Here is a 57,671-nt window from a genome sequence, read left to right as displayed (position 1 = left end):
AGACTGACTCATTTCCCTACAGGAATAGTTATTTCCTGTCAGGATGAGAAGAGCCAGCAGCAGAATAAGGCCAAGGCTCTTAGAGTACTCAGAGCCAAGTTATATGAACTTGAGCAGGAAAAGAAACACAATAATGAGGCAGAGCTTAGGAGAAGCCAGGTTGGAAGCGGTGACAGATCTGAGAAGATCAGAACCTATAATTTCCATCAGGGAAGAGTAACTGATCACAGAATAGGGCTTACTCTCTACAAGATAGATCAGATAATGGATGGAGATATTGATGAGATCATTGATTCACTTATTGCCGCAGATCAGGCAGAGAAGCTTAGCAAGGTAGAGAATTCCTGATAATTTGCATTATAACCATATTGTAAAATAAATTAAGGTAAGTCTTAAATAAAAATAAAGAAACCGGTAGTCACATTGAAGCACACTTTTAAAGAGGGTATAATCACTATATGGGTTATAGTGTATACTTTTTTTCGTGAAAGGTATTAGTGCTTATGGATGCTGGATTCAAGGCCGAGCTAATTGAATGGGGTGTCGATTGGGACGAGATACTGGACAGATTTATGGGCAATGAGGATCTTATTGCCAGATTTATGTTCAAGTTTCTCAAGGATCAGAATATGAATGATCTGACCAAATTCCTTGAGGAAGGCAATGTTTCAGAAGCCTTTAAGGCTGTGCATACGCTCAAGGGTGTGGGCGCCAATCTTGGACTAAAGGGGTTCCTTACACCGGTTTGTGAGCTCACTGAGGTCTTAAGAGCTGGTTCGATGGAAGGCTACGAGCCCTTATATGCGCAGATCAAACCCAAATATGATGAGCTTATAGCGATACTTGAAAAATATCAATCATAATCAGTAGTATCAATACCTGAATGTGACATAAAGCTTGGGATGTATTCATCCCAGGCTTTTTCTATTGTTTTATCAAATGAGAATATCTTAAATGCTGTTCCTGTGGTAATAATGATCGTATCACCGGTGAAACGGATATTTATGCCAAGAAGGACATCGGATGGGGCAAGGCCTGCACCTGCGGACTCAACAATCCTGTTTTTGGTTTCATTATCCGGGTGGAGAATAAATTTAAAGCCCAAAGGAGTTCTTTTGCCTTTTATCAGATCAAAACAAAGCGTTCTGAGCTCGCTCCATTTCGAGTATTCGTCTGGAACTGCAGATTCGTCCTCTAGGTCGTCATTTTTGTAAAAATCTCTGTTAATATGACCATCTATATTAAAAGTGTTGAAGGTCTCTATAGTAGCCTCTTCAACATAATAGCTATCAAAGAGCTCGGTTGTAAGAAGCTTTGCCATGAAATCTTTTTTACTTGATATTTTAACTGCGATCATAGTTGTTCCTGTCTGTTTGAAGATTATGAGCTATTGTTTTATGCAATGAGCACATATGAATAGCGTCACTTGAATAGTATATCATGAAAAACTAATATTATTGCAACATTTCAATATGTTAATTTATATAATAAATGGAGCTTGTGATTTAACAAAATTAGATAAATTAATTGGTATATTTTAAACTAAATTTAGTTTATACTATTACTAGTTTCTTCCTAAAGGGGTATCATAATGGCTAAAACAGTTAGACTTAAGGATATAGCTGACAGGATTGGTGTCAGTACAGTTACTGTTTCTAAGGCTCTTTCCGGACAGAAAGGAATGAGTGAGGAACTTAGAGAGAAAATACATGCACTTGCTGATGAAATGGGATATGTTCCCTCGGTATCAAGAAAACAGGATTTTTCCAGCAAGAGCTATACTATAGGCGTTCTGATTTCAGAGAATTTTATGAGTGAATATAGTTCTTTTTATACCAGAATGCATCAGCAGGTATCTCAGATAGCAATGGATAAAGGGTGCTTTACCATGTTAGAAGTTATATCTGTGGAGAATGAGAAGAACAAGGCTACACCAAGACTTATAGAAGACAATAAGATTGATGGAATTGTTGTTGTGGGAAGGCTTGATCAGGAGTATCTTCAGTCTATTAAGGACAACAGCGGCATTCCTATGGTTTATCTTGATTTCTGTAACCATGTTGGAGATGAAGATGCGGTAGTTTCTGACAGCTTTAACGGAGCCTATTGTCTTACTAATTATCTCTTTGACATGGGTCATGAGCATATAGCATTTGTTGGAACTCTTTTGGCTTCAGGAGCTATAACAGACAGATATCTTGGATATAACAAATCTCTTATGGAGCATGGGCAGCCCTTTAGAACGGACTGGATTATAGAAGACAGAGACCTGAATATTGGTGTGATGGATCCTGTTAATTACTTTAAACTTCCCGAGAAAATGCCTACGGCTTTCTTTTGCAACTGTGATCTTGCAGCGAGCATGATGATCAAGAAGCTGGGTGAGAACGGATACAGGGTCCCTGAAGATATTTCTGTTGTGGGATATGATAACTATCTGTTTCCGGGCCTATGCGATATTAAACTTACAACTTATGGCGTAGATAGTTATGAGATGGGCAGAAATGCTGTCCTTAACCTTATCCGTAAGATAAGCGGAGAGAGGTACAGACAGGGAATAATGATCCTGGAAGGCCATATGATAGAGGGCGAAAGCGTCAAAAAAATAAACTAATAGCAATATTTAATTTCTGTTATTTTCTTTAATTATGTTTCGGGCTTCTGCGATGGCATTTCTATAAGTAAAAGAAATACCAAAGCTCTCGCCGGAGTCCATTGTAACCTTACCAAAACCGGTCTTTTTAATATGATTGACGTTGATCAGTGCATTGTCACTAACAGGACAAATCTGTGGGAAGATGGCGCATTGATCGTAGAAATTATAGATTTCATCGATTAGGCATATGTTATGGCCATCGGCAATTTGAATTATGAGTTCTGAGCCGTGCTTTTTGACAGATACTATATCATCATTCTTGGCATAGAAGGTTCCATCCTTGCCTCGCAGCTCGAGAGTGGGTATTGGATCACCCTTGATTTCCCTTATTTTATCCATCATGGCGGTGAGCTCTGCAACTCTGATTGGCTTGTCTATGAACATGAGATTTGGTATATCAAGCCCTGATTCCTCATACTGCTTCCTGTAATCTATTCTTGAAACACAGAGAACAATTGGCCTTACGACGCCGGCATCTACGAGGAGTTTTGCTATGGCAAGTCCGGTAGGCTCCTGAAGTGTCATATCTACAAAAAGTCCATCATACATCTGGGGATAACGCAAAAAAGCCTCTACATTCCCGTAAGAATCTATGTAGAGTCTCTCCCCGGTCTCTTTAAAAAAGCGATCTGACTGCCTACCGAGAAGTCTCTCGGTCTGCTTTCTGTCAGCAATATTGTCATCACAAACAGCTATATGCATATCTTTTTCCCCTAAAAAAACTATATGACTATTTTATATGAAGCTAAATGAGATTGGAAGCCAAAAAAGCACAGCTACAAGCAAAATCTGGATGAGCAGAATGAGCGGTAAGCCAAGCATAAAATACCAGTGCCTGGTCTTGTGGCGGAAAATAAGCATTCCCAGTATTGAGCCGAGACTTCCTCCGATGATAGCAATAGAAAATAGGGTTGCCTCAGGGATACGGAAGGCATTTTTACGTGCCCTCCGTTTATCGATTCCCATTAAGGCGAACCCTATAATATTAGTTAAGATCAAATATCCGATTATAAGAACTAAAGAACTCATGAATTACTTGTTTGATTCTACTTCCTGCATCTTCATAGCACGTACTTTACTGGAGAGACCAAAAAGATTGATAAAGCCTTCAGCATCGTGGTGATCATAGAGATCTCCAGTCTTAAAGGAAGCAATGCTCTCATTGTAGAGAGAGTAAGGTGACTTAGTGCCGGCCTTAATGATATTGCCCTTGTAAAGCTTAAAAGTAACTTCTCCTGTTACATACTTCTGAGTTGACTCAATGAAAGCCTGCTCAGCTTCTCTTAGAGGAGTGAACCATTTCCCTTCATATACTATATCAGCAAACTTGTTGCCCATATCTTTTTTCATTGTATAGGTATCACGGTCTAAAATCAACTCTTCAAGCTGCTGATGAGCCTCATAAAGGATAGTTCCGCCTGGAGTTTCGTATACACCGCGGGACTTCATGCCTACAACACGGTTCTCTACGATATCCACGATACCAATTCCGTTTTCACCGCCGAGCTTATTGAGGGTACGGATGATATCTGAAACTTTCATTTCCTTGCCATTAACAGACTTAGGTACGCCGCCTTCAAATGTCATTGTAACTGTTGTAGGAACGTCAGGTGCATCCTGTGGAGTTTTGCCGAGTACTAAGAGATGCTTGTAGTTAGGTTCAAGTGAAGGATCTTCAAGCTCAAGACCTTCATGTGAAATATGCCAAAGGTTACGATCACGGCTGTAGCTTGAATCAGCAGAGAATGGAAGATTGATACCATGAGCCTTGCAGTATTCGATCTCTGACTCACGGGAATCCATTGTCCACTTGTCATTTCTCCAGGCTGCGATGATCTTGATATCAGGTGCAAGAGCCTTGATTCCAAGCTCGAACCTAATCTGGTCATTGCCCTTACCGGTTGCACCGTGACAGATGGCAACAGCGCCTTCTTTTCTGGCAACTTCCACGAGCTTCTTGGCAATAAGTGGACGAGCCATTGATGTACCAAGAAGATACTTGTTCTCATAAACGGCATGAGCCTGAACACATGGAACAATATATTCATCACAGAATTCATCTACAACATCAAGAATGTAGAGCTTGCTTGCACCGCAGCTGATAGCTCTCTCCTCGAGTCCGTCAAGTTCCTCTTCCTGACCGCAGTCTATGCAACAACATATTACTTCGTAGTCAAAATTCTCCTTGAGCCATGGAATGATAGCTGTAGTATCAAGTCCACCGGAATATGCAAGAATAACTTTTTCTTTTGCCATTATCGTAACCTCATCTTTCTTTATATTATTTTTTCGATTATCATTAATATTGTACGGCAATTTGATAAAAATTAATCACAAATAGCTGTTACTAGTTCAATATAAAACATCATTGCATAAAATGCAAGGCATTTTTGCATAAATATTTAATAATTAATAAAAATATGCATAAATATTAAAAATACTATTGCACAATCTTTTTTGCCGTCGTATACTGAAAAAAGTTTAAACAGGCTATTTTGACATGTTGTTATTCTGATTTTTCTATTCAATTTATATAAAGAGAGGATGCATAAAATGATCAAAGTTGGAATTATTGGTGCAACAGGATATGCTGGTGCAGAAATAGCTGGAATACTGCTTGGACACCCTGAGGCAGAGGTTGTCTGGTATGGATCCAAGAGCTATGTGGGGGAAGAATTTTCCGGTATATATGGAAACTTTTTTAGAATAATAGATGATAAATGTCTCGACGATAACATGGAAGAACTTGCTGATGAAGTAGATGTAGTTTTCACGGCTACTCCGCAGGGACTGTGTGCGTCTCTTATAAATGAAGATATCCTATCCAAGGTCAAGGTTATTGATCTTTCTGCTGATTTCAGGTTAAAAGATGTAACTGAATATGAGAAATGGTACAAGATAGAGCATAAGGCTCCTTCCTTTATAGAAGAGGCTGTATATGGTCTTTGTGAAATTAACAGAGACAAGATCAGAAATGCCAGGCTTGTAGCTAATCCGGGTTGCTATACAACATGTTCAATCCTGACTGCATATCCTCTTATCAAGGAAGGTCTTATCGATCCTGATACACTTATCGTAGATGCGCTTTCCGGTGTGACAGGTGCTGGAAGAGGTGCCAAGGTAGCCAATCTGTACTGCGAAGTAAATGAAAGTGTTAAGCCATACGGAGTAGCAAATCATAGACATACTCCTGAAATAGAGGAACAGCTCGGATATGCAGCAGGAAAAAAGATGGTGATAAATTTCACACCGCATCTTGTTCCGATGAACAGAGGAATACTTGCAACAGAATATGCAACGCTTGTTAAAAAAGATGGAAAGCTTCCAACTGAAGAAGACATAAGGGCAGCTTACGAGAAATACTATGGAAAAGAGCTGTTCATCAGACTACTGAAAAGCGGTGTTTATCCGGAAACTAGATTTGTTCGCTCCAGCAATTTTGTTGATATTGGATTTAAAGTGGATGAGAGAACTGGCAGGATCATCATGATGGGAGCTATAGATAATCTTGTCAAAGGCGCAGCCGGTCAGGCTGTTCAGAATATGAATATTATGTTTGGATTGGACGAGAGTATGGGACTTAGGATTGTCCCAAGGTGTCCGTGAGGAGTAAATAAATGGTTCGTGTAATGACAATTGAAGATTATGACGAAGTGTGGGAACTATGGAATTCAATTCATGGGTTTGGACTAAGGTCGGTAGATGATTCAAGGGAAGGAATAGAGAGATTTCTTAGAAGGAACCCGACTACAAGCGTAGTTGATATCGAGGATGGAAAAATAGTAGGCGCTATTCTATGCGGCCATGATGGCAGGAGAGCCTGTCTGTATCATGTCTGTGTAAGTGAAAAGTACAGAATGCATGGAATAGGCAAGAAGATGGTCAGCTTCTGCTGTGAGAAACTCAAAGAGGAACAAATAAATAAGGTTTGTCTGAATGCGTTTGTTACCAACATTGTGGGTAATAAGTTCTGGCAGAAAATGAAATGGAACCTTCGTGATGATATGTATTATTACGACCTTGCCCTTAATACAGAGAATAAAACAGTTTTTGTTCCATGATTAAAACAAGCAGATAACATATGATATTGAATATGTCAGGAGGATGAGACCAGAATGAAAACAATAGATGGCGGAGTTACAGCAGCAAAGGGATTTAAAGCCTCAAGTTGCCAGGCAGAAATCAAATATAAAGACAGAACGGATATGGCTTTTGTTTATTCAGAGCTTCCATGCGTATGTGCAGGAACCTTTACATCCAATGTTGTCAAGGCAGCATGTGTAATGTGGGATAAGAAGATCGTGGAGTCAGGCGGACCAATGCAGGCAGTTGTTATCAATTCTGGTATTGCCAATGCCTGCACGGGAAAAGAGGGCTTTGATGCCTGTGAAGCTACTGCGAGAGCGGCAGAAGGTGCACTTGGCATTCCTTATACTTCCGTGGCTGTTGCTTCAACAGGTGTTATCGGAATGCAGCTTCCTGTAGATAAGCTTGTGGCAGGAGTTGAGAAGATGAGCACAACTCTTGATGGAAGTCTTCTTGCGGGAACTGAAGCTTCCAAGGCAATCATGACAACTGATACTGTTAATAAAGAAATAGCTGTTTCTTTTGAGATAGCAGGTAAGACAGTGACTCTTGGAGGAATGAGCAAAGGTTCAGGGATGATACATCCCAATATGTGCACAATGCTGGCATTTCTGACAACAGATATTGCTATAGATAAAACTCTTTTACAGGAGGCAGTCAGTGATGTAGTCAAGGATACCTTCAATATGATAACAGTTGATGGGGATACATCTACTAATGACACACTACTGTGTATGGCAAACGGACTTGCAGAGAATGAGAAGATAACCGAGAAAAATGAGGATTATATTACCTTCAAAAATGCTCTTATGTTTGTATGTGAGTACCTGGCCAAGAAAATGGCGGCTGACGGAGAGGGTGCAAGTAAGCTCTTTGAAGCCAAGGTGATCGGTGCCAAGGATAAACAGGATGCAAGAGTATTGTCCAGGGCAATAGTAGGCTCGAATCTTTCTAAGGCAGCAATTTACGGATGCGATGCTAATTTCGGAAGATTTTTGTGTGCAATGGGGTATTCCGGTGCAGACTTTGATCAAAATGATGTTGAACTGTATTTTGAAAGCGCAGCCGGAAGACTTAAGGTTTTTGATAAGGGTACTCCGATTGTATTTGATGAGGATAAGGCTCTTGAAATCATGAAGGAAGATACGGTAACTGTTTTTGTAAATATGAATGAAGGTGAAGCCATGGCCACAGCCTGGGGATGCGATCTGACTTATGACTATGTCAAGATAAACGCTGATTACAGGAGCTGATCACTTAGAATGATCACAAAAGCGGCTTGTGCCCGGATATTTAAAATCAAGAGGAGGAGCAGGTAATGGATAAAGATATGCAGGAAGTGCTGAAAAAAGCAGAGGTTCTGGTAGAGGCGCTTCCATATATACAGAAATTAAATAAGAAGGTAATTGTTGTTAAATATGGCGGAAGTGCTATGAGTAATCCTGATCTTCAGAGAAGTGTAATAACAGATGTTACGCTTCTTAAACTTGTTGGATTTAAGCCAATCATAGTTCATGGAGGCGGAAAAGCTATCAGCAACTGGGTTTCCAAGGTTGGTAAGGAGGCAGAATTCGTAAATGGCCTCAGAGTAACTGACGAAGAGACAATGGAAATTGCAGAGATGGTCCTTGGAAGGGTTAACAAGCAGCTTGTCTCAATGGTTCAGGAGCTTGGCGTTAATTCAATTGGTATCAGTGGCAAGGATTCAGGTCTTTTGCATGTTACCAAAAAATATTCAGATGGCAAAGACATCGGATTTGTTGGAGAAGTAGATAAGGTTGATCCTAAGATACTCTTCGATATGATGGACAGGGACTATATTCCTATTGTTGCTCCGATTGGCTTTGATGATAATTTTGATACTTATAATATCAATGCAGATGATGCGGCCTGTGCTATAGCCAAGGCGGTAGGTGCTGATAAACTGGCTTTCCTGACTGATATTGAGGGCGTCTACAGAGATATCAAGGATCCTACTACATTTATCTCTAATCTTACCTGCTCGGAAGCAGATGCTTTGATCGCAGGCGGTAACATCGGAGGTGGAATGCTCCCTAAACTTACCAACTGCACAAATGCAATCAGAGAAGGAGTTAAAAGAGTGCATATTCTTGATGGAAGGATTCCGCACTGTCTGCTTCTGGAGATATTCACTAATAAGGGTGTCGGCACTATGTTTATGCCAGATCATGATAACGTTGAGCTTGGAGCATAAAATATAGTAATCATCAGATATATCTGCTACTTACTATAGAGTAGAATAAAATAACGGGAGAAATGTTATGAGCGAAGTAATGAAGAAATATATACAGGAAGCAGAAGAAGCGCTTCTTCATACATATAACAGGTATCAGATTGTTCTTGATAGAGGAGATGGAGTATATCTATATGATCTGGATGGAAAAAAATATCTGGACTTTGTCTCCGGTATAGCGGTATTTGCTCTTGGATACAATAACAAAGAGTATAATGATGCGCTTAAGGCACAGATTGACAAGCTTCTTCATACTTCGAATTACTATTACAATGTTCCTGCCATAGAAGCAGCCAGGAAAATTAAAGAAGTATCAGGCATGGACAGAGTCTTTTTTACCAACAGCGGAGCTGAGGCGGTTGAAGGAGCTCTAAAGGCTGCAAGGAAATATCATTACCTTAAGACAGGTAAAGCTGATGGCGAAATTATTGCCATGAATCATTCTTTCCACGGAAGGACCTTTGGCGCATTATCTGTAACAGGCAATCCTCATTACAGAGAAGCTTTTGAACCAATGATCGGCAATGTTAAATTTGCTGATATCAATGACTTTGATAGCGTCAAAGCCCAGGTTACAGAAAAAACATGTGCTATCATTCTTGAAACTGTTCAGGGAGAAGGAGGTATATTCCCGGCTACTGAAGATTTTCTTTCTGATATCAGAAAGCTCTGCGATGAAAAAGATATTCTGATGATCCTTGATGAGATACAATGCGGAATGGGAAGAACAGGCTATATGTATGCATGGCAGAAATATGGTATCAAGCCTGATATTATGACTACTGCCAAAGCTCTTGGCTGTGGAGTTCCGGTTGGAGCCTTTCTCATGACTGAGAAGGTGGGCGCAAATTCGCTTGTAGCTGGTGATCACGGAACAACCTACGGCGGAAATCCCTTTGCCTGTGCGGCAGTAGGCAAAGTACTTGATTTATTTAAACAGGACAATATAATAGAGAATGTGAAAGAAGTAGCTCCTTATTTAGAAAAGCGACTTGATGAGCTTAAGGATGAGTATGACTTCATAATAGATAGAAGAGGTGCGGGATTGATGCAGGGGCTTGTCTTTGACAGACCTGTTTCAGAGATAATAAACAAGGCTCTTGATAAGGGATTGATCTTGATCAATGCAGGAGCTCAGATAATCAGATTTGTTCCACCTCTCATAATTACTAAAGAGAATGTGGATGACATGATCGAAATTCTTCGTTCATGCCTGGAGTCTGTATGAAATTAAGAATCAGAATTTTTTCTATTATACTTATTGCATGTACCCTTGCGGGCACCATCGTGTACGCCCGCTCGGGACAGAGCATTTTTGAAAATCGTTCTTTGTTCCCAAGGACCAGAACAACAGTAAGACTGTGGTATACGGATGATTCCCTTACCAGTTATCTTCAGAGCAAGGCTGTTGCTTATTCTGAGAATAATCAGAATGTGCGTATCGAGCCTGTTCTTGTGTCTGGACTTGAGTATCTGGAGGCTATCAATAAAGCTTCTCTTACAGAAGACAACTACCCTGACTTATTCATAATTACAAACGATTCACTTGAGAAGGCTTATCTTGCAGGTCTTGCCATGGAGATAACTGACGGCGAGGATTATCTTTCAACCGAGATGTTTCCTGATGCTGCAATCAATTCAGTTTCCTACAACGGCAGATACATAGCTTATCCTATGTATTTTGAGACCAGTAGCCTTGTATATAACAAGACATATCTTGAAGAGATGGCAGTAGCCAACATGCAGTCTGAAATAGATGCTGCTGAGGGAGAGGCTGCACAGGCAGAGATTGATAATTCGTCTGAAGTTTCTTCATCAGAAGCTTCCACTGAAGAGACCAGTGAGGAGGAAACTTCTCCTGAAATCACTCAGGTCATGATTGAAAAAGAGATAGCTAACAGCCTTCCTCTTACAATTTCAGATATTTTGAAGTTTGCCGAGAGCTACAACGCTCCTGAGCAGGTAGAAGCCGTATTTAAGTGGGATGTAACAGATATTTTCTATAATTATTTCTTTGTAGGTAATTATATGAACGTAGGTGGTAAATCCGGAGATGATGTCAGCAAGATAGATATCTATAATACAGATACTATCAGCTGCATGAAGATTTACCAGCAGCTCAACCAGTTCTTTGCTATAGATGCTGATGAAATTGATTATGATAAGATCGTCAGCGATTTCATAGACGGCAAGATTGTATTTACAGTTGCTACAACAGATATTCTTGGCAAGATCAAGGAAGCACAGGATGCTGGTGAATGCCCTTATGAATTTGCAGTAGCAGATATGCCGGGACTTACAGCGGACTTTGGTACAAGGACTATGTCTGTTACTGATTGTATCGTAGTAAACGGCTACACCGAGCATATTACTGAGGCCAATGCTGTTGCCAGATATCTTTGCAATGATAATTCAGGCGATATCTATACAAGTGCAGGTAAAGTTGCCGCTCATTATGGTGTTAAATACGATAATAACAATATTTATACCTTTGTTGATGTTTATAATGATTCTGTTCCAATGCCCAAGACTATCGAGACCAGCAACCTTTGGATGGAGCTGGAAATAGCATTTACCAAGATTTGGAACGGAGAGGATTGTAACGATACTCTTAAGGCTGTATCAGAGAGCATTATGACACAGGTTACAGGCGAAGCCTATTCGGAAGAGCATATTCCAGATCCTGATGACGAGGCAATTACTGCCGGACTTACTGAGGACAGTGATTGATCAGAATGAAGCAATAAATGGTATTGCGTTATTTGATTAACTTTTATAAAATTAGAAATGCATGGCGGGGTCCTCTTTTTTGGGAGGAAACATGCGTAAAACAATAATAATTCTTTTAACTATGATTCTTCTTGCGGGATGCAGAAGAGCAGACTCGCAGGAAATAATTCTTTCAGATGAAGAAATGAACCGGGAACTAACGATAGATGCGTCTTCCGGTATCAGCTCGGGAGGGTTTGCATCTGCTGATTATTCTGAGCCGGATGAAGAGCCTGCAAAAGCTGCAGTTAGATCCTGTGCAGTTTTTGTTTGTGGTGCTGTGGTTAATCCGGGTGTTTATTATCTGGATAGTGATAGACGTATAATTGATGCTGTAGAAGCTGCAGGAGGCTTTGCAGAAAATGCAGATAAAGACTACGTAAATCTTGCATATCCTATTCAAGATGGCCTTAAACTGCAGATTCCAACGCGGGATGAAATAGAGAAGGCTGATACTGCTGATTCTTCAAGCGTTCCGGATTATGATTATAACAAGGAATCAATGCAGACGTCTGGTGGAGCAGATAAGGGAGCTTCCTTTATCAATATAAACACTGCAACTGCTGAGGAATTAATGACACTTCCCGGAATAGGGAAGGGGATAGCTGGAAAGATTATTGATTATCGAACAGAAAATGGCAAATTTACTGCTATCGAAGATATTATGAAGGTCTCCGGGATCAAGGATAAGCTGTTTTCCAAGATAAAAGATTATATAACTGTTTAGAAATGGTGGTATAAATGAGTAAGAAAGCACTTGTTGTTGATGATGAAAAAGTTATTGTAAAGGGCATTAAGTTTAGCCTTGAGCAGGATGATATAATAGTTGACTGTGCTTATGACGGACAGGAAGCACTTGATAAGGCCAGAGCTAATGAATATGACATTATCCTTTTGGATGTAATGCTTCCAATTATGACAGGATTTGAGGTGTGTCAACAGATCAGAGAGTTTTCTAATGTTCCTATCATCATGCTGACAGCCAAGGGCGATGATATGGATAAGATTCTGGGGCTTGAATATGGCGCAGATGATTATATTACCAAGCCTTTCAATATCCTTGAAGTAAAAGCCAGGATCAAGGCTATTATGAGAAGAGCTTCCAAGAATGCTGACAGCAAGGATGTTATCAGCTATGGCGATCTCAAGCTCAACGAAGAATACAGAAGAGTATTCGTTGGCAGCAAAGAAATCAATGTTACCAGCCGCGAATATGAACTTTTAGAGCTTCTTGCATCTAACCCCGGCAAAGTTTACTCAAGAGAAGAGCTCCTTACTACTATTTGGGGTACAGAGTATCCCGGAGATGTCAGAACAGTAGATGTTCATATCAGAAGACTTAGAGAGAAGCTTGAGTCCAATCCAAGCGAACCCAGATACGTTAGAACTAAATGGGGAAGCGGCTACTATTTTCAGGCATGATGTAACATAAATATGAATAAGTATATTGATGGGATTCGCGAATTTTTTAAACAATTAAAAATCAGAGACATTCTAAAAAGTCTAAGAGTACGATTCTTTTTGGTAATAGCTATAACAGGATTATTATCGTCACTATCTGTGCATTTGATGATCCTTGATAGCTATGAGGATCGTGCTGTCAGTGTCAAATCAACTGAGGTGCAGACTCAGCTCAAGATCTTGGCCAATCACCTTATTATGTACAACTATTTGCAGAACCAGTCATCGGATGTGATAAACGCCGAGCTTGATATGCTGGCTAATCTTTATGATGGACGAGTTATGGTTATCAATGATGACCTTAAGGTTGTAAAGGATACCTATAGCATTAGTCAGGGCAAGACTATTATTTCTGAAGAGGTTGTAAACTGTCTTAAGACCGGCTCAAAGGGTACTATGTCCAGATATGACCAGGCAAATGGATACATTGAATTACTCACACCTATCGTTGAAACGCAGCTTATAGAAGAACAGGATGTGTATGAGAGCAGGGACAAGAATGAGGTTGTAAGAGGAGTACTACTGACAAGTGTATCTACGGATACTATTGCCAATACTATGGAAATTCTTGATAGACGTGCAACTACCATAGAAATTCTGATCGCTATGGTGATCATTGTCTTTGCAGCACTTGTAGCATATGCACTTCTTAGGCCTTTTGATAGAATTACAGCTGCTATCAATGACATTAAGGAAGGCTATACAGATAAGCCTATTGTTGGCCCGAACTATATGGAAACTGAACAGATCATCAAGGCTTTCAATGCGCTTCTTCGCAGGATGAAGGTTTTAGATGATTCCAGACAGGAATTTGTATCAAACGTATCACATGAGCTCAAGACTCCTATTACTTCAATTAAGATTCTTGCAGATTCTCTTTTGGCTCAGGAAGATGTACCAAATGAAGTATATAGAGAATTCATGAGCGATATTGGAAGTGAGATAGACAGGGAAGATAAGATCATCAACGACCTTCTGGCGCTTGTTAAGATGGATAAGACTTCCGCAGGTCTTGCGATTACAGAGGTTGATGTTGTTTCTCTTACAGAGAGCGTACTTAAGAGGATGAGGCCAATTGCGCGTAAGCATAATATTGAGCTTACTCTTGAGAGTAAGAGAGCAATAACGGCTGAAATTGATGAAGTTAAGATTTCGCTTCTTATCATGAACCTGGTAGAAAATGCAATTAAGTATAACAAGGATAATGGATGGGTGAGAGTTACTCTTGATGCAGATCATCAGTTTTTCTACACAACTGTAGAAGACTCCGGAATGGGTATTCCTGAATCATCTCTCGATCATATTTACGAGAGATTTTACCGAGTTGACAAATCCCGTTCAAGAGAAATTGGTGGAACAGGGCTTGGCCTGTCTATTGCAAGAAATGTTGTTATTATGCACAGGGGATCAATTGATGTTAAGAGTACTTTAGGAGAAGGTACTACCTTTACAGTCAAGATACCTTTGTCCAGTGTAGGAACTAAATGATGAAAAAAGGAAAAAATGCAAATTTCATAAAGAGCGTGAGCATAATGCTCGGTATTGTCATGCTTGTTCCTATGCTTGGAGGATGCAGCAGGAAAAAACCTGAATCTGAACAGCTGATACAAGTTTATTACGTCAACAGCAGTGAAACAGGTGTGATATCTCAGGATTATGAACTTACTGCTGATATTAATGATACTAATGCAGCAATCAAGGAACTGGTTGAAGTTCTCGGCCAAATGCCGGACAGAATGCAATATGAAGCTCCAATGTCGGGGGATATTCATCTTATAGGATATTCGCTTAATGACAGGCTTCTTACCATGAATTTCAGCCCTAATTATAATAATCTTGGCAGGACTCTGGAAGTTTTGGACAGGGCGGCAATTGTCAGGACATTTACACAGCTGGATGATATAGACTATGTATCTTTCCAGATAGAAGGAACGCCTATTACAGATCATTATGGTAATGTCATTGGCAATATGTCTGCAGATACTTTTATCTATAATGCCGGTAATGAAATCAATACCTATGAGAAGGTTGAGCTTAAGCTGTATTTTGCAAGTGAGGATGGCAAGAAGCTTATTCCTGTTTACAGATCTGTAGTTTATAACAGCAATATTGCCATGGAAAAACTGGCAGTTGAGCAGGTTATAAGCGGCCCTAATACAGATATAGCATATCCAACAGTATCTAAGAATACCAAAGTACGCAGTATCAGTTCTAAAGATGGCGTATGCTATATAGATTTTGACTCGGAGTTTTTGACACAGATGGGGTCTGTATCTGCTGAAACTGCTATTTATTCCATTGTAAATACTGTTACTGAACTTCCTAATATCAATAAAGTAGCATTTTCAGTAAACGGAGAGTCAGCTTTTACCTTTATGGACTACCTTATTAGCGGCTCCTATGAGAGAAATCTGGATATTGTTGAAACACAGTGATTAAATTACAGAAATAAAAAGTGAATTGATTATGAAACGACCGTTATGTTTAATAGCTTTGATAATAACGGCGCTTATCTATTTATATCTTGAATTATTTGTATCTGATGATCTTTATGACCATTCTGATGCCGGAGATGGTAACTTTCTCCAAATAGAAGGCTATGTAGACAGAAAAGAGTACAGGGTCGACTATTTGGGCGAAGTATCTCCGGTAATCTATATAATTCCATGCAATAGAAATAATCTTGGAAAAAATAAATATATTCAATGTTACATGTCAAACGAGGATTATATTGAACCTGCTATTGGACAGCTTGTGAAAGTGGCAGGGCGAAAAAAAACATTTGAGTCCGGAAGAAATCCCGGAGAGTTTGACTCGCGCCTTTATTATTCAACTTTGAAAATTGCATATAGGATAACTAAAGCCCGGATAGAGGGAGTGGGCGGAAATAAAGATATATTTCAGGAAGGACTTTACAGGATCAAATATAGGCTGGAATCTGTTTTGGACAGATGTCTATCCAATGAAGATGCAGCTGTTATGAAAGGGGTTATTCTTGGAGATAAGGCCTTTATGGATGAAGATACCAAGCGACTTTATAAAGACGCCGGAATAATTCATATTATGGCTGTTAGTGGCCTGCATATTTCAATTTTGGGGATGGGACTATACAAACTACTTCGAAAGATACGATTTCCAATAATTCCTGCAAGTGTTCTTCCAATTGCTTTTATGTATATTTATGGCCAGATGTGCGGAATGAGTGCATCTAGCGTCAGGGCAATAGTGATGTTTGGAATAAGGCTCCTTGCACCTGTGCTTGGAAGAACCTATGACCTTTTGTCAGCTCTTTCACTTGCCGAAATCATGCTCCTGATCGAACAGCCTCTTTATTTATATAACAGTGGTTTTTTATTTTCTTTTGGGGCAATTCTTGGCGTGACAATAGTTGCGCCGGGAATTAAACTAAAGTTTTTTTCTGACGTGCTTGTAAGGATGGGACTTTTGCCGGAAAGCGAAAAGACCGGAACCGGAAGTTATAAAATGAAGTTTGCGGATGAGAAGGTTACCGAAAGAGAGCTTGTTTGTGAACATGTATTAAATGCTTTTCGTTCGGGAATTGGAATAGCTCTTGCAACTCTTCCTGTATATTGCATGTACTACTATACATATCCAATACATTCGTTATTTTTAAATCTTATTGTCATTCCGGTTGTTGGGATATTAATGATAATTGGAATAATTACTATGTCTTTTGGTGCAGTATTAGTGTTTTTGGGAGCGGGGGATATCCATCTTTTGGGACTTCCGGTCAGAATGATACTACTGTTTTACAGATTTCTCTGCTCATCAACTGTTATTACCCGGAGGATGACCTGGTACATGGGACATTCCGGTGGATTAAGAGTCCTTGTGTATATAGTGGTAATAGGGCTGTTTGTCTATGCGTCTTTCCAAAACAAGCGATATTGTAAATTGCTGATAGGGGCTGCAATTATTATTTTGACTTTCCATATCGGCCCACAACTTAATATCAGCATGATCGATGTCGGACAGGGTGATGGCATAGTTATTAGCTCCGGAGGACGCAATGTACTAATAGATGGAGGCAGCACCAGCAAAAAGAATGTTGGTAAGTATCAGATAATACCGTTTTTGAAATATAAGGGAATAGGAAGTCTGGACGCTATTGTTCTAACTCATGAAGATGAAGATCATTTAAGCGGTATCATGGATATTCTTGATGATATGGAAAAAGGCGGGATCTATGTTAAAAAGCTGATCCTTCCGGAAGTTAATGAAACATGTCGCGGAGATAATTATCACAGGCTTGAGAATAGAGCAGAGGAGCTGAAGATTCCTGTTTTTTACATAAACACCGGAGAAAGATTCAGAATTGGTAAAACCGAATTTTTGTGTATCAATCCTGAGCTTAATATGAAGGTAGAAGGTGCTAATGCCTATTCTACAGTTCTTTTTATGAAGCATGGTAATTTTACAGCTCTTTTGACCGGAGATTGTGAACAGGAGGGACAGGATAACATAAAGCGTGTTATTCATAACAACCCGGACATTTTTAATAATATAGATCTTCTAAAGGTTGCGCATCATGGATCTAAATATACTACCGATACGGAATTTCTGGAGATGATAAAGCCCAGAATCGCCCTTATATCCTGCGGAGAGGATAATAGATATGGCCATCCTCATAGTGAGGTCTTGGAAAGACTTGCTGATATTGGCACAATTATTTATCGTACTGATATTTCAGGAGAAATAGAGGTAAATGTCATTGATGGAGGGGAAAGACTGAAGATTTCTGAGTTTATTAAATATGAGGATGCCAGGAACAGGCACTGATGAATTTTTGAGCCCTCTGTGTTAACATATATGTTGGAGCGTAAAAATGGCAAATAAGACAACAGATTTTCCGGTAAAACAAAGACAACTTAATGAAGATATTAAAAATGGCAACTTTCAGAGATGCTATCTTGTATATGGAGAAGAGGCATACCTTAGAAACCAGAACAGGGACAAGCTGGTAAAAGCACTTGCGGGTGATCCTGCTTCAATGAATTTTAGCAGATATGAGGGTGATTCTCTTAATCCGGGCGAGATAATAGACATGGCTGAAACTATGCCTTTTTTATCTGATAAAAGAGTTATTCTCGTTGAGAACAGTGGCTTTTTTAAGAGCGGATGCGCTGAACTTGCCGAATATCTCAAGAATCCATCTGAAACTACCTTCTTTATTTTTGCAGAGAAAGAAGTGGATAAGCGTAAGGATATTTATAAGACCGTTTCCAAGATAGGATTTGAGATATGCTGTGATGAGCAGGATGAGAGAATGCTTTCCAGCTGGATTGCTTCTAAGGTTAAGAGCGAGGACAAGATTATTTCTCCAAGAGCTCTTTCTTTTCTGATAGACAGGGTTGGAACAGACATGTCCAATATCAGTACAGAGCTTGAGAAGCTTATATGCTACTGTCTGGACAGAAGCGAGATCACAGAAGAAGATATCGAAGCGGTTTGTGCTAACTGGCTCACTAACAGAATATTTGCTATGACAGATGCAATTGTTGAGAAGAACCAGAAAAGAGCAATTGATCTCTACTATGATCTTCTGGCACTCAAGGAGCCACCTGCCAAGATCCTTGCTCTTATAACCAGACAGTTTAACCTCATGCTACAGGTCAAGGAGATGAATGAGAATCATAGAGACAATGGTTCTATAGCCAGTGCTGTCAAACTGGCTCCATTCCTTGTTAATAAATACATAGGTTGGGCCAGAGGCTATTCAAGAGCTGAATTACAGGAGGCACTTGAATTGTGTGCAGCTAATGATGAAGCCGTCAAGACAAGTAAACTTGACTATGTTATAAGCGTTGAGATGGTTATAATAAAATGCACTGCCTGATGTCTTTTTAGCAGTGTGATTTGTTACAATATTTGAAATAAAATCGGTATGGGATTATACTAGGTACTATATGTTGTATGATCAGGGGAGGTTACGTTTTGGATAGACCAAGACCGCAGGAATTATATAGGCATTTTAAGGGGAATTTATACCAGGTTCTGACTATTGCTATTCATTCAGAAACAAGAGAAGAAATGGTTGTGTATCAGGCTCTTTATGGGGATTATAAGGTATATGTGAGACCACTTGAAATGTTCATGTCAGAAGTAGACAGAAACAAGTATCCTGATGTGGCTCAGAAATATAGGTTTGAAAAAGTGTCACCTTCTTCGCCTTCAGGTTTATCTGATACAATTACAACTAATGCTGAGCCTGTGACAGATAAGATAAGCATAGACAAGCCTGTAACAGATAAATCATCATCAGACAAGTCTTCAGGAATTACACAGAGTTTGGACAGAACAAGAGATGATTTCCGCAAGGAGCCTTACAAGGCATCCAAGGTTATGGAGAAAAGCGTTGATGAGGAAGCACAGGAGCTCAATCTTGATCCACTTGTAATTGAGTTTATGGACGCTGATCTTGCAGCAGACAAGAACGACATTTTATCCAAATTAAGACCTACAATAACTAATGATATGATTGATATTATGGCTATGTCGCTTGGAGTTGTTGTTAATGAAGGCGACGTGTATGACAGATTTAATGATCTGAGAACTTGCCTTAGTACTATGGAGAAATTCGAGAGTACTAGGTTAAGATAAATATTATGAGACTTAAGGAGTTTTACCTGAAATGAAATTACTTTCAATAGCTGTGCCATGCTACAATTCTGAGAGCTATATGGAGAAATGTATTGATTCTCTGCTCGTAGGAGGAGAGGATGTAGAAATACTTATCGTAGATGATGGCTCCAAAGATAGAACAGCTGAGATTGCAGATGCTTACGCTGCCAAGTATCCTACTATTTGTAAGGCAGTACATAAGCCTAACGGTGGACATGGAAGTGCAGTTAACGCCGGTATTGAGAATGCTACAGGACTATTCTTCAAGGTTGTTGATTCAGATGACTGGGTTAAGGAGATAGCTTACAGAAAGATCCTTTCTACACTTGCTGAACTTGCAGGCGGAGAGAAGCAGCTTGATCTGCTTATCAGTAACTTTGTATATAACAAGGTTGGAGAGAAGAGACATAAGGTTATGCGCTACAATAGGATGTTCCCTATTGAACAGCTCTTTACCTGGAAGGATATTAAGAGAACACCTAAGGGACATTACCTTTTGATGCACTCAGTAATTTTCAGAACCAAGCTTCTCAAACAGTGTGGACTTAAATTACCTGAGCATACATTTTATGTTGATAATATTTATGTATTCAATCCACTTCCGTTTGTTAAGACCATGTATTATCTGGATGTTAACTTCTATTACTACTATATTGGAAGAGAAGATCAGTCAGTTAACCAGAAGATCATGTTATCAAGAATTGATCAGCAGATCAGGGTCAACAAGCTGATGGTTGATTATTATGTTGAGAATTATGGTATGATCCGTTCTCAGAGAGAGCGTCATAAATATATGTTCAATTATCTAGAGATCATTACAGCTATATCTTCAGTGCTTTTGATCACTGAGGATACACCTGAGAATCTTGCCAAGAGAAAAGAACTACTTGATTATATTAAAGAAAAGAATTATCTTTTATATTTGAAGATCAGATATAGTATCGAAGGTACATATATTTACCTTCCCGGTAAGGGCGGCAGAAAGATCACACTTGCCGGATACAAGCTTTTACAGAAAATCTTCCACTTCAACTAATCTGATTTGATGTGGTAGAGTTACATTGGTTCTTTATCAGATTATGAGGAAAAATTATGAAAAAGTTTTATGAAGATTGGACAGGCCGCAAGCTCTGCAAGGAGACCAGAAACGACCTTTTAAAGCTTGCTGTTCCAATTCTTATTTATGCACCTATTTATCTTTCATGGTTTATTTACATTGAGAAACACAAGTTTTCTCACTATGCTGTGATACATACTGTGGTAGATGATTATATTCCTTTTGTAGAGGCATTCATCATCCCATATTTTATGTGGTTTGCCTATGTATCACTGACATTGTTGTTCTTTATGTTTTCATTTGATGTGGAAGACTATTACAAGAATTTCTTTTTCCTTGCAACAGGGATGACGATTTTCCTTGTGATATCGACTCTGTTTCCTAATATGCATAACTTAAGACCTGCTGTTATGCCAAGGGACAACATTTTTACTCATCTTGTTCAGTTTATATATAGCTCGGATACATCAACTAACTTATGGCCAAGTATCCATGTATATAACTCAATAGGAACAATGATCGCAGTTCATCACAGTAAGCGTTTTAACAAAGCAGGTGTAGTCATCATGGATGTTATAGGATGGCTCATTATTCTTTCAACACTTTTTGTTAAACAGCATTCTTTCTACGATGTTACTACTGCATTTATAATGGCTATCATTTTCTATATTGTTTTTTATCATACATCTCTTTTGGAGAATTTCTGTATCAGACAGGAAGAGAAAGTGGCAGTCAGATACAACTGATATTAGCAGAATTTAAGCCTGGTTCGTTTGAACCAGGCTTTGATTTTACATATTAAAAGAATTAATTCATCATTTGGAGCTTGTTCTGAAGGCATTCCCAGGTGATGTGGTCTGACTTGACTGAAACCTCACCATCGGTATGAACCCACATTGGCTTATCGGTTTTGATAGTAACCTTTTGAACAACATGGTGACCAATTCCCTTTATCCAATAGAAATTCCCAAAGAAAGAAAAGGGAAGAGCGTATAGCATTCTGATAACAGGCATATCACCGGCATAAACAAGGTCAAATTTGCCATCAGATAAATCAGCATTAGGAGCAAAGTTAAATCCTCCGCCCTCGTAGTGGTGAACCATAGCAGCTATGAATATAAAGCGTTTCAAATGAATGGTCTCGCCGTTATCGAGAATTATATCGCAGGGGACTTTCTGGGCACCAAAGAGCTGTTTGATGGCGATAGAGCCATAGGTAAGTTTGCCAAGACCAATCCTGTTGAGGAAATTCTTGGTCCCGGAGGAAAGAGCCTGCTCACAAACAGCAGCGTCAAAGCCAATTCCGGAACTAACATCAAATATTCTGGTAACTGCAATCTTGTCATCGTGAAGTCTTGAGGTCTCTCTAGACATTGAATTGTAGGTTAATTTGCCAAGATCGAGGGTGCGAACTAATTGGCCTTTAATTATCTTATCTACCAGATCATCTATTTTGTCGGGATAGGAGAGGTCTCTTGCAAAATCATTACTTGATCCTATCGGTATATAGCCTACGAGTGTATTCTCAAAATCCTGAATTCCATTGATTACTTCGTTTAGTGTTCCATCGCCTCCAAGAACAACCAGTTTAATAGGAGTCTTGGATACTTTAGCGGTAAGATTTTTGGCAAGCCTGGTTGCATGTCCGGGGCCTTTTGTAAATACGGCCTGATATTTTAATCCCTTCTCATCGAATTTCTTTTCGAGTTTTTCCCATATTTCTTTTCCTTTGCCTGAGCGGGCAGAGGGGTTAACAATGCAATAGTACATGTATTATGCCTTTCCAGTGATGTGTTTTTGTTAAATAAATAATTAATGTAATTATTATAGCATTTTTCTTTCTGTTATGTTACGATATGCAAGATGTTGCTTTAGTACATCACATTGTAAAAGAATAATGTGATCCTAACATCAATTAGGGCGGAGTAATAGCAGGAAATAGTATTTAACAGGAGGAGTCTAGAAATGTATTCATTGGAAGATTTAAGGGCAGTTGACCCGGAAATTGCATCTCTTATTGAGAAAGAGGTAGATCGTCAGAACGATCACATCGAGCTTATTGCATCTGAGAACTGGACCAGCAAGGCTGTTATGTCAGCTATGGGAAGTCCGCTTACCAACAAATATGCAGAAGGACTCCCAGGGAAAAGATATTATGGTGGCTGTTATGTAGTTGATGAAGTTGAGAAGATTGCTATCGAGCGAGCTAAAGAGCTCTTCCACTGCGACTATGCAAATGTTCAGCCACATTCAGGAGCACAGGCTAATCTGGCTGTTCAGTTTGCTCTTCTTAAGCCCGGCGACACTATTATGGGCATGAACCTTAATCAGGGTGGACACTTGACTCATGGAAGTTCAGCTAATATTTCAGGTACATATTTTAATGTTATTCCTTATGGTGTTGACGAGAACGGTGTTCTTGATTATGAGGAAATGTACAGACTTGCAGTAGAGCACAAGCCTAAGCTCATCATTGCAGGTGCTTCAGCTTACTGCAGAACAATTGATTTTAAGAAATTCAGAGAGGCTGCCGATGCATGCGGAGCAGTTCTCATGGTAGATATGGCGCATATTGCAGGACTTGTGGCTGCAGGAGTTCATCCTAGCCCATTCCCATATGCAGATGTAGTTACAACTACAACCCACAAGACACTTCGTGGACCAAGAGGAGGACTTATTCTCTGGAATCAGGAAGCTCAGGATAAGTACAAGTTCAATAAGGCTGTATTCCCTGGAATTCAGGGCGGCCCACTTGAGCATGTAGTTGCAGCCAAGGCTGTATGCTTCAAGGAAGCTCTTTCACCGGAGTTTGTTACATACGGTCAGAACGTTGTCAAGAATGCCAAGGCTCTTTGCAAGGGGCTTATGGACAGAGGTATCAAGATCGTATCAGGTGGAACAGACAACCATCTTATGCTTGTTGATCTCACAAACTTTGGTCTTACAGGAAAAGAAGTAGAAGCATGGCTTGACGATGCACATATCACAGCCAACAAAAACACAATCCCTAATGAGCAGCAGTCTCCATTTGTTACCAGTGGTATCCGTCTTGGAACACCTGCAGTAACAACCCGTGGAATGAATGAAGAAGATATGGATCAGATTGCTGAGGCAATTTCTATTGTTATCAAGAATAAGGGTGAGAAGAATGACGAGGCAAGAGCAATCATTGCAAAGCTCACTGCCAAGTATCCACTTAAGTGATCCTATGCTGGTTAAATACAACTATTAAGGAATAAAAATTATATTACAGTCCCTGGCTCATATTTGAGCCGGGGCCTTTTCGTTTTCTGACAAGTTATTTAAATTTTTATCATCAGATTAGTATGGTTTTGGCAAAAGACATAATTGGCATCGCGAGATTATGGGAACTGTTTTATATGACAGAATTGTGCGAAATGAATATACAATTATAATAATTAGCAGAAAATAATACAATTTATGTGCTTTTATCAAATTAATTAAAAGAAAAAGCAAAAATGTATTGACAACTTATTGGCCAATGAATATAATAAAACCATCAAAAGAAACAAAATACTTCTCCAAAGATAAACAGATCAATTGGAGAAAGAAAGGCAGGTACAGTCCAAAGGGATAGGTAATTAAAATATTCAGAGAAAGGATGGTACGGACCACCAAACTAGGAAAATTAGTTTTATAAAAGATTTTAAGTTTTGTTTGTTAGGAAGTTTTAGTATTAGAAGTAAGTATTAGAAATACAGCTATCGAGTACATGATAAGTGGTAATTGCAATATAAATTCCTTGCAGCCACAGCATATGAATGCAAAAGTTAATGGAAAGAAAGAGCTGAGAAACTGGAGGACTAGTCCGTTGGACGAAATAAAGGAAGTTAATAAGTACTCGGCATAGGGCAGAAGCAGGTTTTATCGATGAAGCTTCTGCCCTCGTATTTTGTTGTAAAGAAATTACCATTCACAGCACGAAGATATTCTTTTTTATTCAACGGAAACTGTATTTATGATAAAATATTTATGATTATTTATATGAGTGGTTTTCGGGGGAAATATGGGAAGAATAGATGAACAGGATTTTGATGAGAAGAGACTGGCTCGCAGGCAGCGCAGGAAGAAGAGTCAGCTTATAGCTATTATAATTCTCATTTCTACGATTGTTCTTATAGTCGGGCTTGGAGCCTTTGGAATATATTCGATAAAAAAGGTAGTTAATGCCAAAAAAGCAGAACAGGAAGAAGCTGCCGCGGCTGCTTCGAGCGAGAATCAGGAAGTAGTCATTGAAACGCCACAGGAGTCTGCGCCTGAACCGGAAGAAATGACTGATGGGGATGTCCTGGAAGAAATAGTAAATAGTTGTGTGAGTGAGCTTACACTTGAAGATAAAGTTGCAGGTCTTTTCATGGTGTCACCTGAGCAGTTTACCGGGGTGGCTACTGTAGTTAAGGCAGGAACAAGTACTCAGGATGCCTTGTCTAAATATGCAGTTGGTGGTCTTTATTATTCAGCCAAGAATATCAAATCCGTAGATCAGATTACTGAAATGATCAAGAATACGTCTGATATGAGTAAATATCCTATCTTTACAGCTGTAAGCGAAGATGGAAGTGAGAACGGAGCAATAACAGCTTCTATCGGCGGAATAGAGACTGGTGAAATAAATAACTCAGATACTGCGTACAACGCCGGAACTTCCATAGGCGCAGCTTTGTTTGGATATGGTTTTAATTTCTGTTTTGCTCCGGATCTTGATATTTCCGAGAACGGCAAATATGGAACTGAAATGGAGTCAGTGGCTGATATCGCAGTTTCTATGACATCAGCACTTCATGACAGCGGAGTTACTGCTTGTACCTACAGATTCCCGGTTTCCGGTGACACTAAATCTGCTGCAGTAGCAAATGAGATTTCCAAGGAAGAGCTTACTACAACCATCTATGTAGCTTATCAGAGGGCAATTGGTGATGGACAGGTAGGAGCTGTTATGATGAGTAATGTATCATTTCCTACAATAACAGGAGATAATACTCCGGCTTCTTTATCCAAGGTTATGATCACTGATGAACTTAGGGGAATGCTGGGATATGATGGATTAGTGGTAACCGCTCCCTTAAATGAAGCTGCAATTACCGAGAACTACACATCTGCAGAAGCTGCGGTAAATGCAATTAACGCCGGAGCAGATATGATTTTCCTTCCTGAAAATTTTGAAGAGGCTTATCAGGGTGTTCTGGATGCTGTTAATAGCGGAGCTATTACAGAAGATAGAATAAACGAATCAATAAAAAGAATTTACAGACTAAAGTATGCAAACAAAATAGACGAAATAAAATAATAGAAACTATCAATAATGCAATAACGGATTGTTTACTTGAGGAGTAGATCTAAATGGATACGCTTTTAGTAGGCAACACGAGTTACTTTCGAAAAGATGAGATAGTTGTTGCATGCCCTCAGGATATGGTAGTGGTATGCGACTCAGATCAGGATGCCTATAAGGAAGATAATATCACATGGTTTGATCAGCCTGTTATGTCTGCCAAATTCAGAAGGCTCTTTAATACCTACGGGTTTGAGAGAGTTCTTTTCTTTTCGCGCTCTCTTACCAGAGATACCAATAAAGTCGGAGAGATTGAAGAACTCAGAAGAGTCTTTTCCCTGAGCCAGAAGCACCATGTTAAACAGTTTGTCTATATTGTATCTGATGAGGCACTTGTTGATGTTGACAACAGTGACTCTATCATTTTTGACTCTACCAATAATCTATGCAGATATTATGCAGAAACATACCGAATTGACGTAAAAATTGTATATTCACCTTATCTACTTAGCGCTTATAATCGCGATGATTACTGGTGCAGGATTCTTAGAAACATCGAAAATAAAGAGAGAGTCGAGATAAAATCTCTGGAAGATGAAGCGGCATATTTTTTAAAGCCTGCAGATCTTGCAGATTTTTTGGCGCGTCTTTTTGCAGATTGGGAACCGGAGGAAGACGAAAAGGGAGAAAAGACTCTCTTTGAAAAAATATATCTTAAGAGTGGCGCCAAAACCACCTATGGAGAAATCAAAAATAAGATTTTGAATGTTTATCCTCATGCTGATATTTCTTTATCCAAATCCGGAATCAAGGGGAAAATAATACATGGCGACAACAAGGCACGTGAAATCTACGGATGGTTTGCTCATCATGATGCATGCTGGGATTTTGAAGAATACATCAGCAAATACCAGGAGCTGTATCACCAGAAACCTACTTTTTCTGAGCGTATAAAGAAAAGATTCAGCTTTCTGGGCAAAGCCCTTATGCCAATTGAACTGATTGGAGGCGCCGCTTTTGTAGAACTGTACAACTACATGTCAGCAGGAAGTGTGCAGTTCAAGATGATCGATGTAAGACTATTGTTCGTCATAGTAATGGCGCTCTTATATGGAACCAGAATAGGCACGTTATCAGCGCTTATAGAGATAACATCTCTTATAGTTGCTTATCAGCTCTCGGGTACCAATGCACTCTTACTGTTCTATGATCCCGGAAACTGGATCGCATTCATTCTTCTCTTGGTGGCTGCTGCATTCTGCGGCTATATCAAGCAAAAGAGAGAAGAAGACATACTCTTTGTAAAAGAGGAAAGTGAAACCATCAAGTCGGAAAATGCCTTCATCAGTAAGCTCTATCAGGAGGCTATGAATTATAAGAATCAGTACAAGGCAGACCTTATTGGAAGCAGGGACGGTTTTGGAAGAATCTTCGATGTTGTTAAAAGACTCAGTACAACCGTGCCTGAAGAAATCTTTGCCGAGTCAATTCCTGTCATGGAGGATGTCCTCAATAATAAGGCTATTGCCATTTATACTATCAATGACCCTAATGCAAGATTTGCAAGGCTTAATGTCTGCTCTGAGCAGCTGGGACAGACTCTGAAGAAATCCATAAATCTTGATGAGTATAGTGAGGTTTTGAAAACACTCACAGAAAATGATATCTGGTTTAACGGAAATGTAATAGAGGGCTTTCCGACTTATGTGGCAGGTATCAAATCTGAAGGTAATGTAAGCGTTCTTATCATGATCTACAGAGTTGAATACATGCAGATCAGTACTTATTATTCCAACCTCATCAGAATCCTTGCCGGCCTTATGGAGAACTTTATCCTCAAAGCCTGGGATTATCAGAAGGCTGTCGTTGCTGAGACATATGTTGAGGGAACAGGTATTACCAAGACAGCTTATTTTAAGCAACAGTTTGAAATTCAAAAGGAAATGATGGATAACAGACTCACAAGCTTTAGACTTATCAGGATACAAAGAGAAGGAAGAAGCCTTGAAGAAATAGATGAAATGTTCCAGTCCAAGATCAGAAATAACGACATTATTGGAATTGGAGATGACCAAAACATATATCTTCTTGCAGCGCAGGTTGATTCTTCAAGTGAAGGCATTGTATTAAAGCGTTTCAGGGATATGGGACTAAAATGTGACATTGTGCACAGCGTTTCGTAACTTGTGCTTTTGACCGAAGATGGCACCCAAATGGAGTAAAGAGCAGATGATAGGATATGTACTTCTGGCAGTTCATATTTTAATAGTGCTCATAGCTTTTTTCCTAAAAAGGAAAGGCATAATGAAAATAGATCATCTGATGATGGTGATCATTTTGTGCATTCCTTTCTGGGGGATGCTTAGTGCGGTCATGATCAGCATAATGATAAGGTTTAACAGAGTCGGACGCAATAGTAAGGATCTTGAGGTTATGCATGGAAACACTGAATCTGAAGGTTCGCTCCTAGTGGAAGCTCCTGAAAGTGCCAATGTGGTTCCTCTTGAAGATGCGCTTATAATGGATGATTCAGCCACGAAACGTTCTGTTATGCTGGATGTTCTCATGAGCGATACAAATGATTATTTGTCTGTGCTTAGCCAGGCCAGAATGAATGAAGATGTGGAAGTAGTTCACTATGCAACTACGGCAATGGTGGAGCTATCCAAGGACTATGAGCTAAGACTTCAGAGCTATAGCTCGGAGTATGCCAGGGACCCGGAAAAAGAGGGACTTCTTGATGAATATATCATGTTCCTTGAGCAGTATATTTCAAGCAACATCATACAGGGGCAGCTTTTGGAAATTCAGAAAAACACTCTGATGCAGCTTTTGATGGAGAAGGTCAACAGAAACCCAAGCCCTGAGACTTACGAAAGATTTATCATGGCTCTTTTGGAAAACAAGCAATTCTCTATTGCAGATGAGGCCTTGAACAGAATGGAAAAGGCGTATCCCGGTGATGACAGGGCGTTTAAGCTGCGCTTTAGATTTTATTATGAAACCGGCTCCGGAGGAGCTCTCAGGGAGATGATTGCCAGAGTCAGAGACAGCGATGAATACTATTCGAGAGAAATAAGAGATCTGGTGAACCTTTGGGATGATCAGAGGGAGGGCGTAGGCGCATGAAAAAGACAAAGAGATTTCGTGAGCTTATCCTGGTTGCCCTTGGGTTTATGCTGATTTTTGTTATGCTCCTGATAGAGAGAATAGGAATTCTCTATGAGGGAACAGCTCCGGAGATAGCGATTCTTCCTGATGACAATATTACAAACAATAAAAAGGCAGGTAACAGCACAAAGTGCCTTGTTTTGTGGGAAGAGGAAAATGCCACAAGCGCAAAAGCTCTTGGAATATATGATCAGATCCTTACGGATATGAGGGTTTCCCATGACAATGTAAATGTAAGCGAAAACGAGCAGGACCTAAACAAACTCATATCAAGATACGACAATGTAGTCATAGCAATGAGTAATCTTGAGAGCTTTGGCAGAGATATCACCAAGCTCACCGGCTGGGTAGGAGATGGAGGAAGACTGCTTTTTGGAATTCCCCCATTCAGGTCCACTAATTTTGATTTCATATCGGATAAACTCGGAATCATCAGTGCTTCCTATGACTATGCAAGAGTAGATGACTTTGTATCTGACAAGGGATACATGCTGGGAGCGCAGAGAACCTACAAGATAATAGACGGTTACGAGTCATCTCTTTCGGCTGTTCTTGATGATGAAACTACCGTTTATGCTCACACGGATGAGAAAAACGTACCGCTTGTCTGGGCAAGAGACTATCAGAAGGGAAAGTTTGTAGTCTGCAACTTCGGTTATACAGAAAAAGCTTACAGAGGTATTTTTGCAAGCGCCTATACGCTTTTGGATGATGTATTCATATACCCTGTCATAAACGCATCCACATTTTATATCGACGACTTCCCATCGCCGGTACCTGCAGGAAACGGCGAATATGTTAAAAGAGATTACAACATGGGAATAGCTGATTTCTATTCAAGGGTATGGTGGCCTGATATGTTGAACCTTGGAAGAGAGCACAACATAAAGTATACAGGACTTATCATAGAGACCTATCAGGACACAACAGAGGGAGAGCTTAAGCCAAATGAGAGCACCTCAAACTATTATTACTACGGAAATATGCTCCTTAATCAGGGAGGCGAGCTTGGATTTCATGGATATAATCACCAGCCTCTTTGTCTTCCGGATTTTATCTATAATCAGGAGCTTGGTTATAATACCTGGGCTGACTATGAGACAATGCATTCCTCGGTAAAAGAGCTGATCAGGTTTTCTACAAGTATTTTTCCTAATCAGAATATGTCAGTCTATGTACCACCTTCAGATGTCCTATCTGATGCCGGCAGAAGCATGCTGGGAGTGGACTTTCCGCAGATCAAATGCATTGCCAGTATCTACCTTGAAGGACCTGATGAATATGTTCAGGAATTTGAAGTTGCAGACGATGGAATAGTAGAGACTCCCAGAATAGTATCCGGAGGAATTCTCGATGATTATATGAGAATTACGGCCTTTGCAGAGCTTAATCTTCATTTTGTAAGTTCGCATTTCATGCATCCTGATGATCTTTTGGATGAAGACCGCGGAGCAGATCTGGGCTGGGCAGTACTCAAAGAAAACCTTGATGACTACATGGGCTGGATCGATGAATCAGCAGTTAATATAAGGCATCTGACCGGAGCCGGAATGGCAGGAGCTGTGCAAAGATATGTGAATCTGACTCCAAATTACAAGATAGAAGAAGGAAACATCTCTCTTACGAGTAAGGGAATCATCGACACTGCTTACTATCTGATAAGAGCAAATGACGGAGAACTTGAAAACGCCTATGGCGGAGAGTTTATTAAGCTCAACGACTCGCTGTATCTTTTAAAAGCTCAGTCGGCAAAAGTTACGATCATAAGGAGCAAGTAACTATACATGAGAATCTGCCTTATTTTGGAGGGAAGCTATCCCTACACATTCGGAGGGGTATCTTCCTGGACACATAACTACATAAAGGCAATGCCGCGTCACGAGTTTATCTTGTGGGTAATAGGAGCCAAGGCCTCTGATAAAGGGAAATTCAAATATGAGCTTCCGGAGAATGTCAAAGAGGTCCATGAAGTTTTCCTTGATGATGCTCTTTTGATCAAGCCCAATAAAAAAGATAAATTCAAGTTATCAGATGTAGAAAAAGAGACACTTAAGGCTTTTATAGATTGTAATAAGCCCGACTGGAATGTTCTTTTTGAAATGTTCCAGGTCAAAAGATATAACCCTGCAAGTTTCCTTATGAGCGATGACTTCCTGGATACGCTGACGGAGCTGTGTAAAGAAAAGTATCCCTATATTGCCTTTGCAGATATTTTTTACACCATTAGATCAATGTTGATCCCTGTTCTGCATATCCTCCAGAGCGAGGTACCAAAGGCAAATATTTACCACACAGTCTGTACCGGATACGGCGGACTTCTGGCAGCACTTGCAAACTATGTGACCGGAAAAAAAGTAATCCTTACTGAGCATGGTATTTATTCAAGAGAAAGAGAAGAAGAGATAATCAGAGCCAGGTGGGTTGTTCCTGAGTTTAAAAGGCACTGGATAAGGTTCTTTTACATGCTGTCGGATGCAATCTATGGAAGAGCGGAAAACATAACCTGTCTCTTTCAAAATGCCAGTAAGATCCAGATAGAACTGGGAGCACCTCCTGAGAGATGCAAAGTTATTCCAAACGGAATACACTATGACAAATTCTGCGATATTCCTCTTAAAGAGGAGGACGGAATTGTTGATATTGCTGCTGTCATAAGGCTTGCGCCAATCAAGGATGTAAAGACACTCATATATTCTTTTAATGAGTTAAAGAGCATGAGGAAAAATGTCAGACTGCATATTCTTGGAGGTACTGATGACGAGGAATATGCCAAGGAATGCTATGACCTTGTAAAGACACTTGGGCTAAGCGACGTTTTGTTTGTTGGTCAGGTCAATGTAATTGAGTATATGACCAAGATTGACTTTACCATACTTACTAGTATTTCTGAGGGACAACCGCTGTCGGTACTTGAGTCCTTTGCGGCAAGAAGGCCTGCGGTGACAACTGATGTTGGCTGTTGCAGAGCACTGATAGAAGGAGAAGAGGGAGATTTGTTTGGACAGGCAGGCTACTGTGTTCCTCCAATGCATAGGGAAGCACTTGCACTTGCCATGGACAAAATGTGTAATAGCCGGCAGCAGAGAGAAGAAATGGGCATTGCCGGTCAAAAGAGAGTAGAAAAATACTTTAAGCACGGCGATATGATAAAAAAATATGCATCACTTTACAGGTACTAGAGGATAGGATTAATGGCTGGAATAGGTTTTGAGTTAAAAAAGCTTTTTAAAGCCACAGGTGTTTTATCTATGCTAAGAGCATATGGCTATACCGGAATGATAACGGCTGGCCCTATGATACTTGGCTTTATATTCCTGTTGTCAATTCAGATAATAGCGGACCGGTTTGGACTTTCTCAGACAGATACTGAACTTCTGGTCAGCATTATCACCTATTCCCTTCTTGCTTCGATGATATACAGCAGCATTTTTTCTATGGTAATGACGAGATTTGTAGCGGACCTTTTGTACGAACAAAAAGGAGAGGACGTTATCCCTTCACTTGAAGGAATACTGGTTTTCCTTCTTCCCTCCGGAATGCTGTTGTGGTCTGTATTCCTTGTCTTTTCAGGGGTTACTTTTACTCAAGGCTTTCTATCTCTGATGCTGTTTGCAGAACTTCTTACGGTATGGACAGAGATGAATTATTTATCTGCGATCAAGGACTATAGGGGAATACTCATATCCTATGTGGTGTCTATAGGTCTTGCAGTTTTTACAGCTTCTTTTGGAGGGAGGATTTTTGGCGGAAGCATCAATATTATGCTATTTAGCGTGGTTCTGGGATATGGAGTTATGATGGCCCTTGATATGATGCTTTTGTATGGCTTTTTTCCTAATTCACATAAGAACTACTTTGATTTTCTGCCATGGTTTGATGAATACTCAGATCTTATGGTAATAGGACTTACAACTAATATAGGACTTTTTTCACATCTTGTTATAGCCTGGTTTGGAGGAATAGGGCACAGGATAAGGGGCCTATTCTATGCAGCACCTGAACATGACATTTCTGCCTTGTTTGCATTTTTGACAATACTGATCACAACAATAAATTTTGTGGCATCTGTAGAAGTTAATCTTTATCCCAAGTACAGAAAGTATTATGACCTTTTTAACGGCCATGGATCTATTCTGGAGATTGAACAGGCGGAAAAAGAGATGCTTACAGTTCTGGACCATGAGCTTATATATACTGCAAGAAGACAGTTCTATGGAACAACACTCATTCTTGGAGTTGGGCTTATTATTCTGGAGAGACTTCCCCTTGGCTTTGATGCTCTGATGGAAGGATATTTCAGAATACTGTGTGTAGGCTATGGTGCCTATGCAGTAGCAAATGTGCTCACGCTTGTTCTGATGTACTTTACGGCTTATGAGGATGCCAAGAAGGCTAATATACTATTTGCGGTTACAACTACAGCGCTCTCTTTGGTTTCTCTATTATTTGAACCCAAATACTATGGATTTGCATTTGCTTTTGGAAGCATTGTTTATCTCGTGTATGCAATTAACAGACTTATGACTTATACCAGGAGACTCCCCTATCACATATTAAGTGCTCAGCCTATCATGGCTGTCCGCAAAAAGGGACTTGGTACGAAACTCTATATGTTCATATTGGCAAAGAACGGACAAGCAGGTGAAAAAGAGGTCTAACCTATGAGAAAAGATACAGTTAAGATCATAGCTACAATCATATGCCTTGGAATTGTTATTGTCATAGACCAAAACTATTCCGCTATCAAGAGTATGGTAATGCCACAAAGAGAAGCTGAAAATGACAGCATTGAGTCTGTTAATTTTGAAGAAGCAGAAAACTCTACTTACACCGATTACGATTTCGGAGGAGTTTTGCACGATGATCATACTGATAACCATCTTCGGGACAACACATATCTGTACAAGGATGATAACAGCGTGATCACCATGTACCTGACTGTAAGGGAAGGAAACGCCTCAGAGGGAACTGATCACACCTGGGAGGAGATAAACAGTTATTCAGCATATTACTATGATGAGGAAGGAATAGACAGATATAAGGCAGAGGCCCTTTTACAGGTTGGAAATGAGAGAGGAATACCAGAGGGAAACCTGGGCTATGGAGAGACCACTCCAAATGCCATTGTACAGATAAGAGGTCAGACATCGAGTCGCAATCCGCAAAAGAACTATAAGATAGAACTCAAGCCCAATAAGGGTTCCTGGAACGGACAGACAACAATAGCCCTTAATAAGCATATGACAGACGGCCTTAGATTCAGAAATAAGATGGGCTTTGACCTGCTCTCTGGGATAGATGAGCTGATGAGCCTCAGGACGCAGTTTGTACATCTCTATGTCAATGATCTTACAGACGGAGAGGATGAGGGCTTTGAAGACTATGGCCTATATACCCAGGTTGAACAGCTCAATAAAACTGCTCTTAGAACACACGGCCTCGATAGAGCAGGGTATCTGTACAAGATTAATTTCTTTGAATTCTTCAGATATGAAGATGTCATCAGGGTAACTACTGATCCTCGTTATAACAAGGATGAGTTTGAAAAATACCTTGAGATAAAGGGGAACGATGATCACTCCAAGCTGATCACTATGCTTGAGGATGTCAATGATTATGGTATTCCTATTGAGGAAGTGATAGATAAACATTTCGATATGGAGAATCTGACCTATTATCTGGCATTTAATATCCTGACGGGCAATTATGACACCCAGAGCAGAAACTCTTACCTATACAGCCCTCTCAATGAAGATACCTGGTATTTTTATTTGTGGGATCTGGATACTATTTTCAGAAAAGATGAAAATGATATCCTTGGCCGTATAGAAGCCGGAAGCTGGGAGAGAGGAATCAGTAACTATTGGGGAAATGTATTATTCCAAAGATGCCTTAAGTCAGGTGAATTCAGGGATGCTCTGGACAGTGCGATCCTTGACGTTAAGGATTATCTCAGCAGAGAAAAACTTCAGGGAATGGTTGAAGAATACAGTAGTATTGTCAACCCATATCTTTTTACTGAGCCTGATATTAGTCAGGTACTGGTTACTGAAGAGGAGAATAAAGAAATAGCAGAAAAACTCCCTGATCTTGTGGATGAATACTACAGACAGTACAAGGAGTCCTTTGAAAAGCCTATGCCTTTTTACATAGGTACTCCTGAAAAATCAGGTGTCAGAATGAATTATTTCTGGGATGCCAGCTACGACTTTGATCAGGAAGATATTTCTTATAAAGTGATCGTGGCAAGAGATCTTGAGTGCAAGGATATAGTCACATCCTATGAGGGTGAATGGACTTCATTTACAGAGGCTATGCTTCCTGCGGGAGAGTATTTCATAAAGGCGACTGCTACTAATGAAAGCGGTTATACTCAGGATGCTTTTGACTATTATGAAACTGAAGATGGTAAGTACTATGGGATAAAATGCTTCTATGTAAATCTCGATGGAAGCATAAGCGAATATACAGTAACTGAGTGACCTTCATAGATTGGATATGAGTATGGAACAATATCGTCATGAACTTAAATACATAATAAGTTATCCCGAATATGAAGCTCTGCGGCGACTTATGCTCCCTTATTTCAGGCTTGATCCTCATGCTGTAAATGGCGAGTACATGATAAGGAGTCTGTACTTTGATGACTACTATGGCAGTGCCTATGAAGAAAAAGAAATGGGGATTTATGCCAGAAAAAAATACCGGATAAGGATTTACAACTACTCGGATAAGAGCATCAGGTTAGAACGAAAGAAAAAACAGGGTAAGTACATATATAAGGAGTCGGCAGCTATTTCCAAAGATGAGTTTTACAGAATTCTTGATGGGGACTATAGCTTTCTTCTGGAAAGTGACAGTAATCTGTTAAAAGAATTCTATATAGAGTGCGTTTCTAATGTGCTAAGGCCAAGAGTTATCGTTGATTATGAGAGAGTTCCATTTATGCTGGAGGAGGGAACAGTCAGGGTCACCTTTGATAAAAAGGTAAGAGCTGCAGTTGGAGGCTATGATATCTTTGATGAGTCTCTTCCAACACTCTCTTCTTTAGAGGGTGACAGACTTATCATGGAGGTTAAATATACAGAGTTTCTTCCGCAGCTTGTCAGAAATATTGTGATACCTTCGGCAAGCGAGATGATAGCAGCATCCAAATATGTGATCTGCTGCGACAAGACAGCTTTTTTGCATAAACAGCAGTACTACTGCGATGAGAAATATGTTTTGTAATCTGTAACGGTTAAAGTGACAGTAGAAAACGGAGAAGAGTATGAGCGTAAGAGATTTTATCAAGAATTCGGTTCTGAATGCGGATAGCTACAGTCAGGTTGATATCGGAAGGATAGCGCTTTCCCTTATAACTGCATTGATCCTTGGAATACTGATATATCTGGTGTACAGGAAATTTTATGCAGGGGTTGTTTATTCCAAGAGTTTTGCGGTAACCTTAATAGGGATGTGCGTTTTGACCTGTATGGTGACACTTGCGATCAGCACTAACATTGTTATCTCGCTTGGTATGGTGGGCGCCCTTTCAATTGTAAGGTTCAGAACAGCAGTTAAAGATCCGCTGGATCTCTTTTACCTGTTCTGGTCTATTACAGGAGGAATAACAGCCGGAGCCGGAATGTATATTCTGACCATGGTCGCCTCAATTATTGTTATAATAATGTTAGCGATATTTTATGCAAGACCTTCAAGAGGCCATGTTTATGTTGCTGTGATCCACTACGAGGGAACAGAAAACGGTGATGAGATAATAAGAGCTTTTGGTAAAAATAAGCACTTTATCAAGTCAAGGACAATGCGTGGTGACACCACTGAGATGGCTGTGGAAGTGTATTGCAGGGACAAGAACCTTGCCTTTGAAGAGAGGATAAGGGACATTCCCAAGGTTAAAGATATTACGCTCATTCAATATAACGGAGAATACAACGGGTAAAGTCAATGAAAAAGAATGGTTTTATTTTCTTTCTGATCCTGGCAATGGTAATTGGTGCAGGAATAAGAGGATATCAAATGTATATCAGAAATCTGACAGGTACAACTTACAAGTACAAAGAGGGAACAGAGGCTATTATGAATCCTTATATAGGCTATGCTCCTGATACGAACAGTGAGAGCCTGTGTGATAAGTCATCTCTTATCTACTGTGAGATCACCTGGGCTGACCTTGAACCTACAGAAGGTGAGTACAACTGGGATCTGTATGATAAATTCCACAATCTGGATAAATGGCGTGCTCTTGGTAAGAACATGGTCCTTAGGTTTGTATGCGATAAACCGGGAGATGAGGAGCATATGGACATCCCTGTGTGGCTTTATGACAAGACAGGTGATGGTGAGTTTTATGATATGCAGTATGGAAAGGGGTATTGCCCTGATTACAACAACGAAGTTTTTATCGCTGAGCATGAGAAGGTTATTAAGGAAATTGCCGATCATTTCAGACATGATTCTCTTCTGACTTATGTAGAAATCGGAAGTCTTGGACATTGGGGAGAGTGGCACACCTATTACATGGCAGGCCTTCCTCAGATGCCGCAGACAGCTGTAAGAGCAAGATACGTCAAGCACTATAGCGACAATTTTGACTATTGCAAGCTTCTTATGAGGAGACCTTTTGCAGAGCTTCCGGATGGCGCAGGTGTCTTTAATGACATGACAGGTATTAGTCATGATACAAGTGCCTTCCTTAAATGGATTGAAGAGGGCGGAGAATACAATGAAACCGGAGAAAAAGATGCTCTTAAGGCCGTACCGGAAATATGGAATACAGCTCCTGTAGGAGGCGAGTTTGCAAGCTCGGTTCCTATCAGTACAATGCTTGGAAGCGATTATGATCAGACAGTAGATCTTTTGCAAAAATCACATATGAGCTTTATTGGACCTATGGTTCCATATACCAAGCGTGAAAATCTTGAGTTTATGGAGGCAGCAGATTCAATTCTTAAATACGTTGGTTACAGATACAGAATAAGTGAACTCAATATCAGGAAATCTATTGGAAGAGATACTGTTGAGCTTACAGCAACATTTACTAATGATGGAGTATGCCCTATTTACTTCGACTGCGTTCCCTGCCTTTATGTGGATCTACCGGAAGATAGCGGAATTTCTTTTGAGGGAAAAGAAGGAGTGAAGGCTTCTGCAGGTACTGAAGCTGAAGGCATGATGGTTTACAGACTCAACATTGATCTTAAGACTATGCTCACAGGGCAGCAGGCTCAGGCCATTGTACATATTCCCAAGGAAGTTTTAAAGTGCCCGGGAGCCAGGATTTATGCTGCAATAGAGGAAGGCATCATAGGAGAACCCAGCATTAAACTTGATATGGACGCAGAAAGGAAAAAAGACCTGACGCTTTTGTGGGAAAAAGAATAACGTAATATATGTGATGATGCAGGGATTATCACATACTTGTATACATTGCTCAAATCCCTAGGATATGCGATTATCATGTGCTAAAATCGTCTTTGGTTTAAAAAGCCAAAGTAATTGATGGGTGGATAGTTCAATGTCAGAAAGACAAAAGAAAATTGTATTTACACTTAAAAAGGATCTGATTCGTCTGATCGTCGTAGTAATTGCGGCTTTTATAATGGCGATGAATATCCTTACGTTTATTAATGCGGGAGGTCTGTATCCGGGTGGAGCACAGGGCCTTACGATCATCATTATTCGAGTAGCAGCCAAGTATTTTGGACTTAATATTCCCTATACTCCAATCAACCTTATTATTAACGCTATTCCTATCTATATAGGTTTTAGATTCATAGGCAAGAAATTCACTCTTTTTTCCCTTATCATGGTATTCATGAACGGTGTATTTGTAGATATTCTGCCGGTACATTCAGTTACACATGATCCGCTTCTTATAGCAGTATTTGGTGGTATTGTAAACGCTGTTGCCATCACAATGTGTCTCGACGTAGATGCAACAAGCGGTGGTACAGACTTTATTTCTATCTTCCTCTCTCAGAGGAAGGGTATTGACGCTTTCCCTATAATCCTTGCAGGCAACGTTATCCTTCTTGCCATAGCAGGACTTTTATTTGGTTGGGACAAGGCGCTTTATTCCATGATATTCCAGTACGTTTCAACCCAGGCGCTTCACGTTCTGTACAGAACCTATCAGCAGAAGACTCTCTTTATCATAACTGATGTACCAGACGAAATCTGCAAACTCATATACGCTCAGTCAAGTCACGGTGCAACACTCATAGATGGAGAAGGATCCTTTGGTCATGAGAACAAGAAAATTGTCTACTCCATCGTAAGTGCCTCCGACACCAGAAAGCTCATCCCAATGATCAAGGAGCTTGACCCGCACGCCTTCGTCAACTCCATCAGAACCGAAGAAATCATGGGCAACTTCTACATGCGCCCTCGCGACTAACCCCCCCCGCAGGTCAGGAACCTCCCGCCCTCCGACCTGAAGAGGACGGATTGCGGCGTGTGGGGAAGTGGTGTTATGATGGCAGAGATAATGTTCTTGAAGGAGGGAGTATGGGTTACTTATTTGTGCATTTTACCGGAGAGTCACTGGAAAATGGGGAGCAGATTTACTTCTCTGTTAGTGAAGATGGCCTTCACTATGAGGATTTGAATGAGGGAAGACCGGTGCTGGTTTCTGATATTGGAACTAAGGGAGTCAGAGATCCATTTATTTTGAGGAGCAGGATTGACGGGTGCTTTTATATTATTGCGACAGACCTTAGGATTTATGCTAATCCCTCATGGGATGATGCTGTTCACAGAGCCAGTAAGAAGATGATCATCTGGAAATCCGAGGATCTGGTGAACTGGTCAGAGGCCTGGGTATATGAAGTGCCACTTGAACATATTGGAAATGTCTGGGCTCCGGAAGCGTTCTTTGATGAGAAGAGAAATGAATATACTGTGTTCTGGGCTTCTTTTAGAATGGAAGAGGGTAAAGAGGATAAGCATATCATTTACAGGGCACAGACTAAAGACTTCGTTCATTTTAGTGAGCCGGTTGAATACATAGAGAGAAGCTGCAATGTAATAGATACTACAATTTTTAAGTCAGGAGATAACTATTACCGTTTCTCCAAGGATGAGGATTCAAAGGGGATTCTCATAGACTACTGCGATGATCTGCAAGGTGAATTCAAGTTCCTTGAATCACCAAGCCTTTCAGCAATAAAGGGAGTTGAAGGACCGCTTGCATTCAAACTTCCTGATGGACGTAATTGTCTCATGGTAGACCGCTTTGCAACTCATCAGGGCTATTTACCCATCATTTTTGAAGACAGTGATATGACCAGATACACGGCACTTTCAGATTCAGAATTTGATCTTGGCAAGAGCCTTAAAAGACATGGTTCAGTGCTTGAGATCACTGACGCAGAACTCTGCCGCCTCAAAAATAAATGATTTATGTGGCGCGTGAGCTTAGGCGGAAGTCTCTGGGGCTGCAGTTGTAGAGGCGCCTGAAGAGCCTGTGGAAGAAACTTGTGTTATCATAACCTATGAGCACCGATATATCAGCGATTGATATGTCGGTGTTTTTTAGTAGGTCGCAGGCCTTGCTCATGCGCTTGTTTTGGAGCAGATCCTTGAAGGTGCTGCCGGTATTTTTCTTGATGATGCGGCTAAGGACATATTCATCTTCACGGACAACTTCTGCGAAAGCTTTAAGGCTGGCATCTCTGTACTGCTCATCGACGTAGCGGAGTAGCCTGAACATTATTTCCTGTTCAAAAGATCTTCTGGAAACACGGATAGTATCTGTGTGTTGCAGAAGAGTCATGAACAACAGTCCCATTGTAACCTGGTTAACAGAATTAGAATATGAGTTATCAGGGGTGTAGGAAGCAGCAGAGCCGGACGTTTCTGTAGATCCGGGGAGCATATTTAGGATCAGGTTCTCCATAATATTCTGAATCTGCGGAATGGCTGATACACCGAAATACAGGAAGTTACCACCTATATCTTTTTGAGTAAGGCAGCTTATGAGGAAGTCTTTTAGAGGTGATTCCTCATGTTCAAGCATGGCAAAAGAGGTGTCGAAAAACTCAGGGAGGATCATGAAATTGATGGCAATATCATTTTCTCCTGCAGGGAGTATTTCCTGTCTGGCATGCTGATTGAGAAAGAGAAGGTCTCCCTGATGAAGCGTGATGCGCTGCCCGTCGATGATATGCACAGTTTCTCCCTGACACATATAAATGAATTCAACATAGTTGTGGGTGTGGAGAGGAAAGTGCACGAAGCGCACGTGTGGACGCATATCTATGAGCTTACCGTTTTGAAGAACTCTTGAAGAATCGATTTCATCCTCAGAGGAGCTGCTTTTTTTCTCAGAGCTATAATAGAGAGCCCTATTAATATAGGGCTCTCCATCCAGAATTGCTCGCTCTTCATCTGTAATTTTGCTGAGTTTTTCTATTAGTTTAGGGTTCATTTTAATATACCTAAATATTTATGATGGATGCTGAAACTAAAGCGTATATCAATTGACATGTGACTAAATACTAGTGTCAGTTCACAGATATGCTATAGGAGATAGTTCTTGATCCGCTGGCTGCAAGTTCCTGTTCGCCGTATTTTTCAGGAAGTTCTCCTCTAAAGCCCTTGTTATCGCATCTTCCAAACCATGGCTCAAGGCAGACATATTCTGCATCGATCACTGGCTTGGACCAGAGACCAAAGGATGGGAACTCTGAGCAGTCCATAGTGATATATGGCTTCCCATCAGGAGTACAGAGGCTTACTTTTTTGACCTGGTTGTTATCAAAGATAAGAGCGTCCTTGTCAAAGAGATGCTCTGTGATATCAAGGATGTCGCCATTTAATGTGAGTTTGGTTGGACACTCATGATCAACTTCTCTTGTAGCCTGAATAATAAGGACGTACTTAAGGTCTTTTGCATCATGGAACTTAACCTTGTAGTCAGTTCTCTTTTCGCCTTCATTAATAGGGCATCTAAATGCAGGGTGTCCTCCGATTGAATAGTAGAGAGGCTCTGAGTCAGAAAGATTCTTGATCTCCCAGATCACATTTACCTTGTTTCCTTCAAGTTTATGAGTAACGATAAGTTCAAATTCAAATGGATATTTTGCTCTTGTCTCATCAGTTGCCTTAAGAGAAAAGCTGATGCTGTCATCTGTTTTACCTACGAAGTCAAATTCCATATCTCTTGCAAAGCCATGGGATGACATATGGTATGTCTGGCCTTTATAACGGTATTCGTCATTAACTACATTTCCGACAAATGGGAAAAGAATTGGTGCATGTCTGTTCCAAAACTTTGGATCAGCCTGCCACAAGAGCTCTTTATTTCTCTTTTTGTCCCAGATGCTGCTAAGCTCTGCTCCGTGCTCAGCGACTGCGATTTTCAGGTATTCGTTTTCAAGATATTGCATGTTTCATAACTCCTATTAAGATGATTATTTGTTCCACTTCTTCTTCCAAATCTCTGTAAGGTCATCGAGAACAGGCCCTCGAAGAAGATAGAGTGTTATCGCTATTTCTATTACTAAAATAATGAGGTTTGCTGTAAGGTCTTTAACTGTAAGTGAAGCGTCCAGTACTCCGGCCTCAGTTACAGAATCTGCATTCATAAGCGCATAAACATCATACAGAAAATGAAGCAGCATAGGAAGTATAATATTACCGCTTCTAAAATACAATGCACAAAGTGTAGTTCCTATGCCAAAGGATGTCAGAAGCTGAAGTAGAGTTGCTGATACTGAAGCTCCTGCAAAAATGTTGGTGGCATGGATAAGAGAGAACAATAAAGATGTAATGCCAATGACCAGTGGAAGTTTTTTTCTGTCATTAAAATGTCTCATTGCGTAGGAAGCAGGAATTCCTCTAAATATTGTTTCCTCAGTTGTTCCTGCTACTAATGCTACAAGAATGGACTTGATACTGGGTGCTACAAAATTGGTTCCTGTCACTGTCATGATGATGAAATCAGGTATGATCAGAGCAAGTAAAATTGCAATGGTAACGATAAGCCATTTTCCGAATCTGTTATCAAAAGAGATACTGCCCTCATATTCCGGATAGAACCATCTCTTGTGGATTGCCAGCATTATAAATGCAGAAACGACCATTGAAATGTACAATATCGGTTCTTGAGGAAGACCTAAAACTAAGGCTATACCAACTCCCAGGACTCCTCCGATAAAGCCTTGTATCATGAATAGTGCCAGCACTGTGAGAAGAATTATTCCCACAATAGGGTGCTTGTCCAAGATTCTGTGTTTAATAACTTTCTTTTCATTAGTACTCATAATTTTCCCCCTCTAAATATGATTCTTTTTAACATGAAGATAGATACGCATTTGCGTTTTTGATACTTATGCTAAAATTTTACGTCAGTTTTTTAACCGTTGCAAGAAAGGACGTAAAATTTGTTTTTTTGCGTCCTTAATTATTTGAATGAGATAGTATAAATTTATATTTGTAGAGTTGCATAAATCCAGAAGATATAGGGCAATTCGTATATCTTGCAGAGAAATAATTGAAATTTGGATTATTGAAAAAGTTTTATGATGAAAGGGGAAAGAAATGACAGTAAAGGAAAGATTCGAAGACGCAAAAGTGCGCTATGCAGAACTTGGTGTTGATGTTGATAAGGCTTTAGAAGCTCTTTCAAATATCAAGTTATCTATGCACTGCTGGCAGGGGGATGATGTAATTGGTTTTGATCAGAAAGGACCTCTTACAGGTGGTATCCAGACAACAGGTAACTATCCATACAAGGCTACAACTCCAGAGGAGCTTATGGCTGATATGGATAAGACTTTCTCATTTGTTCCGGGTAAGCATAAGATAAATCTTCATGCTTCATATGCTATTTTTGAAGACGGTGAGTGGGCAGACAGAGATGCTCTTGAGCCCAAGCATTTCAAGAGATGGGCAGAGTATGCCAAGGAGAGAGGACTTGGAGTTGACTTTAATCCTACATACTTTAGCCATCCCAAGTCAGAAGTAGCTACACTTTCATCAGCAGATGAAGAGATCAGACAGTTCTGGATCAGACATGGTCAGGCATGTATCAGGATCTCTGAGTATTTTGCTGAGCAGACAGGCCAAACATGTATGATGAACATCTGGATTCCTGACGGACTTAAGGATGTTCCTGGTGACAGAAAAGCTCCAAGAGCAAGACTTAAGGACTCACTTGATCAGATTCTCTCTATAGATTATGACAAGAGTAAGGTTGCTATTGCAGTTGAATCCAAGGTATTCGGAATCGGCGAAGAGTCTTACACAGTAGGAAGCCATGAGTTCTACATGAACTATGCTGCCAAGAATGATGTAATGTGCCTTATTGATACAGGCCATTTCCATCCAACAGAGAATGTTGCAGATAAGCTTTCTTCAATGCTTCTCTTTAACGATAAGATGGCTCTTCATGTATCACGTCCTGTTCGTTGGGATTCTGACCACGTAGTTATCTTTAATGATGACGCAAGAGACCTTGCACAGGAAATTGTCAGAAACGGTGCTGACAGATTCTACATTGGAATGGATTACTTTGATGCGAGCATCAACAGAATATCAGCTTGGACAAATGGTATGAGAAACTTCTTAAAGGCTCTTATGTATGCTGAACTTCAGCCTATGGATAAGCTTACAAGGCTTCAGAATGAATGCAACTTCACAGAGCTTATGTCACTTCAGGAGCAGCTCAAGGTAATGCCTTTTGGAGATGTTTGGGACTATTACTGCGAGTCTAAGGGTGTTGCTCTTGAAAAAGACTGGTTTGCAGATTGCATGGAGTACGAGAAGGAAGTTCTCTCAAAACGAGTATGATGTTAAAGAAATGCAAAATGTATACAGATAAACCTCCGATGATGCGCTAATCGTGTGCCGTATATGTGTGCCTAAACCTCCAATGATGCTGTGCATCAAATCGGTTTATGCGCACATATACTTACACAGAATAGCTGCATCAAATCGGTTTATCTGCATACATATTTTGCAATTACTACATCTATTTTTGTTTTGAGATAACTTTGAAAAATGATTTTTATTATATGAAACAGGAGATTGAGGAAATGAAAGTTTTAGATTCTAAGTTTGCACAGGGTTTTTGCCGTCTGTGCGTTGATGGATTTTATCAGGGATGGCATGAGAGAAATGGCGGTAACCTGAGCTATAGAATTAAGGATGAGGAGATTGCAGCTGTAGCAGATGATCTGGATGAGTCCGGAGAGTGGAAGGAGATTGGTACAACAGTCAGAGGACTTGCAGGTGAGTACTTCATGGTGACAGGTTCCGGCAAGTACTTTAGAAATGTTGAGATCGATCCTGCTGCTAATGTATGCATTATCAAGGTTGATGATGCAGGTGAGAATTACAAGATCGTATGGGGACTTGTTGAAGGCGGAAGACCAACATCTGAGCTTCCTTCACACCTTATGAACCTTGAAGTTTGCAAGGCTCGCGATCCTCAGATCAGAGTTGTATATCACTGCCATCCTACAAATACAATCGCACTTACTTTTGTGCTTCCTCTTGATGGCAAGATCTTTACAAGAGAAATCTGGGAGATGGCTACAGAGTGTCCAATCGTATTCCCTGAGGGAATCGGAATGGTTCCCTGGATGGTTCCTGGTGGAAGAGAGATCGCAGTTGCTACATCAGAGATCATGAAGAAGCAGGACGTAGCTATCTGGGCTCATCATGGAATGTTTGCATGCGGAACTGATTTTGATATTACATTTGGTCTTATGCATACAGTTGAGAAGGCTGCTGAAATCCTTGTAAAGGTTATGTCCATGACTGACAGAAAGAGACAGACAATTGAGCCTGAGAATTTCCGTGCTCTTAACGCTCCTTTTAATGTAAACATCAGCGAGGACTTCCTCTATGACAAGAAGTCAGGAATCATCGGTGAGTACTAATTATTACTGAAACGAACTGTTAGCGAGTGAACAGTAACTACTAATTATCAGCATAAAAAGTATTGGGGAGATCAAACAGATGAAATATTACCTGGCAGTTGATATAGGCGCCTCTTCAGGGCGCCACATCCTTGCTCACATGGAGGATGGCAGAATTGTCCTTGAGGAAATATATCGTTTTTACAATGGAATGGATGAAAAAGGCCATCATCAGGTATGGGATACTGAGAGGCTCTTTTCAGAAATTCTTGAGGGCATGAAGAAATGTAAGGAAGAAGGCAAGATTCCTGCGACCATGGGAATTGATACATGGGGAGTAGATTATGTTCTTCTTGATAAAGATGATAATCCTGTGGGAGACTGTATTGCTTACAGAGATGGTCGTACAAAAGGGATGGACGAGGAAGTTTACAAGATAATTCCTGAAGATGAGCTCTATGCAAGGACCGGAATTCAGAAGGCTATTTTTAACACTATTTATCAGCTCATGTCTACTAAGGTAAGAAAGCCTGAGAAGCTGGAAAGAGCCAGAACATTCCTCATGATTCCTGACTATTTTCACTTCCTTTTGACCGGAGTTCGCAAGCAGGAGTATACCAATGCATCAACTACGCAGCTTGTAAATGCAGAGACTGCTGATTGGGACCATGAGCTTATTGCAAGACTGGGGTATCCTGATGAACTCTTTGGAGAGCTGTCCATGCCCGGAACAGTTGTTGGACCAATTAAAAAGGAAATAGAGAGTAAGGTGGGCTTTAGCTGCACTGTAGTTCTTCCTGCAACCCACGATACAGGTTCTGCTGTTATGAGCGTTCCGTGCACAGATGAAAATACTCTTTATATTTCATCAGGAACCTGGTCACTTATGGGGTGCGAGCTTGAAAAAGCAAACTGCACCAAGAAGGCTCAGACAGCCAACTTTACAAACGAAGGCGGCTATCAGCACAGATACAGATTCCTTAAGAATATCATGGGACTTTGGATGATCCAGTCTGTTAAAAAAGAATTTGAAGAAGGCTACGATTATCCCGGCAAAAATCCGAAAGATGATTATTCTTTTGCAAACCTCTGTGATAGGGCAGAAAAAGAGACAATTGACTCTGTAGTTCCTGCAAATGACTCAAGATTTCTTAACCCTGAGTCCATGATAAGAGAAGTTCAGAAGGCCTGCGAGGAGTCTGGTCAAACAGTTCCTATAACGCCTTGGGAGCTTTCAAGAGTTATCTACAGAAGCCTTGCTGTTTGCTACAAACAGGCGACAGAAGAAATTGAAGAGATAACGGGTAAGAATTTTGACAGCATTAACATTGTTGGAGGAGGCTCAAATGCAGTTTATCTTAATAAACTGACAGCGGCTGAAACAGGCAGAACAGTTAATGCAGGCCCCGGTGAAGCGACAGCTATTGGCAATATCGGAGCTCAAATGATCGCAGATGGAGTGTTTGCAGGTCTACAAGAATTTAGAAAATGTGTTTTTGATTCCTTCGGAGTTGTGAGATACTGAACTGTAAATGCTAATCACCAGTATTATAGATTTTACTCCGATTGAGCAATGATTCCGGAAAAATAGTATAATAATATTAATTGAATTAGCAGGAGGGGAGCTTATGTGTTTGTCGACAGCTGTAAGAGCAGATAATCCGGATGAGATACTTATGGAGTATGTCCAGTCTCTTTCTATAGATGGGGATTCCATAACTTTGGTTGATCTGATGGGGGAGAAAAAAGTTATCAGGGGAAATCTTACCTTTGCAGACCTGACAGGTGCAGTACTTAAGATTGATTGTAAATAATCAAAATACAAACTATAAAAAATAGCAAATATGATTTCGGTACAATGAAACAACGCGTAGCCTTCATATGGAAGACCACGCGTTGTTTTTATGCACAATAATTGGATAGCCTATAGGGCTGTATTAATCGTTCTGCTCAGGCTGGTTCTGAGTTCCGCTGCTCTGAGTATTATCTGTAGGGTTTGTGTTGTTCTGATTCTCATCTGCAGGAGTAGTGTCATTCTGAGTATCGTCTGTATCATTGTTCTGATCATCAGTATCCTCTGCAGGAGTGATTGTTTCTGCTTCTTTCACAATATCAATTGCTTCCTGAGCATCTTTAACAACATCTAAAGAGCTTGGATGTTCTTCAGTTCCTCTTATAACACCATCAGTAGCATTACCGATTCCTATAATAGCATTCTGGGCAGCAGCAAGTTCATTACCGCAGCTGTCAGCAATTGCCTGCTCGTTATCTATCTTCTGAAGTTCTTCATCTGCTGTTTCAATATAGTTTTCTTTTGCTTCTGAAAGAGCTGTACTAGCATCAGCTTCAGCTGTAACGGCAGCAGCATGCTCTTCCTCAGCGGCAGCAAGGTTGCTAGTGAGTGCTGTCAGCTTGGCCTGAGCAGCATTGTTGGCATTAGCTTTTACAACTAAATCATCTCGAAGATCAGTAGTGAGTTCATTAGCAATTCTATCAGCTTCTGCAGTTCTCTTATTGATTTCATTCTGAAGAACCTCACCAATATTTGATGCTTTATCTTCTTCTGTGAGCTTATTGTATTCAGATTTGAATACTTCTTTTTCTGATAAAAGTCTATTAACTTCTCCAGTACTTGCTATTTGAGCTGAAGCAGTCGTTAGAGCCTGCTGTGCAGCCAAAAATTCAGCATTTGCTGTTGCAGCTAATGTAGCCTGAGCTTCTTTTTCAGCACTCAATGATTGAACAGCTGCAAGTGCTGCATCAAGAGTAGCCTTTGCTGAATCGTAAGCCTTCTGGGCGTTAATAAGAGCATTTCCAGCCTGGGCAAGGTTAGCATTTGCTGTTGCCAGGTTTGCCTGAGTATAAGTGCCGTTTTGAACATAAGCTTTCTGAGCGGAAATTGTATTCTCAGACTCATCTAGCATGGTTTTGTATGTTTCTAAATATGCAAAGCTAGCTCTTGTATTTTCAGATACTTTCATTGCAGAAGACTGAATATAGCCTGCCTGATTTGTTGCTTCTAAAGCAGAGTTTATAACGCTGTATAGATCCTGCATAAGCTGATCTCTTTCTGCAACAGTAATTCCATTCTCCTGTACTCTTTCGAGCTTAGAATTTACTTCAGCTAATAATGTCTCAGCAGCAAGTGCATCATTATTCATAGTATTTACCTGAGACTGCAATTCGCCAACTTTTCTTGAAGCCTGAGATGCCATTTCCTGGATCATGGCAAGTGTGATAACAGGAGAGGATGATCTTACTGGAGTCTTAACTTCAGGAGTCTTCTCCTCACTGTTGTCCTTAGAATCATTATTGTTATTAGTATTATTATCAGTATTTGTTACTGTTTCAGATACATTGTTATTTTCTGGGGCAGATACTGGAGCTGGAATATAAGTAGTAGATACTTCTCTTGCAACCTGAAGAATTGGAGAATTTACTACCTCTGGCTTATCTGCAAAAGCTGCAGCAACGAGAACGGCCATTTCTTTGTTCTCTGAAAAGAAAGTATCTGCATTAAATGTCTCAGATGGAGTTCTTCCTTCTGAAAGTCCATATATAATGAAGTGCTCAAAAAGCTTAGCAGGATCGTTTCCGAATACTTTTACAGCATCTGGATTATGAGCTGCATACCACTTAGCATCAAATACTGATGCAATACCTCTGCCTAACTTGTACTGAGAATTAGCAAGTCTGATAAATGCTGCCTTAACATCTCCTGAGTATGCGTTTCTTCCTTCGCGCATTCCGAAAAGATCATAATGTCTAGCAAGGGCTTCGTAGCTGTTGCCTACAGCCTTTACAACATCTGGGTTCTGAGCTGCATAGTAAGCGGCATTAAAGTTTGCTGGAGCAGCAAGTGCTGTAACCGGCATTGAAGCTGTCATAGCTACTGTTACAGCTACGGCGATTGATTTGCTAATTTTCATAAGCATGTTTTTCTGCATAACACAAAATTCCTCCTGAATCATGTTTGTTGTTTTTTTGGAGCTGTTTTTTCAAAACACAAGTGTCATTATATTCTTCGGAAAATCAGAAAAAAATTAAAAAAGTATAAAATCACACCAAAAAAAGCACAATATTTCGATATTGAGCGTCGGAAAATGAAATTTTTATTCACTAAAATAAGTTTATCTATGATTAAGTTTTTTTGTATAGTTATGGATGTAAACAGCATATAAATGTATAATTGATTATGTGGTGATGAAATTTGCTGTTGTCGTTTAGGGCATAGATATTATAAAGGAGGCACTTATGGGATCAGTTTCTAAGGTTTATTTTTCCAGAACAATAACGCCTGAGCAGGTCGTTAAGATGTATGAAACATTAGGGAAAAAGCTTGAAGGAAAAGTTGCTGTCAAGGTTCACTCAGGCGAAGATGGCAATCAGAATTTCCTAAGACCTGAGTTTTTCAAACCTATGGTTGAATATGTAAACGGAACAGTAGTAGAATGCAACACTGCTTATGATGGTGAGAGAAACTATACTGATAAGCATACCAAACTGATAAGGAAACATGGTTGGAATGACTTTTTTGTAGTTGATCTTATGGATGCTGAAGGGCCTGATATGGAGCTTCCTATAGCTCATCCGAATCATCTAAAGAGCGATATTGTTGGTAAGAATCTTGCAAATTATGACTCGATGCTTGTGTTGTCTCACTTTAAAGGCCATCCAATGGGAGGCTATGGCGGAGCACTCAAGCAGTTATCAATAGGATGTGCATCTACAGCGGGCAAGGTCAATATTCATTCTGCAGGAAAATATGTCAAGGCAGAGGAGCAGGGAATTGTCTGGGGAGATCTTCCACCTCAGGATGCATTTCTTGAATCAATGGCAGAGGCAGCTTCTGCAGTAGTTGATTACTTTAAAGGCAACATGGTCTTCATTAATGTAATGAAGAATCTGTCTGTTGACTGTGACTGTTGTGCAATAGCAGAGGATCCTTGTATGGCTGATGTTGGAATTCTGGCTTCTACTGATCCTATAGCTATAGACAGAGCCTGCATGGATCTGATTTACAAATCAGAAGATCCTGGGCGTGATCATTTCCTTGAAAGAGTCCAGAGACAGAATGGTGAGCATACAATTGACGCCGCTGCTGCAATTGGATTTGGAGTCAAGGAGTATGAACTCATAAATGTATGACTTCTTGCAGACATGGTCAGCACTACCAAAAGCACTTGTTTGCAATGGGTAAGCGTTGACAGTGAGTGGTTTAAATGATAATATTTTTCATATTACTCATGAGGGAGTAGCGAGCGTTTTTAACGTAGCAAGTCAACATACTGGCTTTGGCCTGGCTTGTTTTAAATTGCGAGACTCATGTATAGTTGTTGATGGGTGAACTATGCATGGGGCTATATATTCGATATTATGACCAAGTATAGTTCTTCTATACTTGGTTTTTTTAGGAGATTGATTATGGGCTTATTTGAAGTGTTGCTTTTGGCAGTTGGTTTGGCTATGGATGCGTTTGCGGTGTCAATATGTAAAGGATTGGCTGCTGGTAAAGTTACCAAGAAGGAATATCTTTTATGCGGTGTATGGTTTGGAACTTTCCAGGCATTCATGCCGCTTATAGGATATCTTGTCGGTTCTAATTTTGTTAAACTTATTAGCATGGTTGCGCCTTGGGTGGCTTTTATTTTGTTATCTCTTATCGGTGGGAACATGATCAAGGAGGCTCTTGGCCCTGAGGAAGAAGTATCGCCGGGATTTGACGTAAAAACAATGTTCATGATGGCTATAGCAACCAGCATAGATGCACTGGCGGTCGGTATTACTTTTGTTGCCGTTCCTGTCCGGATCATCGATTCCGGAAGTCTTACAAATGTTGTAATTGCAGTGATTATTATTGGAATCATCACTTGTATCATATCGATGGCAGGAGTCAGGATAGGCAGTGTCTTTGGAGACCGCTACAAGGCAGGATCAGAGATCATGGGTGGAACCATCCTTATGTTCATAGGCTTCCGTGCACTGATAACTCATTTGGACAGCTCGAATACATTGGCGGATACTGATACAATTTTTGGTATGCTGATCCCACTTATAGGAACACTTCTTGGTGCGCTTATCATATATGCTCAGAAGGTTCAGCTTTCAGATAAAATGAGAGCAGTATTGGTTGGCTTCAGTACAGGTATAATGCTTTCTGTGGCTGTTTGGGGAATGATAGAACCGGCTGTTGACGGAATAAGTGTTGATGCACATAAGGGAATAATATCTGTGACAATTTTCTTTTGCGTGGGTGTAATACTACAGGTTCTCCTTGATAAGTTTGTACCTCATACGCATGTATATTCGGATATAACAGAAGGTCCGGAGAGTAAATTAAGCCCCATGGTAAAGGCTGTTCTGAAAGAAGTAATACATCATATACCTGAAGGAATAGCGCTTGGAGCAATCTATGCTGCACATTTTATGAAGACAGAATGGATATCAACGACAGTCGCACTTGTTTTGGCGATTGCAATTGCTCTTCAGAATATTCCTGAAGCGTTAAGTGTTTCACTTTGGTTAAGAGGTGCCGGGGCCAAAACGGGTAAGGCTTTTCTTATGGGCGTGGTGTCCGGGGCACCAATACCTCTGCTTGGTATAATCACAGTTGTGCTTATTGTTTTATTCCCGGGACTATTACCATATATCATGTCAGTTTCCGGAGGAGCGCTGGTTTACACGACAATTGAGGAAATTCCTCAGATAGCACTCAAACAGGATAATGACAGAGGCGCACTGGCATTTACTGTAGGATTTGCTGCTGTTATGTTGATGATCTTTATTTGAAATTACTTAGAAAAGAGCTGCCTTATGGCAGCTCTTTCAGCGTTTCATCCAGAAGTTTATTACCTTTTGTGTATTCATCTATTGCCTGTGAAACCTTGGCGGCAAGATCAGGGCTACCCTGGTCTTCAAGTGCATGAACAATAGCGTGGAGTTCTTCTGTGTGTTCTTCATTATGATGATACATGTGATGGAGCAGTGCTTTTAATTTTTCGGGAGAATCTATGCTTCCGTGTTCGTGATGATGGTGTTCATGCTCTGACATTTTATAAGCCTCCTATTACAAAATCTGTGTGTATTCATCGGGAGCAACCTTATCCTTCTGGAGATAAGGAATGCTTGTATTGTCCGCACGCTTCATGTTGTCAAATCTCTTTACCATCATTGGCTCCCAGATGTAATACATAAATTTACCATCAAGGTCCCAGTAAAATACTGCAAAGAGGATACCGTAGATTACAGCGCCTATACCTATTAGTTTTCCTAAGAATCTTAAAAATGATTTCATTTACTAATACCTCTATAAATTATTTAGTCATTTCTTCTATCTGCTATATGGCAGAATCTGTCAGGTAGTATCAATATCTTTTACCAGCTCTTATCATCATCGAAGTCCACAAGTGTTGGATCGAGCGGCTCTTCGTGCATGACTGTTGTCATATAGTCATTGATGATCTGTCTGATCTCTTTTCTTGATACGGTTCTCTTATCAGGAAGAGCGTGTGGAATCCAGATTGCATGAATGTTACGTTTTCTGAATTCGTCCTCGAAGACTCCGTGGATACCCTGCATTCCTTTACACTGAAGCTGATCATACATGATCACCATGTCACAGTTGAAACGTTCCATGTAGCTAAAGAGTGAAAGGATATGTTCATGTCCTCCAACCGCCATGGCTCTCATAGGAGCTTTTTCGTTCATCCAGGCGAGATCCTCAAGAGCGTGCTCATAAGTATCAGTTCTAAGATACTGATCGAACATAAGTGAATCCATGTTGATCACGCAGTTTATTCCCCAGCAGTTGTATGCCCAGGTGCACCAGTGTGAGTAGTATAGAGGAGCGCAGCTCCATGCAATCGCGCGGTGCCTTGTCTTGGGGAAGGTCTCGATTTTGTTTTTGACCGTCTTATTCATGATGCGCTTTACGTGCTCGTCCATCTCATGCCATATTGGTCTGTCGCCATCCTGAGAGTAATAGATTCGATAGAGAGCCTGGGCAACGCCACTGATAGGATAGTAAGGAGTGTTGGCTGCAACGTCCCATTTTTCCCATTCGAACTCTGTGAGTTTGTTGAAAGACTCAGCGGTTTTTTTGTAGGTTTCCCAGTCGAATTTGACACCGTAGTGCTCTTCGATGAACTTCCAGGCGCCTTCAATTTCTTTCTGGCAGTGCTTCTGAACCAGAGGATCGTCATATCTCATGGGCTGAGGAAGGGCATATAGCGGGCGATTTAAGAACCAGTCCTGAAGTACGCTGGTTGCAACTGATCCGTCACAGGCTTCGTTACTGGTTATCATTGTAGGAGCGAAATCCGGATAATCATCATGTACGAAAAGACCATACTCAGCCTGACACATTGGACATGGATCGGATGGAAGACCGATGGACTGGGCAGCGTCAATATAATTAAGAACAGTGTGGTTGTTGACATGAACGGAAACAAAGTAAGGAATCATTTCAAGGGGAATATCTTCTAGCTGTCCTCTGAAAGGATAGAAAAAGCTTCCGCCAACTGTCTCATTATGAGCTATATTAGTGCTCCAGTTTTTGCCTTCCTTGCCTCCATGAAGCTTTTTGTCTGATACAAACATTTCCTGGAACTGGCGGATAGTTTCGCTTACCATTCCGCGATAGTGCCAGGCAGAAGCTTTCATGGCTTCGCCGCGAAGGCCTTCCATTCCTCTGTCAAACCAGTGCATGACTGTGAGATAAGTCTGTCCCATCCAACGATAGCGAATGGTACCTTTGGCAAATTCTACAAGTCCCTGCGGACCTTCGCCGTACTTGATAATGTCGCCTACCATATGAGCGTAGTTGTAGAGCCATATCATATTGAAGTAGTACATGGTATCCATAAAGCCGCGCCATTCGCGGTGCTTGTAAAGACCTGTATCTCCAACATACAGATCGCCAAGACGCCTTTCTTCATGGGGCTTGCCATACCAGAAATCTCTGGCAGCCTTTTTAAAATCTTTTGGCTTGTTTTTATCTTCAGGAGCTTTTTCAACAACAAAAAGCTCTCTGTATTTTGCTTTTATATCTTTTAGCTTCATGCTGTGATTTCCTCCTTAGCATTCTTATTTGCTTTTTGGATGCTCTTAAGTTCAATACTCTCGACAAAGGCCTGGAATCTTGTCCTGAGCTGACCGACAGCATTGTTGACGTATTCTTTTTCTATAGAACATACAGGAATACCAAAATCTTTAGGGAAGATGAGAGTATCAATCGTGCGTTCGTAACTCCAGTATTCGCAGAACTTCATCTGGGAAATAATGAGGCCGTCAGCTTTATATTCTTTTACCACATCAGCCAGGAACTGCTTGCGTTCTCTCATGATGTGCTGATCCATGAAACGTGGACACTGGCTGGTTTCAAGGTAGTGCCTTGCAATAGCGTGCAGAGGAGTCTCACCGTTATGAATGATGATGTCTTCTCTTCCCGGAATTGAGCCGTAGCAGTGTCTGTCTGCAACAACCAGAGCGCCACATTCTTCGATAAGCTTGATAAAATCTGGATCATCTTCCTCGGAACCTGACAGAACTACCTTACATCTGTAGGTCTTTTTCTCATCAGGTTTTCTGGTCTTAAGCTGCTCAGCGATGTCGCGGAGTTTATCTATGATGAGATATTTAGGGCAGACAAGAGTGGAGAGCATTATTGTAGAAAACTCGGTTCCTGTGATAGTAGGTTCATCAAGCTTTCTGTAACTTCCAATTTCGCGGATCAGTCTGCATACCTCATTATGCTCTTTGATTGCTGTCAAAAGAGCTTCATCACTTGTGTCGATTCCAAACTTTTCACTAAGTTTGTCAAGTACGTGAATGCGGAGCTGAGTCTCAAAATGTTCTATTGAATTATCGTTTTTCTTGAATGGAACATCCGTGAATTCACAGAAGAAATCAGGATTCTGTATGATATCCATGAGCTGTAAATGCTCCTGAAATCTACAGGTAACAGTACAGGTTTCTGTAGCCATCTGGGCATCCAAAAAATTGAACCCGCCTTCAAGAGCGCGTTCTAACAGGCATCTGCCATACATGCAGGTGCGGTTGGACATATAATAGGTTGCCATGTCGGGTGAAGAACTGCGAGGAGCGCGAAGGCGCACAGAAACGCAGCCGGGAAGGTCAAGCAGAACTTCCGGCATAAAGTAGCAGGTGTAGCCAAGAATTTTTTTGCCATCGGCCTTGGCCTTGCGAATAAGTTCATTATTCGCTTCCTGTAACAGGTCCTCGAGCTCAAAGATGTGCACGAGATCTTTCATATGAAATTATTCCCCCTTGTAAGTATGATAAAAACCCCTCGGATTCGCACTAAATGTTAATTCGTAATCCTATGTTTCATGATAGCATAAAGTTATGGAAACTTGAATGAAAAAACGTTTGGAAAACTGCACTATATTTTTTTGATTTTTTTTACTATTTGTATATGTGAAAAAAACAATAATTGTTCTAAAATGTATATAGGCATTTTTGGTAGGGGGATTGTTTTTTATATGGGGGTTAATACTAAGATTATTGCGCTAACGGGCAAGGGGGGTGTTGGCAAGACATCGCTTTCAGCCTGCATTGTGCGCGTTTTGACGGATATTTATCCAGATTCTAAAATTCTTGCAATTGATGCGGATCCGGCAGTTGGATTATCGGTTGCTCTTGGAGTCAAACCCAAGCTTACTCTCGATGAGATCAGAAAGAAGGTTGCCGAGGATGTAACAGGGAAACTCCGTGATACGCAGGATATTCTTGCAGAAGCAAAATTCCAGTTATATGAAACAATGGTAGAAAAAGAGGGCTTTGCATTTCTGGCCATAGGAAGGCCGGAGGCTGCAGGTTGCTATTGTGCTATAAATACATATCTGCGCAAGGTTATCGAAATACTGGTAGATGACTTTGACTACGTTGTAATTGATGGAGAGGCAGGTATAGAGCAGATAAACAGGCGTGTTCTTGAAAAGGTTACGCACCTTGTATGTGTGTCCGATCAGAGTCGTAAGGGACTTCAGATTATAGAAACTATCAGGAATGTAGCGGATGAGCTTGTGATGTATGACAAGATAGGGCTCATAGTTAACAGAGCACCACTTCCTGAGAAAATTACAGAAAAAGAGATAGGGAGCGTTCCTGTCGTTGCAGTGATAAGGCCTGACGATGTTATGACGGAAAATGATATAGAAGGAAAGAGCGTTTTTGAGCTTCCGGCTGATTCACTGATCCTTGAAGGCGCCCGGACGGCTCTTAAAAATATGGGTGTTATTGATGAATATTAATCACAATTTCGCCTTTGTATAACTTTCCAAACGATAACAAGGAAAAAACGTTCGGAAATCTGCCAAAGGCGGATGAGGGAAAAGGAGGATACAATTGCAAGACCTAAAGCATTTAATCACTTTTGAAAAATGGCTGGAGGA

At 40.4% G+C, this 57,671-nt stretch carries 52 protein-coding genes (2 of these 52 only partly in view); 39 read left to right on the top strand and 13 right to left on the bottom strand.

Annotation, left to right across the window (positions count from 1 at the left end; translation table 11 throughout):
- Together prfA and BPR_RS09210 are read left to right on the top strand one after the other, a co-directional pair.
- A protein-coding gene (gene prfA, locus BPR_RS09215) for a peptide chain release factor 1 (protein WP_013281209.1) crosses the window boundary here: on the top strand, positions 1-348 show its 3' portion. The gene continues 726 nt to the left of window position 1, outside the view; 348 of the gene's 1,074 nt are visible here — the last part of the coding sequence; its start codon lies beyond the left edge, outside the window; it ends in the stop codon at positions 346-348.
- Between the two features lie 155 nt (positions 349-503).
- Positions 504-863, top strand: coding sequence for an Hpt domain-containing protein (locus BPR_RS09210; protein WP_013281208.1), 360 nt, complete (start codon positions 504-506; stop codon positions 861-863).
- Here BPR_RS09210 and BPR_RS09205 read toward each other — a convergent pair.
- Entirely contained in the window at positions 854-1,357 is a 504-nt protein-coding gene (locus tag BPR_RS09205) for a DUF5721 family protein (protein WP_013281207.1), read from the bottom strand. The two genes, BPR_RS09210 and BPR_RS09205, sit on opposite strands and share 10 nt — an antisense overlap.
- A gap of 234 nt (positions 1,358-1,591) precedes the next feature.
- Here BPR_RS09205 and BPR_RS09200 point away from each other — a divergent pair, with 234 nt between their 5' ends.
- Positions 1,592-2,614, top strand: coding sequence for a substrate-binding domain-containing protein (locus tag BPR_RS09200; protein WP_013281206.1), 1,023 nt, complete (start codon positions 1,592-1,594; stop codon positions 2,612-2,614).
- Between the two features lie 9 nt (positions 2,615-2,623).
- Here the strand turns inward: BPR_RS09200 and BPR_RS09195 are convergent, their stop codons facing one another.
- From BPR_RS09195 to BPR_RS09185, 3 genes are read right to left on the bottom strand one after another with little or no spacing between them, the layout of a single operon-like run.
- The gene (locus BPR_RS09195) at positions 2,624-3,358 is read right to left on the bottom strand and encodes a response regulator (RefSeq protein ID WP_013281205.1); all 735 of its coding nucleotides are present in this window, start codon (positions 3,356-3,358) and stop codon (positions 2,624-2,626) included.
- Positions 3,359-3,391: 33 nt separating this feature from the next.
- A complete protein-coding gene (locus tag BPR_RS09190) occupies positions 3,392-3,685 on the bottom strand; it encodes a DUF1294 domain-containing protein (RefSeq protein WP_013281204.1) in 294 nt (97 codons plus the stop codon).
- A 3-nt stretch (positions 3,686-3,688) separates the two neighbouring features.
- On the bottom strand, positions 3,689-4,912 hold the full coding sequence (locus BPR_RS09185) for an argininosuccinate synthase (protein WP_013281203.1): 1,224 nt from the start codon (positions 4,910-4,912) through the stop codon (positions 3,689-3,691).
- 297 nt (positions 4,913-5,209) lie between these two features.
- Here BPR_RS09185 and argC point away from each other — a divergent pair, with 297 nt between their 5' ends.
- The 15 genes from argC (at position 5,210) to BPR_RS09110 (ending at position 21,671) form a co-directional block, all read left to right on the top strand.
- Positions 5,210-6,262, top strand: a complete 1,053-nt coding sequence (argC, locus tag BPR_RS09180; protein ID WP_013281202.1) for an N-acetyl-gamma-glutamyl-phosphate reductase — start codon at positions 5,210-5,212, stop codon at positions 6,260-6,262.
- A gap of 11 nt (positions 6,263-6,273) precedes the next feature.
- Positions 6,274-6,717 (top strand): GNAT family N-acetyltransferase, encoded by a 444-nt coding sequence (locus BPR_RS09175; RefSeq protein ID WP_013281201.1) that lies wholly within the window; start codon positions 6,274-6,276, stop codon positions 6,715-6,717.
- Between the two features lie 54 nt (positions 6,718-6,771).
- Entirely contained in the window at positions 6,772-7,995 is a 1,224-nt protein-coding gene (argJ, locus tag BPR_RS09170; protein WP_013281200.1) for a bifunctional ornithine acetyltransferase/N-acetylglutamate synthase, read from the top strand.
- Positions 7,996-8,060: 65 nt separating this feature from the next.
- The gene (gene argB / locus BPR_RS09165) at positions 8,061-8,957 is read left to right on the top strand and encodes an acetylglutamate kinase (protein ID WP_013281199.1); all 897 of its coding nucleotides are present in this window, start codon (positions 8,061-8,063) and stop codon (positions 8,955-8,957) included.
- 67 nt (positions 8,958-9,024) lie between these two features.
- A complete protein-coding gene (locus tag BPR_RS09160; protein WP_242662147.1) occupies positions 9,025-10,224 on the top strand; it encodes an aspartate aminotransferase family protein in 1,200 nt (399 codons plus the stop codon).
- On the top strand, positions 10,221-11,726 hold the full coding sequence (locus BPR_RS09155; protein ID WP_013281197.1) for a sugar ABC transporter substrate-binding protein: 1,506 nt from the start codon (positions 10,221-10,223) through the stop codon (positions 11,724-11,726). The genes BPR_RS09160 and BPR_RS09155 overlap by 4 nt, the downstream gene beginning before the upstream one ends.
- 91 nt (positions 11,727-11,817) lie before the next feature.
- Positions 11,818-12,492 (top strand): helix-hairpin-helix domain-containing protein, encoded by a 675-nt coding sequence (locus BPR_RS09150; protein ID WP_013281196.1) that lies wholly within the window; start codon positions 11,818-11,820, stop codon positions 12,490-12,492.
- 14 nt (positions 12,493-12,506) lie between these two features.
- Positions 12,507-13,187, top strand: coding sequence for a response regulator transcription factor (locus BPR_RS09145; protein ID WP_013281195.1), 681 nt, complete (start codon positions 12,507-12,509; stop codon positions 13,185-13,187).
- 12 nt (positions 13,188-13,199) lie between these two features.
- Positions 13,200-14,714 carry a sensor histidine kinase gene (locus BPR_RS09140; RefSeq protein WP_013281194.1) on the top strand — a complete coding sequence of 505 codons (1,515 nt, stop codon included), beginning with the start codon at positions 13,200-13,202 and terminating at the stop codon, positions 14,712-14,714.
- On the top strand, positions 14,711-15,661 hold the full coding sequence (locus BPR_RS09135) for a GerMN domain-containing protein (protein WP_081441760.1): 951 nt from the start codon (positions 14,711-14,713) through the stop codon (positions 15,659-15,661). Before BPR_RS09140 ends, BPR_RS09135 begins: the two co-directional genes overlap by 4 nt.
- 31 nt (positions 15,662-15,692) lie before the next feature.
- On the top strand, positions 15,693-18,026 hold the full coding sequence (locus BPR_RS09130; protein WP_013281192.1) for a DNA internalization-related competence protein ComEC/Rec2: 2,334 nt from the start codon (positions 15,693-15,695) through the stop codon (positions 18,024-18,026).
- A 46-nt stretch (positions 18,027-18,072) separates the two neighbouring features.
- Positions 18,073-19,083, top strand: coding sequence for a DNA polymerase III subunit delta (gene holA, locus BPR_RS09125; RefSeq protein ID WP_013281191.1), 1,011 nt, complete (start codon positions 18,073-18,075; stop codon positions 19,081-19,083).
- Positions 19,084-19,160: 77 nt separating this feature from the next.
- Positions 19,161-19,847, top strand: a complete 687-nt coding sequence (locus BPR_RS20385; protein ID WP_013281190.1) for a DUF1653 domain-containing protein — start codon at positions 19,161-19,163, stop codon at positions 19,845-19,847.
- A 31-nt stretch (positions 19,848-19,878) separates the two neighbouring features.
- Positions 19,879-20,904 (top strand): glycosyltransferase family 2 protein, encoded by a 1,026-nt coding sequence (locus tag BPR_RS09115; RefSeq protein ID WP_013281189.1) that lies wholly within the window; start codon positions 19,879-19,881, stop codon positions 20,902-20,904.
- A 56-nt stretch (positions 20,905-20,960) separates the two neighbouring features.
- Positions 20,961-21,671, top strand: a complete 711-nt coding sequence (locus BPR_RS09110; RefSeq protein WP_013281188.1) for a phosphatase PAP2 family protein — start codon at positions 20,961-20,963, stop codon at positions 21,669-21,671.
- A 61-nt stretch (positions 21,672-21,732) separates the two neighbouring features.
- Here BPR_RS09110 and BPR_RS09105 read toward each other — a convergent pair whose 3' ends face one another.
- Positions 21,733-22,695 carry a diacylglycerol/lipid kinase family protein gene (locus tag BPR_RS09105; protein WP_013281187.1) on the bottom strand — a complete coding sequence of 321 codons (963 nt, stop codon included), beginning with the start codon at positions 22,693-22,695 and terminating at the stop codon, positions 21,733-21,735.
- Positions 22,696-22,890: 195 nt separating this feature from the next.
- Between BPR_RS09105 and glyA the strand changes: the two genes are divergently transcribed.
- From glyA to BPR_RS09040, 13 genes are all read left to right on the top strand, one after another.
- On the top strand, positions 22,891-24,129 hold the full coding sequence (gene glyA / locus BPR_RS09100) for a serine hydroxymethyltransferase (RefSeq protein ID WP_013281186.1): 1,239 nt from the start codon (positions 22,891-22,893) through the stop codon (positions 24,127-24,129).
- Positions 24,130-24,952: 823 nt separating this feature from the next.
- Positions 24,953-26,233: a glycoside hydrolase family 3 N-terminal domain-containing protein gene (locus tag BPR_RS09095; RefSeq protein WP_013281185.1), complete on the top strand. Its 1,281-nt coding sequence runs from the start codon at positions 24,953-24,955 to the stop codon at positions 26,231-26,233.
- A 53-nt stretch (positions 26,234-26,286) separates the two neighbouring features.
- Complete coding sequence (locus BPR_RS09090) at positions 26,287-28,401, top strand: hypothetical protein (protein WP_013281184.1); 2,115 nt, start codon at positions 26,287-26,289, stop codon at positions 28,399-28,401.
- Between the two features lie 121 nt (positions 28,402-28,522).
- Positions 28,523-29,347, top strand: coding sequence for a hypothetical protein (locus BPR_RS09085; RefSeq protein WP_143754278.1), 825 nt, complete (start codon positions 28,523-28,525; stop codon positions 29,345-29,347).
- Positions 29,344-31,167: a DUF2194 domain-containing protein gene (locus BPR_RS09080; protein WP_013281182.1), complete on the top strand. Its 1,824-nt coding sequence runs from the start codon at positions 29,344-29,346 to the stop codon at positions 31,165-31,167. The genes BPR_RS09085 and BPR_RS09080 overlap by 4 nt, the downstream gene beginning before the upstream one ends.
- A 6-nt stretch (positions 31,168-31,173) precedes the next feature.
- The gene (gene pelF / locus BPR_RS09075) at positions 31,174-32,568 is read left to right on the top strand and encodes a GT4 family glycosyltransferase PelF (RefSeq protein ID WP_013281181.1); all 1,395 of its coding nucleotides are present in this window, start codon (positions 31,174-31,176) and stop codon (positions 32,566-32,568) included.
- Between the two features lie 12 nt (positions 32,569-32,580).
- Positions 32,581-34,047: an exopolysaccharide Pel transporter PelG gene (gene pelG / locus BPR_RS09070; RefSeq protein WP_013281180.1), complete on the top strand. Its 1,467-nt coding sequence runs from the start codon at positions 32,581-32,583 to the stop codon at positions 34,045-34,047.
- A 3-nt stretch (positions 34,048-34,050) separates the two neighbouring features.
- Complete coding sequence (locus BPR_RS09065) at positions 34,051-35,871, top strand: CotH kinase family protein (RefSeq protein WP_143754277.1); 1,821 nt, start codon at positions 34,051-34,053, stop codon at positions 35,869-35,871.
- Positions 35,872-35,893: 22 nt separating this feature from the next.
- Complete coding sequence (locus BPR_RS09060) at positions 35,894-36,619, top strand: polyphosphate polymerase domain-containing protein (RefSeq protein WP_013281178.1); 726 nt, start codon at positions 35,894-35,896, stop codon at positions 36,617-36,619.
- A gap of 40 nt (positions 36,620-36,659) precedes the next feature.
- The gene (locus tag BPR_RS09055; RefSeq protein ID WP_013281177.1) at positions 36,660-37,331 is read left to right on the top strand and encodes a DUF4956 domain-containing protein; all 672 of its coding nucleotides are present in this window, start codon (positions 36,660-36,662) and stop codon (positions 37,329-37,331) included.
- Between the two features lie 5 nt (positions 37,332-37,336).
- Positions 37,337-38,773 (top strand): DUF4832 domain-containing protein, encoded by a 1,437-nt coding sequence (locus BPR_RS09050; RefSeq protein WP_052301814.1) that lies wholly within the window; start codon positions 37,337-37,339, stop codon positions 38,771-38,773.
- 133 nt (positions 38,774-38,906) lie between these two features.
- Complete coding sequence (locus BPR_RS09045) at positions 38,907-39,788, top strand: YitT family protein (protein ID WP_013281175.1); 882 nt, start codon at positions 38,907-38,909, stop codon at positions 39,786-39,788.
- Between the two features lie 110 nt (positions 39,789-39,898).
- A complete protein-coding gene (locus BPR_RS09040; protein ID WP_042256838.1) occupies positions 39,899-40,789 on the top strand; it encodes a glycoside hydrolase family 43 protein in 891 nt (296 codons plus the stop codon).
- Between the two features lies 1 nt (position 40,790).
- Here BPR_RS09040 and BPR_RS09035 read toward each other — a convergent pair whose 3' ends face one another.
- The 3 genes from BPR_RS09035 to BPR_RS09025 form a co-directional block, all read right to left on the bottom strand.
- Positions 40,791-41,819, bottom strand: a complete 1,029-nt coding sequence (locus BPR_RS09035; protein WP_013281173.1) for an AraC family transcriptional regulator — start codon at positions 41,817-41,819, stop codon at positions 40,791-40,793.
- A gap of 76 nt (positions 41,820-41,895) precedes the next feature.
- A complete protein-coding gene (locus tag BPR_RS09030) occupies positions 41,896-42,780 on the bottom strand; it encodes an aldose 1-epimerase family protein (RefSeq protein WP_013281172.1) in 885 nt (294 codons plus the stop codon).
- Positions 42,781-42,804: 24 nt separating this feature from the next.
- The gene (locus BPR_RS09025) at positions 42,805-43,656 is read right to left on the bottom strand and encodes a CPBP family intramembrane glutamic endopeptidase (protein ID WP_013281171.1); all 852 of its coding nucleotides are present in this window, start codon (positions 43,654-43,656) and stop codon (positions 42,805-42,807) included.
- Positions 43,657-43,933: 277 nt separating this feature from the next.
- Here BPR_RS09025 and BPR_RS09020 point away from each other — a divergent pair, with 277 nt between their 5' ends.
- From BPR_RS09020 to BPR_RS09005, 4 genes are all read left to right on the top strand, one after another.
- Positions 43,934-45,184, top strand: a complete 1,251-nt coding sequence (locus BPR_RS09020) for an L-rhamnose isomerase (RefSeq protein WP_013281170.1) — start codon at positions 43,934-43,936, stop codon at positions 45,182-45,184.
- Between the two features lie 245 nt (positions 45,185-45,429).
- On the top strand, positions 45,430-46,278 hold the full coding sequence (rhaD, locus tag BPR_RS09015; RefSeq protein ID WP_013281169.1) for a rhamnulose-1-phosphate aldolase: 849 nt from the start codon (positions 45,430-45,432) through the stop codon (positions 46,276-46,278).
- A 79-nt stretch (positions 46,279-46,357) separates the two neighbouring features.
- Positions 46,358-47,782 (top strand): rhamnulokinase, encoded by a 1,425-nt coding sequence (gene rhaB / locus BPR_RS09010; protein ID WP_013281168.1) that lies wholly within the window; start codon positions 46,358-46,360, stop codon positions 47,780-47,782.
- Positions 47,783-47,885: 103 nt separating this feature from the next.
- Positions 47,886-48,071, top strand: coding sequence for a CooT family nickel-binding protein (locus BPR_RS09005; RefSeq protein ID WP_013281167.1), 186 nt, complete (start codon positions 47,886-47,888; stop codon positions 48,069-48,071).
- A 123-nt stretch (positions 48,072-48,194) separates the two neighbouring features.
- Here the strand turns inward: BPR_RS09005 and BPR_RS09000 are convergent, their stop codons facing one another.
- On the bottom strand, positions 48,195-50,204 hold the full coding sequence (locus BPR_RS09000) for a hypothetical protein (protein ID WP_042256836.1): 2,010 nt from the start codon (positions 50,202-50,204) through the stop codon (positions 48,195-48,197).
- 307 nt (positions 50,205-50,511) lie between these two features.
- Between BPR_RS09000 and BPR_RS08995 the strand changes: the two genes are divergently transcribed.
- A complete protein-coding gene (locus BPR_RS08995) occupies positions 50,512-51,405 on the top strand; it encodes a DUF362 domain-containing protein (RefSeq protein WP_013281165.1) in 894 nt (297 codons plus the stop codon).
- A gap of 276 nt (positions 51,406-51,681) precedes the next feature.
- A complete protein-coding gene (locus BPR_RS21540; RefSeq protein ID WP_013281164.1) occupies positions 51,682-53,046 on the top strand; it encodes a manganese efflux pump in 1,365 nt (454 codons plus the stop codon).
- Positions 53,047-53,068: 22 nt separating this feature from the next.
- On the opposite strand, the gene BPR_RS08985 is transcribed toward BPR_RS21540, so the two are convergent.
- From BPR_RS08985 to BPR_RS08970, 4 genes are all read right to left on the bottom strand, one after another.
- A complete protein-coding gene (locus BPR_RS08985) occupies positions 53,069-53,308 on the bottom strand; it encodes a hypothetical protein (RefSeq protein WP_013281163.1) in 240 nt (79 codons plus the stop codon).
- 15 nt (positions 53,309-53,323) lie between these two features.
- Positions 53,324-53,551: a hypothetical protein gene (locus tag BPR_RS08980; RefSeq protein ID WP_013281162.1), complete on the bottom strand. Its 228-nt coding sequence runs from the start codon at positions 53,549-53,551 to the stop codon at positions 53,324-53,326.
- Between the two features lie 80 nt (positions 53,552-53,631).
- Entirely contained in the window at positions 53,632-55,317 is a 1,686-nt protein-coding gene (locus BPR_RS08975) for a 2-hydroxyacyl-CoA dehydratase family protein (RefSeq protein ID WP_013281161.1), read from the bottom strand.
- A complete protein-coding gene (locus BPR_RS08970) occupies positions 55,314-56,528 on the bottom strand; it encodes a 2-hydroxyacyl-CoA dehydratase family protein (protein ID WP_013281160.1) in 1,215 nt (404 codons plus the stop codon). The genes BPR_RS08975 and BPR_RS08970 overlap by 4 nt, the downstream gene beginning before the upstream one ends.
- A 231-nt stretch (positions 56,529-56,759) precedes the next feature.
- On the opposite strand from BPR_RS08970, the gene BPR_RS08965 reads away from it, so the two are divergent.
- Positions 56,760-57,530: an ATP-binding protein gene (locus BPR_RS08965; protein WP_042256832.1), complete on the top strand. Its 771-nt coding sequence runs from the start codon at positions 56,760-56,762 to the stop codon at positions 57,528-57,530.
- A 94-nt stretch (positions 57,531-57,624) separates the two neighbouring features.
- A protein-coding gene (locus BPR_RS08960) for a 2-hydroxyacyl-CoA dehydratase family protein (protein WP_013281158.1) crosses the window boundary here: on the top strand, positions 57,625-57,671 show its 5' portion. Its footprint extends 1,150 nt past the window's final position; the window shows 47 of its 1,197 coding nt (coding positions 1-47); its start codon is at positions 57,625-57,627; its stop codon lies off the right edge, out of view.

The sequence above is a fragment of the Butyrivibrio proteoclasticus B316 genome, assembly GCF_000145035.1.
Taxonomy (GTDB): Bacteria; Bacillota; Clostridia; order Lachnospirales; family Lachnospiraceae; genus Butyrivibrio; species Butyrivibrio proteoclasticus.
Note: the sequence above shows the minus strand (reverse complement) of the source record. Positions and strands in the feature narration are given on the sequence as shown.

What these genes read in the sequence shown, in the direction of transcription:
- BPR_RS09210 (WP_013281208.1), top strand. Translation starts at nt 504, where the DNA reads ATGGATGCTGGATTCAAGGCCGAGCTAATTGAATGGGGTGTCGATTGG.
- BPR_RS09205 (WP_013281207.1), bottom strand. Translation starts at nt 1,357, where the DNA reads ATGATCGCAGTTAAAATATCAAGTAAAAAAGATTTCATGGCAAAGCTT.
- BPR_RS09200 (WP_013281206.1), top strand. Translation starts at nt 1,592, where the DNA reads ATGGCTAAAACAGTTAGACTTAAGGATATAGCTGACAGGATTGGTGTC.
- BPR_RS09195 (WP_013281205.1), bottom strand. Translation starts at nt 3,358, where the DNA reads ATGCATATAGCTGTTTGTGATGACAATATTGCTGACAGAAAGCAGACC.
- BPR_RS09190 (WP_013281204.1), bottom strand. Translation starts at nt 3,685, where the DNA reads ATGAGTTCTTTAGTTCTTATAATCGGATATTTGATCTTAACTAATATT.
- BPR_RS09185 (WP_013281203.1), bottom strand. Translation starts at nt 4,912, where the DNA reads ATGGCAAAAGAAAAAGTTATTCTTGCATATTCCGGTGGACTTGATACT.
- argC (WP_013281202.1), top strand. Translation starts at nt 5,210, where the DNA reads ATGATCAAAGTTGGAATTATTGGTGCAACAGGATATGCTGGTGCAGAA.
- BPR_RS09175 (WP_013281201.1), top strand. Translation starts at nt 6,274, where the DNA reads ATGGTTCGTGTAATGACAATTGAAGATTATGACGAAGTGTGGGAACTA.
- argJ (WP_013281200.1), top strand. Translation starts at nt 6,772, where the DNA reads ATGAAAACAATAGATGGCGGAGTTACAGCAGCAAAGGGATTTAAAGCC.
- argB (WP_013281199.1), top strand. Translation starts at nt 8,061, where the DNA reads ATGGATAAAGATATGCAGGAAGTGCTGAAAAAAGCAGAGGTTCTGGTA.
- BPR_RS09160 (WP_242662147.1), top strand. Translation starts at nt 9,025, where the DNA reads ATGAGCGAAGTAATGAAGAAATATATACAGGAAGCAGAAGAAGCGCTT.
- BPR_RS09155 (WP_013281197.1), top strand. Translation starts at nt 10,221, where the DNA reads ATGAAATTAAGAATCAGAATTTTTTCTATTATACTTATTGCATGTACC.
- BPR_RS09150 (WP_013281196.1), top strand. Translation starts at nt 11,818, where the DNA reads ATGCGTAAAACAATAATAATTCTTTTAACTATGATTCTTCTTGCGGGA.
- BPR_RS09145 (WP_013281195.1), top strand. Translation starts at nt 12,507, where the DNA reads ATGAGTAAGAAAGCACTTGTTGTTGATGATGAAAAAGTTATTGTAAAG.
- BPR_RS09140 (WP_013281194.1), top strand. Translation starts at nt 13,200, where the DNA reads ATGAATAAGTATATTGATGGGATTCGCGAATTTTTTAAACAATTAAAA.
- BPR_RS09135 (WP_081441760.1), top strand. Translation starts at nt 14,711, where the DNA reads ATGATGAAAAAAGGAAAAAATGCAAATTTCATAAAGAGCGTGAGCATA.
- BPR_RS09130 (WP_013281192.1), top strand. Translation starts at nt 15,693, where the DNA reads ATGAAACGACCGTTATGTTTAATAGCTTTGATAATAACGGCGCTTATC.
- holA (WP_013281191.1), top strand. Translation starts at nt 18,073, where the DNA reads ATGGCAAATAAGACAACAGATTTTCCGGTAAAACAAAGACAACTTAAT.
- BPR_RS20385 (WP_013281190.1), top strand. Translation starts at nt 19,161, where the DNA reads ATGATCAGGGGAGGTTACGTTTTGGATAGACCAAGACCGCAGGAATTA.
- BPR_RS09115 (WP_013281189.1), top strand. Translation starts at nt 19,879, where the DNA reads ATGAAATTACTTTCAATAGCTGTGCCATGCTACAATTCTGAGAGCTAT.
- BPR_RS09110 (WP_013281188.1), top strand. Translation starts at nt 20,961, where the DNA reads ATGAAAAAGTTTTATGAAGATTGGACAGGCCGCAAGCTCTGCAAGGAG.
- BPR_RS09105 (WP_013281187.1), bottom strand. Translation starts at nt 22,695, where the DNA reads ATGTACTATTGCATTGTTAACCCCTCTGCCCGCTCAGGCAAAGGAAAA.
- glyA (WP_013281186.1), top strand. Translation starts at nt 22,891, where the DNA reads ATGTATTCATTGGAAGATTTAAGGGCAGTTGACCCGGAAATTGCATCT.
- BPR_RS09095 (WP_013281185.1), top strand. Translation starts at nt 24,953, where the DNA reads ATGGGAAGAATAGATGAACAGGATTTTGATGAGAAGAGACTGGCTCGC.
- BPR_RS09090 (WP_013281184.1), top strand. Translation starts at nt 26,287, where the DNA reads ATGGATACGCTTTTAGTAGGCAACACGAGTTACTTTCGAAAAGATGAG.
- BPR_RS09085 (WP_143754278.1), top strand. Translation starts at nt 28,523, where the DNA reads ATGAAAATAGATCATCTGATGATGGTGATCATTTTGTGCATTCCTTTC.
- BPR_RS09080 (WP_013281182.1), top strand. Translation starts at nt 29,344, where the DNA reads ATGAAAAAGACAAAGAGATTTCGTGAGCTTATCCTGGTTGCCCTTGGG.
- pelF (WP_013281181.1), top strand. Translation starts at nt 31,174, where the DNA reads ATGAGAATCTGCCTTATTTTGGAGGGAAGCTATCCCTACACATTCGGA.
- pelG (WP_013281180.1), top strand. Translation starts at nt 32,581, where the DNA reads ATGGCTGGAATAGGTTTTGAGTTAAAAAAGCTTTTTAAAGCCACAGGT.
- BPR_RS09065 (WP_143754277.1), top strand. Translation starts at nt 34,051, where the DNA reads ATGAGAAAAGATACAGTTAAGATCATAGCTACAATCATATGCCTTGGA.
- BPR_RS09060 (WP_013281178.1), top strand. Translation starts at nt 35,894, where the DNA reads ATGGAACAATATCGTCATGAACTTAAATACATAATAAGTTATCCCGAA.
- BPR_RS09055 (WP_013281177.1), top strand. Translation starts at nt 36,660, where the DNA reads ATGAGCGTAAGAGATTTTATCAAGAATTCGGTTCTGAATGCGGATAGC.
- BPR_RS09050 (WP_052301814.1), top strand. Translation starts at nt 37,337, where the DNA reads ATGAAAAAGAATGGTTTTATTTTCTTTCTGATCCTGGCAATGGTAATT.
- BPR_RS09045 (WP_013281175.1), top strand. Translation starts at nt 38,907, where the DNA reads ATGTCAGAAAGACAAAAGAAAATTGTATTTACACTTAAAAAGGATCTG.
- BPR_RS09040 (WP_042256838.1), top strand. Translation starts at nt 39,899, where the DNA reads ATGGGTTACTTATTTGTGCATTTTACCGGAGAGTCACTGGAAAATGGG.
- BPR_RS09035 (WP_013281173.1), bottom strand. Translation starts at nt 41,819, where the DNA reads ATGAACCCTAAACTAATAGAAAAACTCAGCAAAATTACAGATGAAGAG.
- BPR_RS09030 (WP_013281172.1), bottom strand. Translation starts at nt 42,780, where the DNA reads ATGCAATATCTTGAAAACGAATACCTGAAAATCGCAGTCGCTGAGCAC.
- BPR_RS09025 (WP_013281171.1), bottom strand. Translation starts at nt 43,656, where the DNA reads ATGAGTACTAATGAAAAGAAAGTTATTAAACACAGAATCTTGGACAAG.
- BPR_RS09020 (WP_013281170.1), top strand. Translation starts at nt 43,934, where the DNA reads ATGACAGTAAAGGAAAGATTCGAAGACGCAAAAGTGCGCTATGCAGAA.
- rhaD (WP_013281169.1), top strand. Translation starts at nt 45,430, where the DNA reads ATGAAAGTTTTAGATTCTAAGTTTGCACAGGGTTTTTGCCGTCTGTGC.
- rhaB (WP_013281168.1), top strand. Translation starts at nt 46,358, where the DNA reads ATGAAATATTACCTGGCAGTTGATATAGGCGCCTCTTCAGGGCGCCAC.
- BPR_RS09005 (WP_013281167.1), top strand. Translation starts at nt 47,886, where the DNA reads ATGTGTTTGTCGACAGCTGTAAGAGCAGATAATCCGGATGAGATACTT.
- BPR_RS09000 (WP_042256836.1), bottom strand. Translation starts at nt 50,204, where the DNA reads ATGCAGAAAAACATGCTTATGAAAATTAGCAAATCAATCGCCGTAGCT.
- BPR_RS08995 (WP_013281165.1), top strand. Translation starts at nt 50,512, where the DNA reads ATGGGATCAGTTTCTAAGGTTTATTTTTCCAGAACAATAACGCCTGAG.
- BPR_RS21540 (WP_013281164.1), top strand. Translation starts at nt 51,682, where the DNA reads ATGGGCTTATTTGAAGTGTTGCTTTTGGCAGTTGGTTTGGCTATGGAT.
- BPR_RS08985 (WP_013281163.1), bottom strand. Translation starts at nt 53,308, where the DNA reads ATGTCAGAGCATGAACACCATCATCACGAACACGGAAGCATAGATTCT.
- BPR_RS08980 (WP_013281162.1), bottom strand. Translation starts at nt 53,551, where the DNA reads ATGAAATCATTTTTAAGATTCTTAGGAAAACTAATAGGTATAGGCGCT.
- BPR_RS08975 (WP_013281161.1), bottom strand. Translation starts at nt 55,317, where the DNA reads ATGAAGCTAAAAGATATAAAAGCAAAATACAGAGAGCTTTTTGTTGTT.
- BPR_RS08970 (WP_013281160.1), bottom strand. Translation starts at nt 56,528, where the DNA reads ATGAAAGATCTCGTGCACATCTTTGAGCTCGAGGACCTGTTACAGGAA.
- BPR_RS08965 (WP_042256832.1), top strand. Translation starts at nt 56,760, where the DNA reads ATGGGGGTTAATACTAAGATTATTGCGCTAACGGGCAAGGGGGGTGTT.